Source organism: Streptomyces sp. NPDC050145, from assembly GCF_044460245.1.
Taxonomy (GTDB): Bacteria; Actinomycetota; Actinomycetes; order Streptomycetales; family Streptomycetaceae; genus Streptomyces.
Window position 1 is genome coordinate 54,006 of the sequence record NZ_JBITJS010000001.1, and the last position, 53,260, is coordinate 107,265.

56 protein-coding genes (2 of these 56 only partly in view) are annotated in these 53,260 nt (G+C 71.9%); 30 read left to right on the top strand and 26 right to left on the bottom strand.

Annotation, left to right across the window (positions count from 1 at the left end):
• Positions 1-1,046: the 3' portion of a phytase gene (locus ACIBTU_RS00280; RefSeq protein WP_399123607.1), read on the top strand. Its footprint begins 262 nt before the window's first position; only the last 1,046 of its 1,308 coding nucleotides appear in the window; its start codon lies off the left edge, out of view; its stop codon occupies positions 1,044-1,046.
• A gap of 81 nt (positions 1,047-1,127) precedes the next feature.
• Here ACIBTU_RS00280 and ACIBTU_RS00285 read toward each other — a convergent pair whose 3' ends face one another.
• The 3 genes from ACIBTU_RS00285 to ACIBTU_RS00295 all read right to left on the bottom strand — a co-directional run bounded on the left by ACIBTU_RS00285 (position 1,128) and on the right by ACIBTU_RS00295 (position 5,027).
• Positions 1,128-2,615, bottom strand: a complete 1,488-nt coding sequence (locus tag ACIBTU_RS00285; RefSeq protein WP_399123608.1) for a SulP family inorganic anion transporter — start codon at positions 2,613-2,615, stop codon at positions 1,128-1,130.
• Positions 2,616-2,623: 8 nt separating this feature from the next.
• On the bottom strand, positions 2,624-3,205 hold the full coding sequence (locus ACIBTU_RS00290; protein WP_399123609.1) for a carbonic anhydrase: 582 nt from the start codon (positions 3,203-3,205) through the stop codon (positions 2,624-2,626).
• Between the two features lie 316 nt (positions 3,206-3,521).
• The gene (locus tag ACIBTU_RS00295) at positions 3,522-5,027 is read right to left on the bottom strand and encodes a serine hydrolase domain-containing protein (RefSeq protein ID WP_399123610.1); all 1,506 of its coding nucleotides are present in this window, start codon (positions 5,025-5,027) and stop codon (positions 3,522-3,524) included.
• A 242-nt stretch (positions 5,028-5,269) separates the two neighbouring features.
• On the opposite strand from ACIBTU_RS00295, the gene ACIBTU_RS00300 reads away from it, so the two are divergent.
• On the top strand, positions 5,270-6,211 hold the full coding sequence (locus tag ACIBTU_RS00300) for a LysR family transcriptional regulator (protein WP_399123611.1): 942 nt from the start codon (positions 5,270-5,272) through the stop codon (positions 6,209-6,211).
• Here ACIBTU_RS00300 and ACIBTU_RS00305 read toward each other — a convergent pair.
• Positions 6,190-7,683, bottom strand: coding sequence for a UbiD family decarboxylase (locus tag ACIBTU_RS00305; RefSeq protein WP_399123612.1), 1,494 nt, complete (start codon positions 7,681-7,683; stop codon positions 6,190-6,192). The two genes, ACIBTU_RS00300 and ACIBTU_RS00305, sit on opposite strands and share 22 nt — an antisense overlap.
• A gap of 37 nt (positions 7,684-7,720) precedes the next feature.
• Entirely contained in the window at positions 7,721-8,311 is a 591-nt protein-coding gene (locus ACIBTU_RS00310) for a non-oxidative hydroxyarylic acid decarboxylases subunit B (protein WP_399123613.1), read from the bottom strand.
• Between the two features lie 223 nt (positions 8,312-8,534).
• Between ACIBTU_RS00310 and ACIBTU_RS00315 the strand changes: the two genes are divergently transcribed.
• The gene (locus ACIBTU_RS00315; RefSeq protein ID WP_399123614.1) at positions 8,535-9,407 is read left to right on the top strand and encodes a helix-turn-helix transcriptional regulator; all 873 of its coding nucleotides are present in this window, start codon (positions 8,535-8,537) and stop codon (positions 9,405-9,407) included.
• Positions 9,408-9,512: 105 nt separating this feature from the next.
• Positions 9,513-11,246, top strand: coding sequence for a PP2C family protein-serine/threonine phosphatase (locus ACIBTU_RS00320; RefSeq protein ID WP_399123615.1), 1,734 nt, complete (start codon positions 9,513-9,515; stop codon positions 11,244-11,246).
• A gap of 73 nt (positions 11,247-11,319) precedes the next feature.
• Here ACIBTU_RS00320 and ACIBTU_RS00325 read toward each other — a convergent pair whose 3' ends face one another.
• Positions 11,320-11,658 carry a hypothetical protein gene (locus ACIBTU_RS00325; RefSeq protein WP_399123616.1) on the bottom strand — a complete coding sequence of 113 codons (339 nt, stop codon included), beginning with the start codon at positions 11,656-11,658 and terminating at the stop codon, positions 11,320-11,322.
• A gap of 204 nt (positions 11,659-11,862) precedes the next feature.
• The gene (locus ACIBTU_RS00330) at positions 11,863-12,801 is read right to left on the bottom strand and encodes a YsnF/AvaK domain-containing protein (protein ID WP_399123617.1); all 939 of its coding nucleotides are present in this window, start codon (positions 12,799-12,801) and stop codon (positions 11,863-11,865) included.
• 150 nt (positions 12,802-12,951) lie between these two features.
• Between ACIBTU_RS00330 and ACIBTU_RS00335 the strand changes: the two genes are divergently transcribed.
• Positions 12,952-13,797 carry an alpha/beta fold hydrolase gene (locus ACIBTU_RS00335; protein WP_399123618.1) on the top strand — a complete coding sequence of 282 codons (846 nt, stop codon included), beginning with the start codon at positions 12,952-12,954 and terminating at the stop codon, positions 13,795-13,797.
• 100 nt (positions 13,798-13,897) lie between these two features.
• Here ACIBTU_RS00335 and ACIBTU_RS00340 read toward each other — a convergent pair whose 3' ends face one another.
• Positions 13,898-14,440 (bottom strand): heme-binding protein, encoded by a 543-nt coding sequence (locus ACIBTU_RS00340; RefSeq protein WP_399124205.1) that lies wholly within the window; start codon positions 14,438-14,440, stop codon positions 13,898-13,900.
• A gap of 203 nt (positions 14,441-14,643) precedes the next feature.
• On the bottom strand, positions 14,644-15,462 hold the full coding sequence (locus ACIBTU_RS00345; RefSeq protein WP_399123619.1) for an SAM-dependent methyltransferase: 819 nt from the start codon (positions 15,460-15,462) through the stop codon (positions 14,644-14,646).
• A 221-nt stretch (positions 15,463-15,683) separates the two neighbouring features.
• Here ACIBTU_RS00345 and ACIBTU_RS00350 point away from each other — a divergent pair, with 221 nt between their 5' ends.
• The 3 genes from ACIBTU_RS00350 to ACIBTU_RS00360 all read left to right on the top strand — a co-directional run bounded on the left by ACIBTU_RS00350 (position 15,684) and on the right by ACIBTU_RS00360 (position 17,358).
• Positions 15,684-16,649: a hypothetical protein gene (locus ACIBTU_RS00350; protein ID WP_399123620.1), complete on the top strand. Its 966-nt coding sequence runs from the start codon at positions 15,684-15,686 to the stop codon at positions 16,647-16,649.
• 63 nt (positions 16,650-16,712) lie between these two features.
• Positions 16,713-16,994 carry a hypothetical protein gene (locus ACIBTU_RS00355; RefSeq protein ID WP_399123621.1) on the top strand — a complete coding sequence of 94 codons (282 nt, stop codon included), beginning with the start codon at positions 16,713-16,715 and terminating at the stop codon, positions 16,992-16,994.
• A 100-nt stretch (positions 16,995-17,094) separates the two neighbouring features.
• A complete protein-coding gene (locus tag ACIBTU_RS00360) occupies positions 17,095-17,358 on the top strand; it encodes a metal-sensitive transcriptional regulator (RefSeq protein WP_399123622.1) in 264 nt (87 codons plus the stop codon).
• A gap of 78 nt (positions 17,359-17,436) precedes the next feature.
• Here the strand turns inward: ACIBTU_RS00360 and ACIBTU_RS00365 are convergent, their stop codons facing one another.
• Both ACIBTU_RS00365 and ACIBTU_RS00370 read right to left on the bottom strand, forming a co-directional pair.
• Positions 17,437-17,802 carry a hypothetical protein gene (locus ACIBTU_RS00365; RefSeq protein WP_399123623.1) on the bottom strand — a complete coding sequence of 122 codons (366 nt, stop codon included), beginning with the start codon at positions 17,800-17,802 and terminating at the stop codon, positions 17,437-17,439.
• A gap of 39 nt (positions 17,803-17,841) precedes the next feature.
• Positions 17,842-18,303: a MerR family transcriptional regulator gene (locus tag ACIBTU_RS00370; protein ID WP_399123624.1), complete on the bottom strand. Its 462-nt coding sequence runs from the start codon at positions 18,301-18,303 to the stop codon at positions 17,842-17,844.
• Positions 18,304-18,330: 27 nt separating this feature from the next.
• Between ACIBTU_RS00370 and ACIBTU_RS00375 the strand changes: the two genes are divergently transcribed.
• Positions 18,331-19,101 (top strand): methyltransferase domain-containing protein, encoded by a 771-nt coding sequence (locus tag ACIBTU_RS00375; RefSeq protein WP_399123625.1) that lies wholly within the window; start codon positions 18,331-18,333, stop codon positions 19,099-19,101.
• Between the two features lie 74 nt (positions 19,102-19,175).
• Here ACIBTU_RS00375 and ACIBTU_RS00380 read toward each other — a convergent pair whose 3' ends face one another.
• Positions 19,176-19,616: a MarR family winged helix-turn-helix transcriptional regulator gene (locus ACIBTU_RS00380; protein WP_399123626.1), complete on the bottom strand. Its 441-nt coding sequence runs from the start codon at positions 19,614-19,616 to the stop codon at positions 19,176-19,178.
• A 95-nt stretch (positions 19,617-19,711) separates the two neighbouring features.
• On the opposite strand from ACIBTU_RS00380, the gene ACIBTU_RS00385 reads away from it, so the two are divergent.
• A complete protein-coding gene (locus tag ACIBTU_RS00385; RefSeq protein WP_399123627.1) occupies positions 19,712-20,548 on the top strand; it encodes an NAD(P)H-binding protein in 837 nt (278 codons plus the stop codon).
• 5 nt (positions 20,549-20,553) lie between these two features.
• Here the strand turns inward: ACIBTU_RS00385 and ACIBTU_RS00390 are convergent, their stop codons facing one another.
• Positions 20,554-21,345 (bottom strand): ABC transporter permease, encoded by a 792-nt coding sequence (locus ACIBTU_RS00390; RefSeq protein ID WP_399123628.1) that lies wholly within the window; start codon positions 21,343-21,345, stop codon positions 20,554-20,556.
• The gene (locus tag ACIBTU_RS00395) at positions 21,342-22,304 is read right to left on the bottom strand and encodes an ATP-binding cassette domain-containing protein (protein ID WP_399123629.1); all 963 of its coding nucleotides are present in this window, start codon (positions 22,302-22,304) and stop codon (positions 21,342-21,344) included. The genes ACIBTU_RS00390 and ACIBTU_RS00395 overlap by 4 nt, the downstream gene beginning before the upstream one ends.
• Positions 22,305-22,496: 192 nt before the next feature.
• On the opposite strand from ACIBTU_RS00395, the gene ACIBTU_RS00400 reads away from it, so the two are divergent.
• The 3 genes from ACIBTU_RS00400 (at position 22,497) to ACIBTU_RS00410 (ending at position 25,296) form a co-directional block, all read left to right on the top strand.
• The gene (locus ACIBTU_RS00400; protein WP_399123630.1) at positions 22,497-23,246 is read left to right on the top strand and encodes a helix-turn-helix domain-containing protein; all 750 of its coding nucleotides are present in this window, start codon (positions 22,497-22,499) and stop codon (positions 23,244-23,246) included.
• A 354-nt stretch (positions 23,247-23,600) separates the two neighbouring features.
• Positions 23,601-23,876, top strand: a complete 276-nt coding sequence (locus ACIBTU_RS00405; protein ID WP_399123631.1) for a hypothetical protein — start codon at positions 23,601-23,603, stop codon at positions 23,874-23,876.
• A gap of 223 nt (positions 23,877-24,099) precedes the next feature.
• The gene (locus ACIBTU_RS00410) at positions 24,100-25,296 is read left to right on the top strand and encodes an LCP family protein (protein WP_399123632.1); all 1,197 of its coding nucleotides are present in this window, start codon (positions 24,100-24,102) and stop codon (positions 25,294-25,296) included.
• A 50-nt stretch (positions 25,297-25,346) separates the two neighbouring features.
• On the opposite strand, the gene ACIBTU_RS00415 is transcribed toward ACIBTU_RS00410, so the two are convergent.
• Positions 25,347-26,207, bottom strand: a complete 861-nt coding sequence (locus tag ACIBTU_RS00415; RefSeq protein ID WP_399123633.1) for a helix-turn-helix domain-containing protein — start codon at positions 26,205-26,207, stop codon at positions 25,347-25,349.
• A 137-nt stretch (positions 26,208-26,344) separates the two neighbouring features.
• Here ACIBTU_RS00415 and ACIBTU_RS00420 point away from each other — a divergent pair, with 137 nt between their 5' ends.
• Entirely contained in the window at positions 26,345-26,728 is a 384-nt protein-coding gene (locus ACIBTU_RS00420; RefSeq protein ID WP_399123634.1) for a VOC family protein, read from the top strand.
• A gap of 29 nt (positions 26,729-26,757) precedes the next feature.
• Positions 26,758-27,174, top strand: a complete 417-nt coding sequence (locus tag ACIBTU_RS00425; protein WP_399123635.1) for an SRPBCC family protein — start codon at positions 26,758-26,760, stop codon at positions 27,172-27,174.
• Between the two features lie 27 nt (positions 27,175-27,201).
• Here the strand turns inward: ACIBTU_RS00425 and ACIBTU_RS00430 are convergent, their stop codons facing one another.
• Together ACIBTU_RS00430 and ACIBTU_RS00435 are read right to left on the bottom strand one after the other, a co-directional pair.
• On the bottom strand, positions 27,202-27,768 hold the full coding sequence (locus tag ACIBTU_RS00430) for a hypothetical protein (RefSeq protein WP_399123636.1): 567 nt from the start codon (positions 27,766-27,768) through the stop codon (positions 27,202-27,204).
• A 440-nt stretch (positions 27,769-28,208) separates the two neighbouring features.
• On the bottom strand, positions 28,209-28,466 hold the full coding sequence (locus ACIBTU_RS00435) for a hypothetical protein (RefSeq protein WP_399123637.1): 258 nt from the start codon (positions 28,464-28,466) through the stop codon (positions 28,209-28,211).
• Between the two features lie 262 nt (positions 28,467-28,728).
• Between ACIBTU_RS00435 and ACIBTU_RS00440 the strand changes: the two genes are divergently transcribed.
• Entirely contained in the window at positions 28,729-30,570 is a 1,842-nt protein-coding gene (locus ACIBTU_RS00440) for an APC family permease (RefSeq protein WP_399123638.1), read from the top strand.
• A gap of 69 nt (positions 30,571-30,639) precedes the next feature.
• Here the strand turns inward: ACIBTU_RS00440 and ACIBTU_RS00445 are convergent, their stop codons facing one another.
• On the bottom strand, positions 30,640-31,605 hold the full coding sequence (locus tag ACIBTU_RS00445; RefSeq protein ID WP_399123639.1) for a pirin family protein: 966 nt from the start codon (positions 31,603-31,605) through the stop codon (positions 30,640-30,642).
• A gap of 171 nt (positions 31,606-31,776) precedes the next feature.
• Here ACIBTU_RS00445 and ACIBTU_RS00450 point away from each other — a divergent pair, with 171 nt between their 5' ends.
• The 3 genes from ACIBTU_RS00450 to ACIBTU_RS00460 are packed head-to-tail and all read left to right on the top strand — an operon-like array spanning position 31,777 to position 34,168.
• Positions 31,777-32,499: an ABC transporter permease gene (locus ACIBTU_RS00450; RefSeq protein ID WP_399124206.1), complete on the top strand. Its 723-nt coding sequence runs from the start codon at positions 31,777-31,779 to the stop codon at positions 32,497-32,499.
• 56 nt (positions 32,500-32,555) lie between these two features.
• Positions 32,556-33,227 carry an ABC transporter permease gene (locus tag ACIBTU_RS00455; RefSeq protein ID WP_399123640.1) on the top strand — a complete coding sequence of 224 codons (672 nt, stop codon included), beginning with the start codon at positions 32,556-32,558 and terminating at the stop codon, positions 33,225-33,227.
• Positions 33,224-34,168 (top strand): ABC transporter substrate-binding protein, encoded by a 945-nt coding sequence (locus ACIBTU_RS00460; RefSeq protein ID WP_399123641.1) that lies wholly within the window; start codon positions 33,224-33,226, stop codon positions 34,166-34,168. The genes ACIBTU_RS00455 and ACIBTU_RS00460 overlap by 4 nt, the downstream gene beginning before the upstream one ends.
• A gap of 81 nt (positions 34,169-34,249) precedes the next feature.
• Here ACIBTU_RS00460 and ACIBTU_RS00465 read toward each other — a convergent pair whose 3' ends face one another.
• From ACIBTU_RS00465 to ACIBTU_RS00480, 4 genes are read right to left on the bottom strand one after another with little or no spacing between them, the layout of a single operon-like run.
• Positions 34,250-35,413, bottom strand: coding sequence for an ABC transporter ATP-binding protein (locus ACIBTU_RS00465; protein WP_399123642.1), 1,164 nt, complete (start codon positions 35,411-35,413; stop codon positions 34,250-34,252).
• 22 nt (positions 35,414-35,435) lie between these two features.
• Positions 35,436-36,083 carry a lactate utilization protein C gene (locus ACIBTU_RS00470; protein WP_399123643.1) on the bottom strand — a complete coding sequence of 216 codons (648 nt, stop codon included), beginning with the start codon at positions 36,081-36,083 and terminating at the stop codon, positions 35,436-35,438.
• A complete protein-coding gene (locus ACIBTU_RS00475; RefSeq protein ID WP_399123644.1) occupies positions 36,080-37,558 on the bottom strand; it encodes a LutB/LldF family L-lactate oxidation iron-sulfur protein in 1,479 nt (492 codons plus the stop codon). Before ACIBTU_RS00475 ends, ACIBTU_RS00470 begins: the two co-directional genes overlap by 4 nt.
• Positions 37,555-38,328, bottom strand: coding sequence for a (Fe-S)-binding protein (locus ACIBTU_RS00480; protein WP_399123645.1), 774 nt, complete (start codon positions 38,326-38,328; stop codon positions 37,555-37,557). Before ACIBTU_RS00480 ends, ACIBTU_RS00475 begins: the two co-directional genes overlap by 4 nt.
• A 261-nt stretch (positions 38,329-38,589) precedes the next feature.
• On the opposite strand from ACIBTU_RS00480, the gene ACIBTU_RS00485 reads away from it, so the two are divergent.
• Together ACIBTU_RS00485 and ACIBTU_RS00490 are read left to right on the top strand one after the other, a co-directional pair.
• Positions 38,590-39,894: an alpha/beta fold hydrolase gene (locus ACIBTU_RS00485; RefSeq protein ID WP_399123646.1), complete on the top strand. Its 1,305-nt coding sequence runs from the start codon at positions 38,590-38,592 to the stop codon at positions 39,892-39,894.
• A gap of 161 nt (positions 39,895-40,055) precedes the next feature.
• Positions 40,056-40,805, top strand: coding sequence for a PIG-L deacetylase family protein (locus tag ACIBTU_RS00490; RefSeq protein ID WP_399123647.1), 750 nt, complete (start codon positions 40,056-40,058; stop codon positions 40,803-40,805).
• Here the strand turns inward: ACIBTU_RS00490 and ACIBTU_RS00495 are convergent.
• Positions 40,795-42,192 carry an MFS transporter gene (locus tag ACIBTU_RS00495; RefSeq protein WP_399123648.1) on the bottom strand — a complete coding sequence of 466 codons (1,398 nt, stop codon included), beginning with the start codon at positions 42,190-42,192 and terminating at the stop codon, positions 40,795-40,797. The two genes, ACIBTU_RS00490 and ACIBTU_RS00495, sit on opposite strands and share 11 nt — an antisense overlap.
• Positions 42,189-42,809 carry a TetR/AcrR family transcriptional regulator gene (locus ACIBTU_RS00500; RefSeq protein ID WP_399123649.1) on the bottom strand — a complete coding sequence of 207 codons (621 nt, stop codon included), beginning with the start codon at positions 42,807-42,809 and terminating at the stop codon, positions 42,189-42,191. The genes ACIBTU_RS00495 and ACIBTU_RS00500 overlap by 4 nt, the downstream gene beginning before the upstream one ends.
• 150 nt (positions 42,810-42,959) lie before the next feature.
• Between ACIBTU_RS00500 and ACIBTU_RS00505 the strand changes: the two genes are divergently transcribed.
• On the top strand, positions 42,960-43,799 hold the full coding sequence (locus ACIBTU_RS00505) for an enoyl-CoA hydratase/isomerase family protein (RefSeq protein ID WP_399123650.1): 840 nt from the start codon (positions 42,960-42,962) through the stop codon (positions 43,797-43,799).
• 99 nt (positions 43,800-43,898) lie between these two features.
• On the top strand, positions 43,899-44,330 hold the full coding sequence (locus tag ACIBTU_RS00510; protein WP_399123651.1) for a PPOX class F420-dependent oxidoreductase: 432 nt from the start codon (positions 43,899-43,901) through the stop codon (positions 44,328-44,330).
• A 13-nt stretch (positions 44,331-44,343) separates the two neighbouring features.
• Here the strand turns inward: ACIBTU_RS00510 and ACIBTU_RS00515 are convergent, their stop codons facing one another.
• A complete protein-coding gene (locus ACIBTU_RS00515) occupies positions 44,344-45,243 on the bottom strand; it encodes an SDR family oxidoreductase (RefSeq protein WP_399123652.1) in 900 nt (299 codons plus the stop codon).
• A gap of 59 nt (positions 45,244-45,302) precedes the next feature.
• Entirely contained in the window at positions 45,303-46,262 is a 960-nt protein-coding gene (locus ACIBTU_RS00520; protein WP_399123653.1) for an NAD(P)/FAD-dependent oxidoreductase, read from the bottom strand.
• Positions 46,263-46,448: 186 nt separating this feature from the next.
• Between ACIBTU_RS00520 and ACIBTU_RS00525 the strand changes: the two genes are divergently transcribed.
• From ACIBTU_RS00525 to ACIBTU_RS00555, 7 genes are all read left to right on the top strand, one after another.
• Positions 46,449-47,024: a helix-turn-helix domain-containing protein gene (locus ACIBTU_RS00525; RefSeq protein ID WP_399124207.1), complete on the top strand. Its 576-nt coding sequence runs from the start codon at positions 46,449-46,451 to the stop codon at positions 47,022-47,024.
• 123 nt (positions 47,025-47,147) lie between these two features.
• A complete protein-coding gene (locus tag ACIBTU_RS00530; protein WP_399123654.1) occupies positions 47,148-48,134 on the top strand; it encodes an NADPH:quinone oxidoreductase family protein in 987 nt (328 codons plus the stop codon).
• Positions 48,131-49,315 carry an acyl-CoA dehydrogenase family protein gene (locus ACIBTU_RS00535; protein WP_399123655.1) on the top strand — a complete coding sequence of 395 codons (1,185 nt, stop codon included), beginning with the start codon at positions 48,131-48,133 and terminating at the stop codon, positions 49,313-49,315. Before ACIBTU_RS00530 ends, ACIBTU_RS00535 begins: the two co-directional genes overlap by 4 nt.
• Positions 49,312-50,412 carry an acyl-CoA dehydrogenase family protein gene (locus tag ACIBTU_RS00540; RefSeq protein ID WP_399123656.1) on the top strand — a complete coding sequence of 367 codons (1,101 nt, stop codon included), beginning with the start codon at positions 49,312-49,314 and terminating at the stop codon, positions 50,410-50,412. The genes ACIBTU_RS00535 and ACIBTU_RS00540 overlap by 4 nt, the downstream gene beginning before the upstream one ends.
• Positions 50,413-50,564: 152 nt before the next feature.
• A complete protein-coding gene (locus ACIBTU_RS00545) occupies positions 50,565-52,133 on the top strand; it encodes an ABC transporter substrate-binding protein (protein ID WP_399124208.1) in 1,569 nt (522 codons plus the stop codon).
• Positions 52,130-53,122: an ABC transporter permease gene (locus ACIBTU_RS00550; RefSeq protein WP_399123657.1), complete on the top strand. Its 993-nt coding sequence runs from the start codon at positions 52,130-52,132 to the stop codon at positions 53,120-53,122. Before ACIBTU_RS00545 ends, ACIBTU_RS00550 begins: the two co-directional genes overlap by 4 nt.
• Positions 53,115-53,260 carry the 5' end (the start) of an ABC transporter permease gene (locus ACIBTU_RS00555; RefSeq protein WP_399123658.1) on the top strand. The gene runs 727 nt beyond the window's last position, so only the first 146 of its 873 coding nucleotides appear in the window; its start codon is at positions 53,115-53,117; its stop codon lies off the right edge, out of view. Before ACIBTU_RS00550 ends, ACIBTU_RS00555 begins: the two co-directional genes overlap by 8 nt.

A 53,260-nucleotide genomic window follows, 5' to 3' on the forward strand; every position in this document is an offset into this window, starting at 1 on the left:
TCTACGACCTCGACGCCCACGAAGTGCAGTCCGTCCCGGCGCCGCGTGCCCCCGGGCCGGACGACGCGCCCGGCCGGTTCAACAACGTCGACCTCGTGCCCGGCATGAAGACCCGCTCCGGCAAGGCCGATCTGGCCGTCACCAGCGACCGGGGCAGTGACCGCCTGCGCATCTACCGCATCGACGGGGGCGGTTCGGGCGCCCCGCTCACCGACGTGACCGCGCCCACGGCCCCGCCGGTCTTCTCGGGTTCCCAGGAGGAGATCGACGAGCAGCGCACCGCCTACGGCCTGGCCACCTGGACCGACCCGTCCAGCGGCCGCTCGTACGCGGTCGTCAGCCGGCGGGAGCGCACCGAACTCAGCCTGCTGGAACTGACCGCGGGCTCCGACGGCACCGTCTCGTACCGGAAGATCCGCACGCTGGCACTGCCCTCCGCGTTCAAGCTGCCGAACGGCAGGACGTGGACCCCCTGCGCCGAGCCGGACGAACTGCCCCAGGTCGAGGGCATGGTCGTCGACCCGGAGACCGGCACGCTGTACGCGGGCCAGGAGGACGTCGGTATCTGGCGGATGGACGCCGACCTCGGCGGCACCCCGGAACTCGTCGACAAGGTCCGCGAGTACGGCGTGCCCGGCACGTACGACCCGGAGACCGAGGAGTGCGCCCCGGGCACGGACCCCGGCTACGGCGGCACGCGCCTGCGGGCCGACGTCGAGGGACTCACCCTGCTGCGCCAGAAGGACGGCGACGGCTACCTGCTCGCCTCCAGCCAGGGCGACAACACCTTCGCCGCCTACGACCGCGAACGCGACGAGGACAACGAGTACGAGGGCGGATTCAGGATCACGGCCGCCTCCGCCACCCTCGACGGCACCGAGGAGAGCGACGGCGCCGCCGTCCTGAACGAGCCGCTCGGAACGAAGTACCCGCACGGCCTCCTCGTCGTCCAGGACGGCGACGACAAGCCGGGGGAGACGGGCCGGGACGCCACGGACTTCAAGTTCGTCGACCTGAAGCCCGTACTGACCGCGCTCGACGACTGACCTGGCGACGCCGACGGGAAGGCGGGGCCCACATACCCGGACGCGCCGGTGTGTGGGCCCCGCCCCTGGCTCCTGCGGTCTCTACGGCGCCGCGGCCTTCACCGGCTCGTCCGATGTGACCCGCACCGGAGCCGTGCCGGACGCGCTGTGCTGCTCGGCCCAACTCTCCAGAGCCGAGCGGCAGGCGTGGTCGAGATGGTGCAGCCCGGACAGGTACACCTCGATCGGCCGGTCCTGCGGAAGGGCCTCGAGACTGTCGAGTATCTTCGGCAGCCGCAGGAACGTTGCGTTGCCGGAAAGGTGCACCTGGATCGGACCGGCGCCCTTGTCTATGACCTCCGTCTTCAGGTGCGAGGCCTCCCAGGCGGTCTTGACGACGGCCAGGGCCAGACCGATGAGCACGCCCTCCAGCATGTTCATCGCGACGATCGACACGGCGGTGACGACGAGGATCAGCGCCTCGCCCCGGTGCCCCCGCCACAGCAGGCCGACCTGACGGAACGGGATCAGTTTCCATCCCGCGTGCACGAGGACGCCGGCCAGCGCGGGCAGCGGGATCAGCGCCAGCGTCGACGGCAGCGCGGCCGCGAACAGGAGCAGCCACACGCCGTGCAGCACGCGCGACGCCTTCGTCCTGGCACCCGCCTCCACGTTCGCGGAACTGCGGACGATCACCGCCGTCATCGGGAGCGCCCCGAGAAGGCCGCACACCGTGTTCCCCGCGCCCTGGGCGATCATCTCCTTGTTGTAGCGGGTGCGCGGACCGGTGTGCAGCCGGTCCACGGCGGCCGCGCTGAACAGCGACTCGGCGGAGGCGATCAGCGCGAACGCGAGGACGGTGCCCCAGATCGCCGGGTCGGCCAGCTCGCCGATCGCACCCGCCCCAGGCAGCTGGATCGCGCCGAGCAGACCCTCCACCTCGACCGTGGCGACCGGCAGTTCGCCCACCAGCGAGGCCAGCGTCGCCAGCACCACCGCCGCGAGGGCGCCGGGCACGGTCCGCGCCTTGGCCGGCAGCCGCTTCCACAGCACGATGACGGCGACCGTGCCGGCGCCGATCGCGAGCGAGATCAGGGCCTCCGAGCTGCCGACGGCGTCGGCGAACGCGCCGGGCAGGCCCGCGATCTTCCCGAGGCCCGTCTCGGGGGCCTCGAGGCCCGCCGCCGCGTAGAGCTGACCGGCGACGATCACGAGGCCGATGCCGCAGAGCATGCCCTCGACGACGGACACGGAGATCGCCCGGAACCACCGGCCTATCCCGAGGAAGCCCATGGCGAGCTGGAGCAGACCCGCCATCAGGACGATCACGCCGAGCGCGGCCACTCCGTACGTGCTGACCGCCTCGTAGACCAGGACGGTCATGCCCGCGGCCGGGCCCGACACCTGAAGGCTGCTGCCCGGGAGCAGGCCGGTGACGATACCGCCCACGATGCCGGTGACCAGGCCCAGTTCGGCCGGGACACCGGAGGCGACCGCCACGCCGACGCACAACGGAAGGGCCACCAGGAACACCACGAGGGAAGCGGCGACGTCCTGCCGCAGGAAGGGGAACCTCGACTTCAGCGTCATCGTGCCCCTCACAGCGCCTCGAACGTGTCGGTCTCCGGGCGGTGTTCGCGCACGCCTCCGGTGTGCACCTCGTAGTACCAGCCGCGCAGGTCGAGGCGGCCTGTTCGCAGGTGCCGCTCGACACACGGGTACGAGCGCAGGCGCAACAGCTGGGTCAGGACGTGGTGTTGGACCGCTTCGGCGACGGTGGGGTCGGCGGGGTCCGCGCACGCGGGTTCCCCCGCGGCGTGCGCGAGCCAGTCCCGCACGGCGGGCACGGCACCGAGGTCGTCGCCGCGCACGACGGCGCCCACGGCGCCGCAGTGCGAGTGGCCGCAGACCACGATGTGCCGGACGCCGAGGACCTCCACGGCGTACTCGATGGTGGCCGCCTCGCCGGTGGGGTGCCCGGAGGCGTACGGCGGGACGATGTTCCCTGCGGTGCGCAGCTCGAAGAGCTGGCCGGGGCGGGCGCCGGTGATCAGCGCCGGGACGACCCGGGAGTCGGCGCAGGTGATGAACAGAACTTCGGGTGACTGGCCTTCGGCGAGTCCGGCGAACTCCTCAGGGCGCTGTCCGAACGTGCGGGCATTGTCGATGAGGGGATGCATGGCTGGTGTTTCCTCCTGGCGCGCCACGAGGGCGCGTCGGACGGACAAGGACAGGTGTGGGGGTGTCCCGGGGCCGCCGGGTGCGGTCGCTGTCCCGGCGGGAGTTCGTCCCGTGCGCGGACCGTGCCGCTCCTCCCGGACGGTTCACATCTCTTGCGCACACCAAGGATTGGTCAACGAACTGCCAAGAAACACCATAGCCATGCAAAGTCGCCCGCCGGGTTAACTGGACGTTTCCATCCGGAAAGGGCTGAAGTGCGGTCGTGAGTGGCGGAAATCCGGCGGATCCGGTTCCGGCCGGTGAGCGGGATCGGCCTCAGTCCCCGCAGAACACCGTTCCGAGCAGTTCGCCCAGGGCCTTCGGGAATGCCTGCGCCGGGTCCGTGTCGCAGACTCCCGTGGTCAGCCCGGCCGTCAGGATCCGCCGGCCGTCGGGCGTGCCGACCATCAGCGAACCGTAGCCACCCGGCGCGCCGCCGTTGTGGTGGAGCACGGTGACACCACGGACCGAGTCCAACTCCTGGACCCACAGGCCGAGTCCGAGACCGAGCTTGCCGTGCGGGGTACGCATCTCGGCCAGCAGGTCCGCCGGGAGCAGTCGGCCGCCGAGCAGGGCGGAGAAGAAGACCTGGAGGTCGCGGGTGGTGGAGATCAGATGTCCGGCGCCGGCCAGGAGGGAGGAGTTCTGGCGGGTGACGTCGACCGTCCTCCACTCCTCGCCGACCTGGTAGCGGAAGTAGCCGTGGGCGTGCGGTTCGGGCAGGTCCGGCACGTCCGCGCCGGGAGCGACGGTGCCGGTCAGCCCGAGGGGCCGTACGATCCGGCGCTCCAGCGCCTCGGCGTAGGTGCAGTCGGCTGTCTTCTCGATCATCAGGAGGGCCAGCGTGTAGTTGGTGTTGGCGTAGCTCTGATCGGTCCCCGGCGCGAAGAGAAGCGGTCTGGCGAGGGCGAAACGCACCAGCTCCTCCGGCCGGTAGGAGCGCAGCCGGTTCTCGGCCCAGGCCTGGCCGGTGGCCTCGATGCCCGGTTCGAACTCGCCCTCGGCCGTGACCTCGCCCGTGTAGTTGTACAGGCCGCTGGTGTGCTGGAGGAGCATCCGCACGGTGATCCGCGGGTCGAGGCCGAACTCGGTCAGGTGGTCGGCGACCGGGTCGTCCAGGCCGAGCCTGCCCTCCTCCACGAGGTGGAGCACCAGCGTCGCGGTGAAGGTCTTGGTGGTGGAGCCGATCCAGAAATGCCCGTCGACCGGCGGCGCGGCCGTCTCGCCCGCCGCGCGGACTCCTGCGCCGCCGGCCCACTCGCCGTGTTCGTCCTTCACGCGCATCTGGATCCCCGCGAACCCCGCGTCGACGAACGCCTGCGCGGCCGCGAGGAGTTCGGGGCGGATCTCGCCGGGCGTCTCCTCCGGTCGCCGCGACGCCTCGTCCAGCGCGCCGGTGATCTGGCGGACCATCTCGGTCACGGGCGGGCCGGGCTCGCCCGGCCGGCTCGCGGTGGCCGCGGCCACCGCGACCAGAACGGCCCTGCGGAAGCTGTCGGCCTCGGTGGGGAGCTGCCGCCGCAGCAGGATCACCGAGTCCGTCAGGGCCGGCAGGACGCGATCAGCGATCTCGGCGACGGAGGCACCCGACAGGTCCTTGCTCCTGGGGTTCTTGGCCAACACGTGCCCGATCGGGCCGGTCGTCGCGGCGAGGGCGGCCGCACCCGCGGTGGCGGCCTTGTGCGGCGAACCGGTGGCGGCAGCCGCGGAGATCAGGGTGACGGCGCCGTACGCGGCGGTCCGCAGCAGTGACTGGTCCGACTCGGGCAGGGAAACGGTCATGGAAGCGGGTCCTCGCTGTCTCGGAGTCTCGGAGTCTCGGAGTGGAAGGCACGGCGAGAACGGCCGGAGCGCGGGGGCGCGTGAGCGCGTCGGCCGGTGTCGTGGTCCTCTTCAGCCTGGTCCGGGCGCCCGGCATGATCAACAGCGGAGTGCGCAACGCTGCGTTGCCCGTCCGCGCAACGATGTGCGTTAGGTTCTCGTTCCGGACAGCCGGACGGCCGGCCGATCGGAGGGGTGGGGCGATGGAGCTGCGGGACATCGAGATCTTCCTGACCCTGGCGGAGGAGCTCCACTTCGGGCGGACCGCCGAGCGGCTGCGCATCCCCCCTTCCCGGGTCAGCCATGTCATCAAGAAGCAGGAACGACGCTTCGGCGCCGCACTGTTCGAACGCACCTCGCGGACGGTGCGCCTCACCCCGCTCGGCGAGGAGCTCCGCGACGAGCTGCTTCCCGCCACGCAACGCATCCGCCGGGCACTGGAGCGCGCGAGCGCCCAAGGGCGCGGAGCCGGGGGTGAGTTGCACGCCGGGTACACCAGACCGTGGTGTGCCAGTCTGCTGTTGCGAGCCGCCGAAGCCTTCGGCGACGAGCGTCCGGGCTGGTCCGTGCACACCCGGGAGGTGTCGTTCCGGGACCCGTACGGTCCGCTGCTGCGCGGCGAACTCCAGCTCCAGATAGCCGAGTTCCCCGTGGTCGAATCCGGCATCGCCACCGGTCCCGTGCTGTTCCGTGAATCCAGGGCGCTGATGCTGCCCGTCGGCCACCACCTGGCGGGACGGGCGACCGTGTGCATGGAGGACCTGGCCGAGGTGCCCCTGCTCAGGCTCGACAACATCCGGCCGCGGCCGACCGTGGACGTCCACTTCCCCCATCGCACCCCCATGGGACGCCCCATCCCGCACGGACCCTCCTGCGCGTCCTGGCACGAGATCCCGGTGAGGGTCGCCGCCGGTTTCGGCGCGTCGATCGTCGCGGCCCGCGCCGCCGACTACCACGCCCGCCCCGGCATCACGTTCGTCCCCCTCCGGGACGGCCCGACGCTGGACTACGGCGTTCTCCTGCCCGCGGAAGGACCGGCGTCCGCGGTCCGCGCCTTCGTCGACATCCTCCGCACACTCGCCGACGTGCCGTCCGCGGGCGAGGCGCCCGGGAGCGTCCCCCGTCAGGCCTTCCCGAAGCCGTAGTCGCTCCAGTTCTCCGTCACGCCGCGCCGCACCTCCTCGGGGTACGAGCCGGCGAACGACGCGGTCCTGCCGTGGACTTCGCCGTCGAACTCCTCGGGCCGGATGCAGCTCATGACCGACTTGCCGCCCCGGCCCGCGCGGATCTGGTCCCGGGTCAGGTACGGGACCATCGGGATGCCGGGGGCGTCCGGGAAGACGTGCTCGGTGCCGGGGCGGTAGCGGGTCGCGAGGGCCCAGGCGACCTGGCCGATGTCGGTGACGTCGATGTCGGAGCCGACCAGGATCACCTTCGGGACGAGCCAGCCCGCGTGGGAGTCGAAGAGGACCTTCGCGATGTCGCGGACGAGGTCCTCCTCCGTCGTCCGGCGGGCGGCGAGCCGCGCGCGGTCGATCGAGACGACCATCCAGCAGGTCGCGGCCTCGTACGAGCACCAGGCCAGGTCGACCGGCAGACCGGCGGAGCGGAGCAGGCCGGTCGCCTCGGCGGAGATCATCGTGCCCCAGATCGTGTGGTTCTCCTCGGGCGGGACCCCGGCCACGCACACGGGCAGGACCGCCCGGTCGCGGAAGGTCATGGCCTCCACATGGAAGAGCGGCTGCGGCTTGCTGCCGGGGAACGAGTAGCCGTGGTACTCGCCCATCGGCCCCTCGGGGCCCGTCCCGTCCGCGCTGATGCACCCCTCCAGGACGATCTCCGCGTTCGCCGGGACGTACAGCCCGTTGGTCTCCGTCCGGACGACCTCCACGCCGGTCCCGGTGAGCGCGCCCACGTACCCGGCCTCGTCGACACCGGCCGGGAGCGGCATGCCGGCCGCGGCCAGCGCGGCCGGGGGAGCGCCCAGGACCATCGCCCACGGCGTGGGGCGGCCCAGCTCGCGCCACATCTCGCGGATCATGCCGACGTGCTGCTGCGGCATGGCCGGGCCCACCAGAGTGGTGCGGTCGTGCAGCATCGTCCGGGCGACGGACCAGCTCGTCCACCGGCCGTCGGGGCTCTGCACCACGTGGAACCCGTACGTGCCCACGTACCGGCCGCCGTCCTCCTGGTGCAGGAGCGGAACCGGCAGCCGCTCCAGGTCGACGTCCGCGCCCAGCAGGACGTTCTCCTTGCAGGGGCCGCTCGGCACGACCGTCGGGGGCACCGGGTCGGCGTGCATCGCCGCGACGAGCTTCTCGACGACGTCCCGGGCCGAACTGTGCGGCGGCAGGCCGACATGCGCGGCGAGCCGGCCGTACGTTCCCCGCGCGTCGCCGCTCAGGCCCGCCGGGGCGCCGAGGACCCTCATGCCCGCGTCGCCCCCGGAGACGGCCTCGAACAGCGGGGCGGGGGAGCGGGTCTCGTACACCCGCCGGGTCACCGCGCCGAGCTCCAGGTCGAGGTCCACCGTCCGGTCGACGCGCACGGCGTCCCCGCGGGCCAGCAAGTCGTCGACGAAATCACGGAAGTTGAGGGCGGCGCCATGCTGCGTCATATGTGTCTCCATGGGGGTGGGGTGTGCCAGGAACGTGTCAGCGCGCAGGAGTCTCGAGGCGGGCCGCGCGCATGCCCTCCCAACGCCGGGCCCGCGGCGCGGCGAGACCGAACTGGTCGAGGACCCGGCTGACGACGTGGTCGACGATGTCGTCGACGGATTCCGGGTGGTTGTAGAAGGCGGGCATCGGCGGCACGATGCGCGCGCCCATCCTGGACAGCGCCAGCATGTTCTCCAGATGGATCTCGCTCAGCGGCGTCTCCCGCGGCACCAGCACCAGCGGCCGCCGTTCCTTGAGAACCACGTCCGCCGCCCGCCCCACCAGGCCCTCGGCATAGCCGGCCCGCACGCCCGCGAGGGTCTTCATGCTGCACGGCACGATCACCATGCCGTCAGTCGGGAAGGACCCGGACGAGATCGCGGCGCCCTGGTCGGCCGGGTCGTGGCAGACGTCGGCCAGCCGCCCGACCTCGCGCGCCGAGCGGCCGGTCTCCAACTCGACGGTGGTGCGGGCCCAGCGGCTCAGCACCAGATGCGTCTCCACCTCGGGAAGCTCCCGCAGCGCCTCGAGCAGCCGGACGCCCAGAATCGCGCCGGTCGCTCCTGTCATCCCCACGACCAATCGCACGGCAGCGCCGCCCTTCCTCGTCTGATGTCGGATCGCCCTGGGCCGTGCGCACATGGACCGTTTCGGTCGGCGGACCCAGAAGCCGCGGATCGAGGCGACCTCGCCTCTGACCAGCTACGGAATAGACTCTAGGAGCGATATCGGGCCGTGCGGCGAGGGAAAACGGCCCGGTGATGTGCAAAAGAAGACGTGCAACACAAGAGGTGTCAAAGGAGACGCACCCGTGGCAGGGATCCCGCAGCTCGAATTTCCCCGACGCGCGGGCAGCCTCCCCGGCGTCCAGGTGCTCGGGCTCGACGAGCTCCTCGATCTCGCCGCCGGCTTCTCGGGCAGCCCCTTCGCACCGCTGCGCCCCGGCTTCCATCTGTTGTTCACGCTCGGCACAGGCCACCTGGTGTGCACGGTGGACGACACCGAATGCCTGGTGACGAGCGGCAGTTGGCTGTGGATTCGCCCCGGGCAGGTGCTTCGGCTGGGAGCGGGAACGCTGGAGACGACCGGCACGGCGGTCCTCTTCCTGCCGCACGCCCTGGGAGCGGACGCGGGCACCGCCATCGGACTCGACCAGCGGACCTGGCGCCTGCCCGTCACCCTTCCGCCCGCGGTCGACACACCCGTACGGCAGACCCTGGACCTGCTCGCCGACGAGTACCGGCAGCTCGGACTGCTCCCGCTGGAGGCCCACACCGAGGTCGTCCGGCACCTGCTCACCGTGCTGCTTCTGCGGCTCACACATCTGCCGACGGCTCCGCGCGGGCCCGCCGCGGGCAGCGCGGCCTTCCACCGGTTCCACCAGGCGGTCGAGGCCGGCTACCGGCGCACGCACACGGTGGAGGACTACGCGGCCGAGCTCGGCTACAGCGTCCGCAACCTGAGCCGCGTCACCCACGCCGCCGTCGGCCTGAGCGCGAAGCGCTTCATCGACGACCGGGTCCTGCTCGAAGCGCGCCGCATGCTGCTGCACACCGACCTGACCTCGACCTCCATCGCCGACCGGCTCGGCTTCCCGACCGCGACGGCCTTCACCCGCTTCTTCCGCCACCGCACGGGGGAGACACCCACGGAGTTCGGCGGACGGATGCGGGCGGCCGCGTAGAACCGCCCCGACCAGGCGTCACCGGCCCCTTCCGAGTGGCTGACCGCCGCGCGACAGCCGAAGCTGGACCCCAGCGCACCGGACCCCGGGAGGCTCGCGCCGCACATGGACCACTCCTCCTCGGTGCCCGACGCACGCGCCCGACTGGAACTGGGCGCGATCAAGGAACTGCTCCTCGCCCAGCGCCGACGCGTGCTCACCTACGCGCGCGACCACGACCGGCGCGCCCGTCCTCCGGCCACCGAGGTGGCCCCCCGCACCGCCGCGCCGGTCACGACGTACCACCCGTCGGGTCAGGAGGTGCTCGACGCCCTCCCGATGCCCGCCCTGCTGCTCCAGCCGGTCACCGGCGCCGACGGCGAGATCAGCGACGTCCTCCACGTGTCCCAGAACGCCGAGGCCGTGGCCCACCTGGTGGTGCGGCTGCACGGCGGGTCGCCGCCGCTCGCGTCCGGGCCCGTCTCCCTGTACGAGCGATTCCCCGCCCTGCGCGCCTCCCGGCTGCCCGAACTGATCGCCCGCGCGCACCGCCTGCGCGAGCCGCAGGGCCCCGCGACGGTCGAATGGATGGCGGACGGCGGCGCCCAGGGCCCCGTCCGCGTCAACGACGAGATCCGTGTCGCACCGTGCGGGCCGCAGCTCCTGCTGACCTGGGAGCGCGGCAACCGGCTGAGGATGGCGGCGGCCGCCCAGCACCTGGTCCGCACCTGCTGGGCGGAGTGGAACCTCGGCGACGACGGGATCGAACCCTCCCGCGGCTTCCGCCAGGTGATCGGCCTGCCCCCGGGCAGCGCCCTGCCCACCCTCGGCGACCTGGCGAGCGCCGTGACGAACGACAGCCTGCCCGGCTACTACCAGATGCTCTACGACGTCATCCTGCGCAAACGAACCGCCTCCAGCGACCTGCGACTCCGCGGACAGAACAGGCGGATCGTGCGGATGACCGCCGAGCCCGTCCGCATCGCCCCCGGCAGTCTTGTCTGGGCCGTGCGCGCCGTGCTCAGCGACGTGACGGCCGAGCGGCGGCGCCGTGAGACGGCCGAGCGTACGGCGCTGGAGGCACGCCGCCAGCGCCAGCGGGTCGAGACCCTCACCGAGGTCGCGGAGGCCCTGCGCGAAGCCGTCCTGCCCCACTTCCAGGACGAACTGGCCACGTACGGACTCCAGGCGGCGGTCGTCTACCGGCCCGACGCCCGCGAGGCAGGAGTGGGCGGCGACTGGTACAAGGCCCGGCGGGTGCCCGACGGCCGGCTGCTGATCGCCCTCGGCGACGCGCGCGGACACGGGCTCGCGGCGGTCACCCTCATGGCGAAACTCCGCTACGCCCTCGCCGGGCTCACGTACACCGAGCAGCCCGTCGAGCAACTGACGCGCTGGCTGAACGAGGCGGCCTGCGCGGACGGCGACGAGTCCACGGCCACCGCCATCGTCGCCCGCTATCACCCGGAGGGGTCCGTGCTGCGCTGGACCTGCGCCGGTCATCCGCGACCGGTGCTGATCCGTGACGGCCGCGCCGCCGTGCTGCCGTCTCCCGAAGGCGGTCCCGGGCTCTCGCTGGGCGTCCTGCCGGGCACGTCGTACACCGCCGTCGAGACACCGCTCCGGGTCGACGACATCGTCCTGATGTACTCGGACGGGCTCACGGAGCGCCGCCCCGGTGACCCGGACCGCGACACCGCCCGCTTCCTCGCGCAGGCCCAGGACTGCTTCCACGCCTCCCCGCCCCCACCCGGCCGCCTCGGGCTCCTCCACTACGCCGAGCAACTCGTCGAACGCCTCGACGGCCCGCACCGCGACGACGACGCCACACTCCTCGCACTGCGCCGCGTGGATCCGTGAGCCTCAACGGCCCCTCCCCGCAAGGGCGTCGGCTCGAGCCATGGCGATCGCCGCCTTCGGCCGCTGAGCTTGCCTAGGCCGGCCGGCTGCGGCGGTGCGCGGCACGACCCCGCCCGGACGACGCGTCGGTGCCGCGCCGCATCCAGCGGTGGGTGCGTCCGCCGTGCGTCTCCCGCGGCCGCGAGATCCCGGCGTGGTGGTGCGAGGTGCCCCGCAGGACCAGGGCCAGTCCGAGACAGAAGACGAGAGCGAGGGCCAGGCCGGAGCAGAAGATCGCCAAGGTGTTCATGGTGGCGATGTCGTGGTCGAGCACGGACACGGTGTACTCGGGGCCGCCGCCCACGTTCCCGGCGATCGCCAGAGCGGTGAAGGCGCCGGTGGCGGCGAGGAGAAGAAGTCCCAGGGCTCGCATGTGAATCATCTCCCGGGCAGAGACGGTCAGGTGACCAACAGTCGACATGAGGAGAACCCCCTCCCAGGCTGTCGGGCATCAATGGGGATGTGCGGGGCCGAGTGCCCGGATCCCCGCGGTCGAAACTGAACCAAAGGGGCCGACGGCGGCCGGTCGGGCCGCCGTCTTCTGACGGATGCGACGGTACGCGCCGCGCTCCCGCGCCTACATCATCCGACGCTGCTCCTCGCCGGTTTCGTCGATGTCCTCCAGGGCGATCTCCTCCTTGCGGACCTCGCCCGTGACCGTGCGCTCCTCGGTGTGTTCCTCGGTGGTCAGCCGGACGCGCTCCACCGGGACGGCCTCCGTCTCCACCACGGGGCGTTCGGCGTGCAGGGTGACCTCGTGCTCGGCCTCGCTGATCTCGGGGCCGCGCAGGGCGTCGTCCATGTCGGCCTCCGTGATGGGCTCACGCACCAGCCGGACCTCCTCGTGACTGATGGGGACGGTCTGTTCGACCTCCTCCGTCACGACGTACTTGCGCAGCCGTGCCCGGCCCGACTCGTAGCGCTCGGTGCCGACGTGCATGCGCTCCTCGGACCGCGTCATCGCGGTGTCGCCGGAGGCCATGCCGCTGCCGGTGCCGGTCCGGTCCCGCTCCGCCATGCCGGCCCGCTGCTCCTGGGTTCCGGCGGCTTCGTCCGGGCCCTTGTAGCCGGCGGCGGTACCCGTACCGCCCGCCGCGGCCGCCATTCCGCCGCCCGCGCCGGCCATTCCGCCTGCCTCGGGACCGCCGTGGGCCCAACCACCCTCACCGGGCTCGTTCGCACGCTGCCAGGCGTCGTCCCAGGCGATGCCGTAGTAGTCGTAGAGGCGGTGTTCCTCCGCCACGGACAGGTGTCCGCCGTTGTCCACGTCGACGGTGGGAGCGTCCTTGACCTTGTCCTTGGCGTAGGGGAGTTCGAGGTGTTCCCCGACCATGGCCGCTTCGCGGATCGGTGCGAACGACTCGTGGCTGCCGAACAGGCCCGTCTTGATGGTGACCCACTCGGGGCGGCCCGTGGCGTCGTCGTAGAAGACGTGCTTCGCGGGACCGATCTTGTTCCCTTCCGCGTCGTGGACCGGGTGTTCCAGTACCGTCGGGATCTGCTCCTGGGTGATCATTCCGCAGCACCCTCTTTCGCTTCTGAGGCGTCCCCCATGACGTCCCCCTTGGCGGGTCACCGTCATCGAAGTGACTAAACGGAACTAAAGGGATAAATGGGATTTAAGTGAATCCCTCCGTCGATGTGGCCCGGCGGTTACGGTGGTGCGATGACCACCACCGTTCAAGTCCGTGGGGTCGCTCTGGGAGTCGAGTACTTCGGCGACGACGACGCGCCCCTGGTCCTGCTCGCCGGCGGGACGACCATGCTGTCCTGGCCCGACGCACTGTGCGAGCGGCTGGCCGCCGGAGGCCGGCGCGTGGTGCGCTACGACCTGCGCGACAGCGGCGCGTCGACGACCGGCGACACCGAGGCTCCCGCCTACACCCTCAGGGATCTCGCCGCCGACGCAGCGGCGCTTGCGGGCGCGCTCGGCGGCGGTCCCGCGCATCTCGCGGGAATCGGCGTCTCGGGCATGGTCGCCCAGGTGGCCGTGCTCGATCACCCGGAGGCGTTCTCGGCGCTCACCCTGGCCGGGACCCGGCCGGTCGCGCCGGGCCCGGTCGACGACGACCTCCCCGACCACGATCAGGCGGCGCTGGGCCGCCTGTTCTCGCGGACCCTGCCCGACTGGAGCGACCGCGCGGCGGTGGCGGAGTTCGCCGCGGCCGGCGCCGAGGTGCTCGGCAACGACCCGGACGCCGCACGGGAGAACGCGGCGCGCGTGTGGGACCGCACCCCCGGCACCGATCCCGGAGTGCAGACGGCCGATCAACTCGGCATGGTGTTCTCCCGGCTCGACTGCGGCCCCCGCTGGCGTGAGCGGCTGCCCGGCCTCGCGCGCCCCACGCTCGTCGTCCACGGCCGCCGCGACCCGTTCTTCCCCGTGGGCAACGGGGAGGCGCTCGCCCGCGAGATTCCCGGGGCGCGACTGCTCGTCATGGAGGAGTGCGGCACCGCGATCGGCGCCGCGGCCGTCGAGGAGGTCGCCGAGGCGATGCTCGCGCTCGGATAGGTCGAGGCAGGACCTCGACCCCCGTTCCGCGTACGAAGAGGCGGCACCCGCGTCAGAACCCGGGTGCCGCCTCGGTGTTGCCGTGTCGCGCAGGTGAGGACTACTGCTCCAGCGCGGCGACGCCCGCCTTCGCGAACTTCTCGTCCAGGTCGCCGGACGGGGCGCCGGCCACACCGATGCCCGCGATCGGGGCGCCGTCGGCGGCCACCGGAGCGCCGCCGGCCAGGAACAGGGTGCCCGGGATGTCCTTCAGCGTCGGGGCGCTCTCGAGGCGCTTGACCAGCTCGGAGGTCGGGGCGTTCCAGGAGACGGCGGTGAACGCCTTCTTCTCGGCGGCCGCGTAGGACTGCGGGCCGGCACCGTCGCCGCGCAGGGTCAGGACGGTGTTGCCGTTGCGGTCGACGACGGCCACGGAGACACGCTGGCCCTCCTTCTCGGCGGCGTCGAGCGCGGCCTGGGCGGCCTTCGACGCGGCGTCGACCGACAGGTGCGTGGTCTGGCGCAGGTTGTCACCGGCGGCCTCCGCGACCGTGGCGGCGGGCGTGGTCTCCGACGCGTTGGCGGAGAGCACCCCGGCGGTACCCGCGGCCAGAACGGCGGCGACACCCGCGCCCATCAGTACCCGCTTGCGACGGGGCTTCATTGCGTGCTTCAACGAGGGCTCCTCAGAAAATGCCGGGGTGGTGCGGGAACCAGCCGTCCCGCTCTGCCCTCAGTCTCGGCGCCGCACCCGGCGACTCCTTCGGAACCTCGGCTGCGTTCCGCACGCCGATCGGCGGTACGAGGGTCAGCCGATCGGTTGATGCGCGCCCGCCCGCGAGGAGCTCTCGGCTCCGGCCGCGTCCCTCAGCGCTTGAGCCCGACCCCGCCGAACATCGCCACCTCGGTGGGCAGTTCGGCCCCACTGTCGTCCGGACGCCAGTGGTTGCAGGAGACGACGCCCGGTGCGAGGAGCTCGAGACCGTCGAAGAACCGGGCGACCGCGTCCGGCGTCCGCTGGGTCAGCCGGGGCGTGCCGTGCTCGTTCCAGAACGCCACCGCCGCGTCCACATCGGGCATGTCCGCCCGGGTGATGGTGTGCGAGAGGACGAGGTGGCTGCCCGGGGGCAGCGCGTCCATCAGGCGACGGACCACCCTGTACGCCTCCTCGTCCTCCTCCACGAAGATGACGACGCCGAGGAGGATCAGCGCCACCGGCTCGCTGAAGTCCAGGACCCGCGCCGCCTGCTCCAGGACGGCGTCGACGTCACGGAGGTCCAGATCGAGGTACGCGGTGCGGCCCTCCGGCGTGCTCGTCAGCAGCGCCTCGGCGTGGGCCAGCACGATCGGGTCGTTGTCGACGTAGACGACGCGGGACTCCGGCGCGACACGCTGGGCGACCTCGTGCGTGTTGTCGGCCGTCGGCAGCCCGGTGCCGACGTCGAGGAACTGCCGGATCCCGCGCTCACCCGCGAGGTACCGCACGGCGCGCCCGAGGAACTGCCGGTCGGCGACGGCGTAGTCGCCGATCCCCGGGTGCAGCTCACGGATCTGATCCCCGGCCGCCTGGTCGACCTCGTAGTTGTCCTTGCCGCCCAGCCAGTAGTTCCAGATCCGGGCGGTGTGCGGCTGATCGGTCCTGATGCGCTTGCGCGCCTCGATCGACGCGGCGGATATGTCAGTCACGCGAGGTCCTCCGGATCATGCCGATGATCGGTCGAGGGCCAATCTATCGCCAGGGGTTGAGTCAGGCCGGGGCCCGGGCGTACCGCCCAACTCGACTGTCTGGCACCGGACATGTCTGGTTCCCGTCATCTCGCGGGGCTTCCGTCCCTCGTCCCCGCATCGCTTGAATGCCGGTCAAGCCCAGGTATACCGAGCCTGGCCACACAGAGGAGTCGGTACGGATGAAGCGTCCCCTTCTGGCGACCCTGGCCGTCGTGTCGCTCGCGACCCTGTCCCTCACCGGGGCGACGGCGGCCACCGCGAACACCCCCGCCCCGGCCGCCGCCTCCGCCGTCGGCGGAGCCACCGCCTCCCAGGACATCTCCCAGCTGCGACAGCAGTTCAACACCTACACAGCCGGGCTCGACCTCGACCCCGCCACCAGAGCCGCCGCCGAGGAGGCGGGATCGTCCGACGCGGCGCTCGTCGCGGCCGCCACACAGTCGCGGAAGCAGATCAAGGCCGTGCTCGCCGACGCCGGCGTCGAGAACGAGTGGGCCTCCGGCGCCCTCGACCCCGGTGACTACCAGTGCTCCACCACGGACTTCCGCGACTGGGCCCGCGCCGAGATCGCGAAGATCGACCCCGACTCGTGGAGCTGGTACCAGAACGGCTTCCTGGGGCTCTCGCCCGATCTGCTGGTCCAGTACTGGACCTTGATGAAGGCGCCCGCCGACCCCCACCAGACCGCGCTGGGCCCCGGCGGGGCGAACACGCAGGAGCTGGCGCGCACGTTCACCAACCTGAAGGGGTTCTGGGACGTGGACACCAGCAACGTCGGGCTGGTCTCGCTCGACGGCAAGGTCCTCGGCCCCGACGCCGCGGCGGACCGCCAGTACGTGTACGACGGCCTCGCCAAGATCAGCCCGCTCGCCTCGCTCTTCCTGCGGCTCGGTGTCGAGGGTGGTCTCAGCACGGGCGCGCTCGACGGGTTCCCGGGCGGCGTCGAGAACCCGATGTTCTCCCTCAACGCGTTCGCGATCGACCCCGCCCACGCCGGTGACTCCCAGGAGATGCTGGAGACGCTCGGCATCACCCGGCGCGTGGCGATGGGCCAGGGCATCCTCCAGATGTGGAACGAGCTCGGCCTCGGGCGGGCCGGCGGACGCGCCGTACTGGCCCACGAGTTCGGCCACCAGGTCCAGTAATCCGACAACCTCTTCGAGACCGACATCACCGACGAGGCCGAGGCCACCCGCCGCACCGAGCTGATGGCCGACGCCCTGGGCACGTACTTCACCGTCCACAAGCAGGGCGAGGCGCTCAACAAGGCGTACACGCTGCAGGACCTGCGGACGTTCTACAACGTGGGCGACTGCGGCTTCGCCAACCCCGGACACCACGGCACGCCCAACCAGCGCTACCGCAGCGCCGCCTGGGGCGCCGACCTCGTCAAGAGCGCCGACGACCAGGGCCACATCCTCCCGAGCCTGACCGTCGCCGGCGCCTTTGACAAGGCGCTGCCCGAGCTCGTCGCCCCCGACGCGAACTGACGCGTCACGGCCCCGGCCGTCGGGTCACACCCAGCCATGTCTGGCGATCTGCAGCCCCAGCTGGAAGCGGGTGTCCGCTCCGAGCAGCTCCTGCAGGCGGGTGACCCGGCGGCCCACCGTCCGTTCCGACACGCTGAACCGGCTGCGGCGCGCTCAGGGGCAGCTGGCCGCCGTGATCGCGATGATCGAGGCGGGCCGCGACTGCAAGGACGTCGTGACGCAGCTCGCCGCGGTGTCCCGTGCGCTGGACCGGGCCGGATTCAAGATCGTCGCAGGCGGAATGCGCCAGTGCCTCGCGGGGGACCCCGACGCTCCGCCCATGTCGCAGGAGGAGCTGGAGAAGCTCTTCCTGGCCCTCGCGTAACTCGCGTAACTCGCGTAGCTGGCGTAAATCGCGTAGCCGGCTCCCGGCGGTGCGACCGTCCCGCCGTGCGGCCGGGGCTCAGATGCCGTCCGTCAACTCCTCCGCGTACACCTGCGACAGCGGCTGCGGGCCCACGTACCGCTGGCAGTTGCACTGCCCGGCCTCGTAGCGCAACGGCTTCTTGTTCTCGTCCCAGGCGGTCGGGATCTCGACGCGCTCGTGGCAGCGGCCCTGCTTGTCGTGCTTGGCGAGATGGTGGGTGCAGCCGCAGATCGGCTCCGGCGGCTTCTGTGCGGCTTCCAGGGCCAGACGTTCCTGCTGGGCGGCCTCTATGAGCTCCAACTTCCGCTCATGCCTGCTGCGCAGGGCTGTGCGGACCGTGTCGGCGAGCCAGGCGAACCCGCCCGTCCAGAAGATGATCAGTACCCACCAGAACCAGTCCACGGCCATCTCCCCCTGTATGCGGCGCCCCGGCAAAAGCGGTCAGGGAAAGGATAGTTGGGTGTCCGCGCCGATGTGCTCCCCCAGCACCTGCCGGAAATGGGCGCACTGCGTGAAGTCCTCATGGTCGCAGTCGAGGGCGCCTTCGATCAGTGCGAGCGATGCCTGCGCGGCCGCGATGCGGGCCCGTAGCGCGTCGGCCTCCGTGCGCAGCGTTTCTCTTCGTTCGGCGGGGTCGGAGGCCGCGGCCAGTGAGCGGATGGTGTCCAGGGACAGCCCGGCCTCCTTGGCGCGCAGGACGACGGCTACGCGGACGAGGTCGGCGGAGCCGTAGCGGCGGCGGCCGGCCGGGTCGCGGGCGGGCGTGAGCAGGCCCGACGCCTCCCAGTGCCGCAGCACGTGCGTGGCCAGGCCGAACCGTTCGGCGACGGCGCCGATGCTCATCCACTCGGGTTCGGCGCCGGCGACGCCGGCGCCGGATGTCGGGGGATCGTTTGACTTCATGCCGACATTAAGTCGCAGCCTGGCTTCATGACCAAGGAAACGGCACGGAATCAGTCGCCCCCGGATGTCCTGATCGCACTCCTCGACGCCGCCGACGGGCTACCCAGCGCCCGGCAACTACGCTCACTCTCCTACGACTTGCTCGGAGCTGAGCCGGGGAAAGTCATGGTCGACGTGGGCTGCGGCGCGGGGCGAGGGGTGTCCGAGCTGGCGGCGCGCGGCGTGCGGGCCCTAGGCGTGGACCCCGACGAGCGCATGATCGACGTGGCCCGGGGGCGGTGGCCAGGGGTGGATCTCCGGGTCGCGGGCGCCTACGCACTGCCGCTGGAGGACGCGTCCGTGGACGGCTACCGCGCCGACAAGGTGTTCCATGAACTGGCAGAGCCCGAGCGGGCGTTGACGGAAGCACGCAGGGTGCTGGTGCCCGGCGGGCGGATCGTGCTCATCGGCCAGGACTGGGACACGTTCGTCATCGACTCCGACGACGCGGCTCTCACCCGCACGATCGTGCAAGCCCGCGCCGACCTGATCGCCGGTCCGCGCGCCGCCCGCCGGTACCGCGGACTTCTCCTGGACGCCGGCTTCGAGGAGGTGGAGATCCAGGTGCGCACCGGGGTGTTCACGGGCCCGACGATGCTGCCGCTGCTCACCGGGCTGGCCGAGGGGGCCCGTTCGTCGGGTGCCGTCACGCCTGAGCGGGCGGACGCCTGGGTCGCCGAGCAGCGGGCCCGGGCCGCGGCCGACCGGCTCTTCCTGGCCCTGCCGATGTTCGTCGCGGCGGCGACCGCACCGGAGTGAGCGGGCGGTCATGGACGCCCGCCGCCCGGGAGGAGTCCGGGATCAGTCCGTCCGGCGCGGAGCCTGACGGCTGGTCAAGCAGGTTCGTGCTGGTCCAGAACTTGGCGGAGCAGGCGGGTCAGGGTGCGGCGGTCCTCGGCGGACAGTGACTGGAGCAGCTCGTCCTGGACCTGCTCGACCACGTCGTCCAGTCGTCGCAGGTGCCGTACGCCGCTCTGGGTGAGGGTGATCCTGTTGCGCCGCCCGTGGTCGGGGTCCGGCGCCCGGTCCGCGAGGTCCTGCCCGACCAGGGCGTCGACGGCCGCCACGACGTCGCTGCGGTCCATGCGGGCGCGGCGGCCGAGCTCTGCCTGACTCGTCGCCCCGAACTCGTCAAGGACGGCCAGGACCCGGTAGTGGTGGCCGCGCCCTCCCGCGTCGGCGAAGGCGTCGAACACCAACCGGCGGGTGTGTACGGCCAGTTGTGTGATCAGCCAGCTCGGCCTTGCCGCCATGCGCTCGGGCATCTGCTCCATGGCGGACACCGTAACAGTGTTGGTGTGACCAACACCTTGGCCTAGTGTTGGTCACACCAACACTGGGCCTGTAGTGAGCACGAGGAGACACCCGCATGATCCTGGTCACCGGCGCCACCGGAAACGTCGGTCGCAACCTCGTTCACGAACTGGTCGACGCGGGCGAGCGGGTACGTGCCCTCACGCGCGACCCCGCCACGGCGGACCTGCCCGACGGCGTCGAGACCGTCGCCGGAGACCTCACCCGCCCCGAGACCCTCCCCGCCGCCCTCCAGGGCGTGGACCGAGCCTTCCTGTTCCCCGTCCACGGCGCCCTCGAGGCCTTCCTCGCCGCCGCCGAGCAGGCCGGCACCCGGCACATCGTGCTGCTCTCCTCGGATTCCGTCACCTTCCCCCGGCCCGGGTGGATCGGTGAGCGGCACCTCGCCTGCGAGCAGGCGGTCGCGGACTCCGCGATGTCCTGGACCTTCGTCCGCCCCGGCCTCTTCATGGCGAACGACCTCGGCTGGGCCGCCCCGATCCGGCGCGACGGCACCGTACGAGGGTCCTACGGCGATGCCGCCATGGCCCCGGTCGACGAGCGCGACATCGCCGCGATCGCCGTGCACGCCCTCCTCGCCCCTGACCCCGCAAAGACGTACGAAGTCACCGGGCCGCAGTCGCTCAGCCAGATCGACCGCGTCCGCGTCATCGGCGAGACGCTCGGCATCGCCACCCGCTTCGAAGAGGTGCCCCGCGAGGACACACGCCGACAGCTCCTCGACCGTCTGCCGCCTCCCGCCGCCGACTTCCTGCTGGACCAGCTCTCCGCCGCCCGGTCGACACCCGTCCCCGTCCTGACGCCCGTCGAGCAGATCACCGGCCGCCCGGCCCGTACGTATGCGGAGTGGGTCGCCCACCACGCCGCCTCCTTCGCCCGCCGGCATGACTGAGCCGCCTACTGCGTGGGCTCGCGGTTGTAGAGCTTCTTGGCCCACACATAGCCGCCCAGGGCGATGAGTGCGCACCAGGCGAGGGCGAGGATCGCGTTGTCGCCGATCGGGGTGCCCATCAGCAGGCCGCGCAGGGTCTCGATGAAGGGGGTGAACGGCTGGTAGTCGGCGAACCATTGAAGCCCGGTGGGCATCGAGTCGGTGGGGACGAATCCGCTGCCCATCATCGGCAGGATCATGAGGGGTGTCAGCATGTTGCTCGCGGCGGCGACGCTCTTGGCCATGATGGCCAGCGCGACCGAGAGCCAGGTGAGCGCGAAGATGATCAGTACGAGCAGGCCGATCACGGCGAGCCATTCGCCGAGGTCCGCGGTGGGTTCGAAGCCCACCAGGAGTGCGACGCCGGTGACGACGGTCATGCTCAGCAGGGTCTGGGCCAGGCTGCCCAGCACGTGGCCGGTGAGGACAGAGACCCGGGCGATGGCCATGGTGCGGAACCGGGCGACGATGCCCTCGGTCATGTCGAGGGCCACCGAGATCGCGGTGCCCTGGGCCGCCGTGGCCGCGGTCATCAGGATGACGCCGGGGACGACGTAGTTCACGTAGGTGTCCCGGCCGCCCGACGGGCCGCCGAGGCCGCTGCCGAGGATGCCGCCGAGGACGTAGACGAACAGCAGCAGGAAGACCACCGGGACCCCGGCGGCGGTGAGGGTGAGGGTCGGGTAGCGCTGCATGTGCCGCAACTGGCGGCGCAGCATGGTCATCGAATCGGTGAAGGCGTGGGTCGCGGTGCTCATCGGACGGGCTCCTGTTCCGTGACGGGGTTGCCGGTCAGCGCGAAGAAGACGTCGTCGAGGTCGGGGGTGTGGACCTGGAGTTCTTCCACGGTGAGCGAGGCGTGGTCGAGCCGGTCGAGGAGTGCGCGCAACGACCGGACGTCGCCCCGGCCGGCGACCTGCAGCGTGAGTGCCTCGTCGTCGCGGGACACCACGTCCAGGGTCCGGGCCGCGTGGTGGTGGTCGCGTGCGCCCGCGAACCGCAGGGTGATGTGGCCTCCGCCGACCTGCCGCTTGAGCTCCTCCGCCGTGCCCTGGGCGACGATCTTTCCCTGGTGCAGCACCGCGATCCGGTCGGCGAGTTGGTCGGCCTCGTCGAGGTACTGGGTGGTGAGGAAGATCGTGACGCCCTCGTCGGCCACCAGACGGCGGATGATGTCCCACATGGTCCGTCTGCTGCGCGGGTCCAGCCCGGTCGTCGGCTCGTCGAGGAAGATCACCCGCGGTCGCCCGACGAGCGTCATCGCGAGGTCCAGGCGGCGGCGCATCCCGCCGGAGTAGGTCAGCGCGGGCTTGCGGGCCGCGTCCACCAGGTCGAACCGTGCCAGCAGGTCGGTGACGCACGGCCGCCGTTCCTGGCGGGGAAGGTGGTGCAGATCGGCCATCAGCAGCAGGTTCTCCTCGCCGGTGAGGAAGCCGTCCACCGCGGAGAACTGGCCGGTGACACCGATCGCGGCGCGGACCGCGTCCGGATCACGGGCCACGTCGTGGCCGGCGACCCGGATGTCACCGGCGTCGGCCCGGATGAGCGTGGACAGGATCTGCACCACCGTGGTCTTGCCCGCGCCGTTCGGCCCGAGCAGCGCGAAGACCGATCCCGCGGGGATGTCGAGGTCGATGCCGTTCAGCACCACGTGTTCGCCGTACGCCTTGCGTACGGCGGCCGCGGAAAGGGCTGGTGGACTAAGGGTGGTGGTCATGGGCTCCGCTTCCGTCGATGAGCTTCAAGTTCCTTCACACATCAGTAATAGTTGCGTTGCATGCATCGACTGGTCAATCGCGTATACGTGAAGCAACGACATACGTGCTGGTGAGAGTGATGGATCGTTGCGCGGCGAGTGAAACCTAATGCAACGAAGAGCGTTGCATTAAGCTGGTTCGGACGTCGAACAGTGGAGGACGCCCTGATGCCTGGCGACCGACTCACGCTCCAGGACCGCCGGCAGATCGCCGCGGGGCTGCGCGAGGATCTGACCTACGCCGCCATCGGCCGCCGCATCGGGCGGCCGACCTCGACCGTCACCCGAGAGGTGATGCGCCATGGCGGGCCGCGCGGCTACCACGCCGAGGCGGCGCACCGAGTGGGCGCGGGACAGCCGCCTCCGCGCAGGACCCCCGCGCCGGCGACCTCACTCGAAGGGGCCGACCTCGGCGGGCGCGATCCGCGGATCGTGGACGAAGTGGGCGTGCAGAGCGTGGAGTTGATGATGCAGGCCGGGCTCCCGCCGATGATGGCCAAGGTGCTCGCTGCCCTGTTCACCACCGACAGCGGCAGCCTCACCTCCGCGGACCTCGTTCGACGCCTGCGGGTCAGCCCCGCCTCCGTCTCCAAGGCCATCGGATACCTGGAGAACCAGGCGCTCATCAAGCGCGCGCGTGACCCCCACAGCCGTGCCGATCGCTACGTCGTCGAAGACGACGTGGTGTTCACCTCCATCATGGCCAGCGCGCGCAACCAGGCCCGGATCGCCGAAGCCTGCGCGGCCGGAGCCCGGAAACTGGGCACCACCACACCTGCCGGTGCCCGACTGGAGAACACGAGCCGGTTCCTCCAGCACGTCATCGACGACCTGGTCCGCTCGGCCGAGCAATGGCACAAGGTCTGTTCGACCCGTGCAGGACAGACTCCCGAAACAGACTGAACAGGCCTTCGATCATGCTGATCCTGCGGAATCTGTCACTAGGTGGCGGCCCGGTGAAACGATGGTGAAGCGGGTTTGGGCTCTCCGGTACCGGCAACGCGCCGGACCGTGACTCACCCCGATAACGGCCTGCCGCCGAACTCCTCGTACGGTCCGAACGGGAATGCCCCGCGCTATAGCGGTGCATATCCCCCTCAGGGCGGCGACACCGCGCCGCTCCCGCCCGTCGGCGCCTATCCGCCGCGTGAAGAAGTGCAGCCTCCGCCCTACCGCCCCGGACCCGTCGGCCCGAGCGCCGAGGCACCCCGTCCCATGTACCAGGCGCCCCAGGACGGGAGCCGACGGCGCGGCGGCATGAGTGCCGATCGACTGGCGCTGACGGTTCATACGCTCGCCGACATCGCCGCGATCTTTCTCGGCCTGTGGTTGCTCCTGTACCTGCTCGACGCGAATCAGGCGAACGTGTTCGTCGACTTCGTGCGGGGCGTGGCCGAATGGCTCGCCGGCTGGGCGCAGGACATCTTCACGATGGACCCCGAAGGGCTGCGTGTCTTCTTCAACTTCGCCCTCCCGGCAGTGGTCTATCTCGCAGTGGGTCATGGGGTAGCCGCCTGGCTGCGACGCCTTTGACCGCTTTGACCTCGCCCCGGCCGGGTTCCAGAGGCACTGCACGGCGTGCCGTGGAACTCGGCCGGGGCGGCGCGACCGTCGCGAAGTGAGATGAATCCTATGAGGCGTTCCTGTGTGAACCGGTGACCGTTCGCGAGGGAGTGTGGACATAGGGCGTGAGCTGCCGAACCGTGTTGTCGGAATTGGGAATTCGGTCCCGTTCGAGGGGCTGACTTGCGGGCTCATGTCCCGTTTTGGCGGCTGTTCTGGCCGATTTGCATTCAGGGGTGGTCCGGAATGCAGACTGCCCCGCATGAATCAGAGACGCGGCGTGCAGCACGTCGATTTCCAAGATCGCTACGACGGCGGATACGCCGCGCCTCGACGTGACGGTGCGCGGCCGCCTGTGCTGCCGCGGCAAAGGGGAGACGGAGGGGCGCCGTACGATTCCGTGCAGCCTCCTCCGCGCCGGGGCCGCCGTTTCAGGAGGATTCTGATATCGGTCCTCGTGCTCCTGCTGTTGGTGGTCGGCGGCACGTACTTCTGGATCGATTCCAACCTCCGCAAGGAAGTTGATCTCGGTAAGGTGATCGACCGGCCCGGCGAAGGCGAGGGAACCAATTTCCTCATCGTCGGGTCCGACAGCCGCGAGGGCATGTCCAAGCAGCAGCAGAAGGACCTGCACACCGGCGCCGCCGAGGGCAGGCGCACCGACTCGATGATGATCCTGCACGTCGGCGAGGGCGACCCGACGCTCGTCTCCCTGCCGCGCGACTCGAACGTCACCATCCCCACGTTCCGGGGCTCCGAGTCCGGCCAGATGCGTGCGGCGATGGGCGCCAACAAGCTCAACGCCGCGTACGCCTTCGACGGCCCGCAACTGCTCGTGCGCACCGTCGAGTACAACACCGGCCTGCACGTCGACCACTACGCGGAGATCGGCTTCGCCGGTTTCGCGAACATCGTGGACGCCATGGGCGGCGTCGACATGACGCTCGACAAGGGCTTCCAGGACAAGTGGTCGGGCGCGGACTTCCAGGCCGGCGAACAGACCCTCGACGGCAAACAGGCCCTCGCGTACGTGCGCACCCGGCACGCCTTCACGGGCAGCGACCTGGACCGCACCAAGAACCAGCAGAAGTTCCTCGCCACGCTGGCCAACCAGGCGGCGTCGCCGAGTACGGCCCTCAACCCGTTCAAGCTGTACCCCGTCATGGGCGCCGGACTGGACACGCTCGTCGTAGACAAGGACATGAACCCCTACCAGCTCGGCCGGATGTTCCTCGCCATGAAGGACGTCAACAACGGCCAGGGCAAGTCCATGAACATGCCGATCTCCGGCAGCGTCGGAGGCAACCTCGCCTGGGACATGCCGAAGGTCAAGCAGCTGGTGAACGAACTGCGCGGCGACGACCCGGTGACGGTCTCCGACGAGCGGTAGGGCCTCACGTGCCTCACGTGAGCTTCAGGAGTCCACACCGCCCCCGATGATCACGCGATGGCCGCGCCCGTTCCCTGGGTCGGCTGCCCCGGTGGGAGGTCCTGTGCCAGGAGACGGCGCAGGGCGGTCGGGGTGTCGCCGAGGTGGCGGCGGAAGGTGCGGGTGAGGTGGGCCTGGTCGGCGTAGCCGAGGTCGGCGGCGAGGGTGCTGAGGCTTGTCTCGCCGGCCTCCAGGCGGTCCAGGGCGCGGCCGATGCGGACGCGGTGGCGGTAGTGGGTCACCGAGACGCCGAGTTCGCGGGGGAAGGCGCGGCTCAGCCGGTAGGGAGAGGCGCCGAGGAGTTCCGCGAGGGAGAAGAGCGTCGCTGAGGAAGGGTGTTCGTCGGAGATCGCTTCGCGGGCCGCCGCGACGAGGGCGCGGTCGCGGGAAGCGGTGCTGTCGCCCGCCGAGGGGGTCGGGCCGGAGACCGTACGGGCGACCGCGGTGGCCAGCAGGGCCAGCAGTTCCTCGACGGTGGCGTAGTCGATGTCCCCGGAGCCGGCGGCCGCGAGCAGGCGCCGGTGGGCCAGGTCGAGGGCCGGGTCGACGTAGACGGTCCCCGTCGTGACCCCCGGCCCGTCGCCGGCGAGGGAGCGCCACAGGGCGGGAGCGACGTTGATCGATGTGCAGTGGTCGCCGCCGGAGGGGTGGGCGAAGCTCTCCTCCTCGCCCGGGGTTCCGAGGTAGGCGAGGCTCGGGTCCAGGTCGACGGTTGATCCGGCGGACCGGCGGCGGAAGCGGCCGCGCCGCACCAGCACCACGCGGTAGGTGCCGCAGACCTCGGGCGCCGACCAGCGGGTGTGGTCGCTGCGGCAGGCGACCGTGCTGAGGTCGAAGTCGGTCCGGCGGGCGACGAGTTCGGCGGAGAGCATGCTCCGCACCGTATGCCGCAGGTCTGACAGTCGCGCCGCCGCAAGGATGTTCAAGACCGGGGTGGGGCGGCCGGGGCAGGCTCTCTCCAGCGAAGCCGGTGGGGCTTCCCGTGATGCACGAATTGAGGAGTCCGCTCATGCCCGTTCTCGAACAGCTTGCGACCGTGGTCGTCGACTGTGCCGACCCGGTGGCGCTCGCCGCCTTCTACCAGGGGGCGACCGGTTGGGAGGTCACGTACAGCGACAAGGACTTCGCCTCCCTCGGTGCGGGCCCCGACAGCACGGGGCCGGGGCTGGCCTTCGTGCGCGTCGAGGGCTACCGGGCACGCCAATGGCCTGACGGGGACAAGCACCTGCATCTCGACTTCACCGTCGCCGACCTGGACCGCGCGGTCGAGGAACTGCTCGCCCTCGGAGCCTCCCGGCCCACCTTCCAGCCGGGCGACGGCGAGTGGGTCGTCCTCACCGACCCCGAGGGTCACCCCTTCTGCCTGATCCCCGCCACGACTCCCGCCGGCTGACCGTCCGCGAGAAACGGAGAGTGCCCACCATGGCAAGCGTTCACCGAGAAGCTCTGATCGACGCCGACCCCGCGGCGGTATGGGAAGCGGTCCACCGCTGGGGCGAGGTCCACCGCAGACTCGCCCCGGGTTTCGTCGTCGACACCCAGGTCGACGGCGACGTGCGGGTGGTGACCTTCGCGGACGGCACAGTGGTGCACGAGCTCATCGTGTCGCTGGACGACGACGCCCGGCGCATCGCCTACTCGGTGGTGGGCGGGTCCATGGACGTCGTCCACCACCACGCCTCCATGCAGGTGTTCGCCGAGGCCGGCGGTCGCAGTCGCTTCGTCTGGATCACCGACGTACAGCCGCACAGCCGCGCGGAACTCATCGCCGCGAATGTCGACCAGGGGATTCAGGTGATCCGCCGGACCCTGGCCACCGAGGCCGCCCCGGCTTCCTGACGCGAGGGTACGAGACCTGTGGTCTGGCTAGTGCTGGCTGTTGCGGAACCCGATCGCCACGGCGCCCCACCAGCAGATCTGGGAGATCAGCGCGGTGGCGCCACCCCACGCCAGAAGGCGTGGGGTGGCTGGCTGCTGGGCCATGCGTCGGTTGATGCGTCCTGCTTGCAGGCCGTTGACGGTGAGCGCGAGGATCAGTGCGAGCTTGGTGCGCGTCAGGGTGGAGTTCAGGTCGGGGTGGAGCAGCGTGCCGCTGAGTACGAGTCCGGCGAGACCGGCCCAGATCGGGACGTGCAGGCGTGCGGTGTTGCCGAGGGCGTCGCTCAAGGTGCACCGCCGCGATATCCACAGCAGTCCGTAGTAGTCGGTCACCATGACGGCACCGAAGCCGAGCACCAGGCAGGCCAGGTGGACGAAGAGGGCGGCGGTGCGCAGGGCGGGGTCCGTGTGCAGGTGCAGGGACACCCACACGCAGGTCGTCAGGGCCAGGCATGCGGTCACGGCGGCTGCGGAGATCGTCCACCAGGAGTCGTGAAGGCCGAGCGGTCGGGCCTGGCCGGCACCGGGCAGCGCGGGCACAGGCCGAACGGACATCGACGGCTCCGAGGGCAGAGCGGACACGGAACTCCTCCAAGGCAACTCGAAACATTTAGGCAAGGCTTACCTAAATAATGCCGGACGGTCAATCCTGCAGGCCTTGGGGTGCTCCGGGAGGACTGGAACGTGATCGCGACGTTGCGTGACCGAAATCTGACGGCTCAAAGCACACTCGCGGCGTGCGCGCGCCGCGTGGAAGTGATCACGGTGACGGGCGCGGCGTACCTCGCCCGCATGCACGCGACGGCAGACCTCGCCCGGTCCGCGGGATACTCAGACGCGGTCGTCGAGCATGTGCGGCACCAGCGCGTCGCACTACTCGGCCTGCGCGCCTGCCGCTTCGAGAGCACCCGCCGGGAGACGCCGTCCAGGCAGCGCACCGACACCAGCAGGTCCGTACGCACCCGTCGCTCACGCATCAGTCCACGCGAGGCCAGCTACCCGGCACCGAAGGTGACCCGCGCCGGGTACAGGACCAGAAGCAGCAGCACAGCCAGGCCGGCCCACAAAGCGGCGCGCGGCGCCGTGAGGCTGCCGGCACCCCGGTCGATCAGGAGCAGCAAGCCGAGCAGCATCGCCGAGGACAGCAGCGCGCTGCGCAGATCCGCCGCCCAGCGGCGGTCGTACGTGACCCCGTCGGGGGTCTGCTCGCGACGGCCGACCAGGTCGCGCCGTATGTCGTCGGGACGTTCCATGGCGTCGACGCCAGGACTCCGGGCGGGTGCGCACCTCGGTCCTTGACGCGGCTCTGACGGGCTTCGTGCGCCACCTTGACGCCGGACCGGACCGGGGCGGGCCGTAGGGGCTCCCCGATGTGCGGCAGCGGACCTCGTCCGCGTCAACGCCCCGTCAAGGTCATCGGGTTCGGCGCGAGGAACCCGCAAGGAGCTCTCGGCGCCTGCGGTGACAGGACAGAACCTGAGTGCACCCGCGCACTGTGAAGGAGCACGTGTTCCTATGTCTGCCCTGACCGCCGAGACCGGTACCGCCCGCGCCGCCGAGGAACCCCCGGACAGCGGAGAGCGCCACCGGCTCACCGCCGTGACCGGTCTGGCCGCCCTGTCCCTCGACGCGGTGGCGTCGGTGGCGTACGGTCCGGAGGCGATCGTCCTGGTGCTGGCCGCCGCGGGCGCGGAGGGCCTCGGCTTCACCCTGCCGATCACGCTCGCCATCGCCGGACTGCTCGCGGTACTCGTCGCCTCGTATCGGCATGTCATCGCCGCGTTCCCCGACGGCGGCGGCTCGTACGCGGTCGCCCGTACCCACCTCGGGGCCCGAACGAGCCTGGTGGCAGCGGCCTCGCTGGTCCTGGACTACGTCCTCAACGTCGCCGTGGCCGTCACCGCCGGCGTGGCCGCGCTGACCTCGGCCTTCCCCGCGTGGTACGGCGACCGGCTCTGGATGTGCCTGGGCGTACTCGTCCTGATCACGGGCGTGAATCTGCGCGGCATCGTCGACTCGGCGCGCGCCTTCATCGTGCCGACGGCCGTGTTCGTCGTCTCGGTGCTGGCGCTCATCACGGTCGGCCTGTTTCGCTCCGCGCCCGTCAGCACCACGGCGGCCGAGGGCCACGCCTCCGTGCTCGCGGACAACGCCACCACGGTCGGCGCCCTGCTCCTGCTGAAGGCGTTCGCGTCCGGGTGCAGCGCGCTCACCGGCGTCGAGGCCCTCGCCAACGCCGTGCCGTCCTTCCGCGTCCCGCGCGTGCGCCGGGCCCAGCGCGCGGAGGTCGCCCTCGGAGCCGTCCTCGGGGTCATGCTGATCGGACTGTCCGTCCTGATCTCGCGCTTCCACCTGCAGCCGGTCGAGGGCGTCACCGTCCTCGCGCAGCTCGCGGACGCCTCCCTCGGTCACAACTGGGCTTTCTACGTCATCCAGTTCGCGACGATGATCCTCCTGGCGCTGTCGGCGAACACCTCCTTCGGCGGGCTGCCGGTGCTGCTGAAGCTGCTGGCCCGGGACAACTACCTCCCGCACGTCTTCGCCCTGAAGGCCGACCGTCAGGTCCACCGCCATGGCGTCCTGACCCTGGCCGCCGTCTCGGCCGCCCTGCTGGTCTTCTCCGGCGGCGACACCAACACCCTCGTGCCGCTCTTCGCCATCGGCGTCTTCGTCGGGTTCACCATCGCCCAGGTGGGCATGGTCCGGCACTGGCGCGCACAGCGGGGGAGGGGCCGGTGGGGCAAGGCGGCACTGAACGGGTTCGGCGCGCTGCTCACCGGCGTGTCCGCGGTCGTCGTGACGGCCACGAAGTTCGAGGACGGCGCCTGGCTGATCGTGATCGCGCTGCCCGTGCTGGTCGTGGCCTTCGAGACGGTGCACAGGGCGTACACGCGCATCGGCGAACGGCTGGGCCTCGGCCGCATCCCCGAACCGCCGCACCGGGACCGCTCCGTCGTCATCGTCCCCGTGTCGAGCCTGTCACGCCTGACCTGCGAGGCCCTGAACGCGGCCGCCTCGCTGGGCGACGAGGTGCGGGCGGTCACCGTCTGCCACCCGGACGCCGAGGACCGCGCGCACACCGAGGCCCTCATGCGTGACTGGGCCCTGTGGAACCCCGGTGTGCCGCTGGTCCCACTCCTCTCGGAGCGCCGCGCGCTGGGCCGGCCGATCTCCGCGTACGTACGGGAGACGGGCGGCGCGGCGGTAGGCACCCGGGTGACCGTGCTCATCGCCGAGGTCGAGCCCGACCGGTTGTGGCAGCGCCTCCTGCAGAACCAGCGGGGCGCGGTCGTGGCTCACGCCGTACGCAAGGACACCGACGCGGTGATCTGCAGACTGCGATTCCGCATCACGTGACGCCCCGCCCGCCGGGCTCCGCGCGTGCGCTCGGTCGCCCCATCGAGGGTCACGCGGGGAAGTGGCAGGTCAGCGCACCCGCCCCCGGGCCTTCAGCGGCACCGAGGGCAGCTCGGGCGCGTCCAGGCGATCCCCGTCGTAACCCTTCACGTCGCCGAACCGGGACCCCGTCATCCAGTCCTCCCGGGCCTGCGTGATGTCGTCCTGCGACCGCCCGATGAAGTTCCACCACATGACGAGCTCCTCCTCGAACGGTTCGCCGCCCAGGAGCATCAGGCCCGCGTCCGAGCCCGCCCGCACCGGGAGCTCCGTGCGGCCGCAGCCGAGGTAGAGCATCGAGCCGGGGAGGACGGGGACGTCGTCCACGTGGGTCTCGCCGGACATCGCCAGGACCGCGTACTCGAAGTCCGGGTTCAGGGGGACGCGCACGTCGGAGCCCGCGGTGAGGGTCAGGTCCGCGCCCACGATCGGCGTGTACGTCGAGCCCGGTGACGTGGCGCCGTCGAGCGAGCCGAGGATCACCGTGGCGGTCAGACCCGGGGCCGTCACCGTCGGCAGCTCCGCGTGGTGCTGGAACTGCGGCTCAATGTGGCGGTGCGTGTCCGGGAGCGCGACCCACAGCTGGGCGCCGTGGAGATAGCGCGCGTGGGTCTTCGGGCTCTCCTCCGAGTGCGAGATCGCGCGGCCCGACGTCATCAGGCCCAGCTCGCGCGGGCGGATCGTCTGCAGGCTGCCGGTCGAGTCGCGGTGCAGCACCTCGCCCTCGTGCAGCCAGCTCACCGTCTGCAGGCCCATGTGGGGGTGCGGCGGTACCTGCATGCCCGGCTCGTCCGCGATGTCGTCGGGGCCGTAGTGGTCGACGAAGGCCCAGGCGCCCACCATGCGGCGGCCCAGGTTCGGCAGCAGGCGCCGGACCTCGGTGGACTCGCCGAGCTTCACACGACGCGGGCTGAGAAGCTCACGCACCGGTTCCGCCACGACGAAACCCCGTCCGCCGCACACGGAGGGAACCGCCTCACGATCAAGATTGCTCATGTCGGACAACCTAGGGCCTGCGCGGCCTTCCGTCAGTCCCGCGGCACGAAGTCGCCCCGACGGGCGGCGCGCGTACCGGCGCGTCCGCCGCCCGTACGGGTCACCCCGCGCGCCATCCGCACCACCGGCCACTGGAATGGACGAGTGCCCCATGTGACCGCGGCGAACCAGATGACCCGGGCGACCCTGACGAACCAGGCGGCCCCGGCGCTGGACGCCGCGCCGCCGGACGACTGCCTCGCCCGCAACGACTGGATCTGCGGCGCGTACCTCGACACGCGTCGGCACATCCTCGTCGACGCCGTCGTGCAGCACCTGCAGATCACCGCGGTCGCCGTCGCGATCGCCCTCGTCATCGCCGTGCCGCTGGCCGTCGTCGCCCGCCGCTGGGGCTGGGCCGCCGGACCCGTGCTCGCGCTCACGACCGTGCTCTACACCATCCCTTCGCTCGCGATGTTCTCGCTGCTCCTGCCCGCGTACGGCCTGTCCGCGACACTCGTCGTCGCCGGGCTTGTGCTGTACTCGCTCACCCTGCTCGTCCGGAACATCCTCGCCGGACTCCGGTCCGTTCCCGAGGAGACCCGGCAGGCCGCCCGGGGCATGGGCTACGGGCCGATCCGGCTGCTGCTCACCGTCGAACTGCCGCTCGCGCTGCCCGCCGCGATGGCCGGGCTGCGCATCGCCACCGTGTCCGCCGTCTCGCTCGTGACCGTCGGGGCGATCGTCGGCTACGGGGGACTGGGGAACCTCATCTACTCCGGCATGAACACGTACTTCAAGGCGCAGGTGCTCACCGCCTCCGCGCTGTGTGTCGTGATCGCCGTCGTCGCGGACGTGCTGCTCCTCGGCGTCGGCCGCCTCCTGACCCCCTGGACGAGAGCGAGCCGTTCATGACGACAAGGAGGCGTTCATGACGACAGGGAACCTCGCGTGACGGCCGGGAGGCGGGCGTGAAGACGCTGACCGACGCCTGGGACTGGCTCGCCGACGCCTCGCACTGGGCCGGCGACGACGGCATCTGGCACCGGCTCGCCCAGCACCTCGTCCTGACCGTCGTGTGCCTCGTGGTGAGCTGCCTCATCGCCCTGCCGATCGCCCTCGTGCTCGGCCACCTCGGCAAGGGCGGCGCGCTCGCGGTCAACATCTCCAACGTGGGGCGCGCCGTACCGACCTTCGCCGTCCTCGTCCTGCTCCTGCTCACCCCGCTCGGCCAGTACGGCGAGGGGCCCACCGTCGTCGCGCTGGTGCTGTTCGCCGTGCCGCCCCTGCTCACCAACGCCTACGTGGGCATGCGCGGCGTCGACCGCGGCGTCGTCCAGGCCGCCCGGGGCATGGGGATGACGGGGAAGCAGATGCTGCTGCGCGTCGAGGTGCCCCTCGCCCTGCCCATGATCATGAACGGGGTGCGGATCGCCGCCGTGCAGCTCGTCGCCACCGCCACCATCGCCGCACTCGCGGGCGGCGGCGGACTGGGCCGCATCATCACCGCCGGGTTCAATCTGGCCAGCACCCCGCAGGTCGTCGCCGGTGCCTTCCTCGTCGCGGTCTTCGCCCTCCTCGTAGAGGTCCTGTTCGAGATCGCGGAACGGTGCGCACCGTCCTGGGCACGGGGGAGCGGATGATCAGGCGAAACCTCGCCACGCTTGCGGCGCTGACCGCGCTGCTCGCCGGAGGCTGCTCCAGCGGGCCCACCCTCGAGGACCAGGGCGCGGTGACCGCGCCGCCCGGCGACAGCAAGCAGCTCGTCATCGGCTCCGCCGGATTCACCGAGAGCGACCTGCTCGCCAACCTGTACGCCCTTCTGCTCGACGACGCCGGATACGGCACCCGCATCCTGTCCGTCGCCAACCGGGAGCTGTACGAACCCGCCCTGGAAGCCGGCCAGATCGACGTCGTCCCCGAGTACGCCGCGACGTTCGCCGACTGGCTCAACGCCAAGGCCAACGGGGCCGACGCCACGCCCGCCGGGTCGCCCGACCTCGACGCCACCATGGCCGCCCTGCGCTCTCTCGCCGGGCCCCGCGGCCTCGTCGTCCTGGATCCCGGCAAGGCCGTCGACCAGAACGCCTTCGCCGTGACCTCCGCGTACGCCCGCACCCACCGGCTCCGCAGCCTCAGCGACCTGGGGGCCTCGGGACAGAAGGTGCGGCTCGCCGCCGGTGACGAGTGCGTCCAGCGGCCGTACTGCGCGCCGGGGCTCAAGAAGGTCTACGGGATCGATGTCACTGGCGTCGACCCGAAGGGCGTCGGCACCACGCAGTCCAAGAAGGCCGTGCAGAACGGGCAGGACCAGATGGTGCTGACCACGACCACCGACGCCACGCTCGACGCGTTCGGCCTCGTCCTGCTCGCCGACGACAAGAACCTCCAGAACGCGGACTACATCGTGCCGGTCGTGAACCGTTCCCGGGCGGGCAGCGCCAAGGTCGCCGAGGCGCTCGGCCGGCTCAACCCGGTCCTCACCACCGAGGACCTGGCGTCCCTGAACGAGCAGGTCGACAGCTGGCGCCGGCTCCCCGAGGACGTGGCCCGTACGTATCTCAAGGACAAGGGGCTGCTGTAGGCGGCGGGCCCGGAGACCTCTACTCTCAAGGTGAACTTTAGGGTGAGAGTTCAGGGTTGGTCCGGCCCCGCACCGGCGGCCTCACGCGTCCGCGACCGAGTCGAAAGCGACCTCGTCCCGCCCCACGCCCCGCGCGTCCGCGTCCACCGACCGCCGCAGCGCCTCGTGCAGCTTCGCCGGTGTCAGTACGCCGAGGAAGCGGGAGCCGTCGAGGACCGCGACCCAGCCCGCGTCGTGCTGCAGCATCACGCCGAACGCCTGCTTGAGCGGCGCCCCGACCGGGACCCACGCGTTCATCCGGTGCGCCAGCTCACCGACCCGCACGCCCGCGCCCGCCAGCGTCACTTCGTCGACGCCGATCCAGCCGTGCAGATCCCCCTGCCCGTCCAGGACCACGGCCCAGCGCGCGCCCTCCTCCCGCAGCCGGGCGGCCGCCAGTGCCGCCGGCTCGTTGGTCCCGACCACCGCGGGCTGCTCCAGATCGGCCGCCTCGATCGCGGTCACCGACAGCCGCTTCAGCCCCCGGTCCGCGCCGACGAACTCGGCGACGTACGGCGTCGCCGGCATCCCGAGCACCGCCCCCGGCGTGTCGAACTGTTCGATGCGCCCCTGCCCGTACACCGCGATCCGGTCGCCGAGCCGCACCGCCTCCTCGATGTCGTGCGTGACGAGCAGCACCGTCTTGCGCACCGCCGCCTGCATCCGCAGGAACTCGTCCTGCAACTGCTCGCGCACCACCGGGTCCACCGCGCCGAAGGGCTCGTCCATCAGCAGCACGGGCGGATCGGCGGCCAGTGCCCGCGCCACCCCGACCCGCTGCCGCTGACCGCCCGACAACTGCTCCGGGTACCGGCCCCCGTACGTCTTCGGGTCCAGGCCCACCAGATCGAGCAGCTCGGCGGCGCGGGCCCGCGCCTTCGGCTTCTTCCAGCCGATCAGGGCCGGGACGGTCGCCGTGTTGTCGAGGATCGTGCGGTGCGGGAAGAGGCCGACCTGCTGGATGACGTACCCGATACGGCGGCGCAGCCGCACCGGGTCGACCGTCGCGATGTCCTCGCCGTCGACGAAGATGCGGCCGGAGGTGGGCTCGATGAGCCGGTTGACCATCATCATCGTGGTCGTCTTGCCGCAGCCGGACGGGCCGACGAGCGTGACCAGTTCGCCCTCGGCGACCTCGAAGGAGAGGTCGTCCACCGCCGTCGTGCCGTCCGCGTACCGCTTGGTGACCTGATCGAACCGGATCATGCGCTCACGCTAACCGCGCCCCTCACTCCCCGCTCACCAGCACCACCTCCAGGGTGCGCGGACCGTGCACCCCCTCGACCCGGTCGAGCTCGATGTCGCTCGTCGCGGACGGGCCGGAGATCCACGTCAGCGGGCGCGCCGGATCGAGCCGTTCCAGCGCCTGCGGCACCGAGGACACGACCTGGTCGGGGACCCGTACGACGCAGATGTGGTGGTCGGGGATCAGGGTGATGCGGCGCCGTCCCTGGTCGGGGGAGCCGTCCAGGACGATCGTGCCGGTCTCGGCGATCGCGACCGCGCACCCCGTCACGACGCTCTCCACGCGGTCCAGTTCCGCCGGCGTGCTGACCGCCCGGTCGTGGACGCGCGGCGGGTCGGCGGCCGACATCCACTCCGGGGGAAGCCCCGGCGGGACCAGCACCGAATCCGGCCCCCGCGCGGCCAGCAACCGCATGATCAGGAGGGGCAGCTCCGCGCCGTCGCAGCGGTGCACGATCGCCCGGTAGTCCGCCAGGTTCTCGGCCAGCAGTTCCACCGTCTCCTCGACGCTCCGCCCGCCGTGCTCGCGCAGATAGCTCCGGTCGACGTCCGTGCCGTACGAGGACGGCGGCTCGACCGGGCCGCCGAGCGCCCGCCGCACCCGGCCCAGGATCACGTCCCTGCTGCTCATTTGCCGGCCTCCTTGCCGCCGTCGGTCCGCTGCCACCAGTCGCGGAAGGACTCCGCGGGCACCTGCGGGAGATCGCGGGTGTCCGTCCACGCACGGCCCGGCCCCGGCACCGTCCGCGGATGGAAGCGCCGGGTGCGGGCGGCCAGGCGCTGGCCGGCCGCGAGCGCCGCCGGATGGGTGAACGCCCAGCGGGCGGCCCGCATCGCGGCCCGCTCGGCGGCATGCCCCTTGGCCGGCTTGAGGGTGACCTTCGTGCCGCGCCGGGTCACCGGACCGCCCTCCACCACCCGCTCCCGCAGATGGACGAGGACCTCGGGGATGTCGATGGCGACCGGGCACACCTCGTAGCAGGCGCCGCACAGCGAGGACGCGTACGGCAGGGAGGCGTCGATCTCGCTCTGTGTGCCGCGCAGTTGGGGGCTGAGGATCGCGCCGATGGGCCCCGGGTACACGGAGCCGTAGGCGTGCCCGCCGGCCCGCTCGTAGACCGGGCACACGTTCAGGCACGCCGAGCAGCGGATGCAGCGCAGTGCCTGGCGTCCGACCTCGTCGGCGAGGGTGTCCGTGCGCCCGTTGTCGAGCAGCACGAGGTGGAAGGTCCGCGGGCCGTCGGAGTCGGTGGTGCCGGTCCATGTCGACGTGTACGGGTTCATGCGCTCGGCGGTCGAGGAGCGCGGCAGGGTCTGCAGGAAGACCTCCAGGTCCTGCCAGGTCGGCACGATCTTCTCGATGCCGACGACCGAGATCAGCGTCTCGGGCAGGGTCAGGCACATGCGGCCGTTGCCCTCGGACTCGACGACCACGAGGGTGCCGGTCTCGGCGACCATGAAGTTCGCGCCGGAGATGCCCACCTTGGCGCGCAGGAACTTCTCCCGCAGATGCAGCCGGGCCGCCTCGGCGAGCTCGGCCGGGGTGTCGGTCAGCCCGTCCGGGGCCGGGCGCCCCCAACTCCCCATCTCCTTCTTGAAGATGTCGCGGATCTCGCCGCGATTGCGGTGGATCGCCGGGACCAGGATGTGTGAGGGACGGTCGTCGCCGAGCTGCACGATCAGCTCCGCGAGGTCGGTCTCGTAGGCGCGGACACCCTCGGCCTCCAGCGCCTCGTTGAGCCCGATCTCCTGCGTGGCCATCGACTTGACCTTGACGACCTCCCGCTCGCCGGTCGCGAGGACGAGCCGGGTGACGATCCGGTTCGCCTCGTCGGCGTCGGCCGCCCAGTGGACGGTGCCGCCCGCCGCCGTCACCGACTCCTCCAACTGGACGAGATAGTGCTCCAGATGGCGCAGCGTGTGGTCCTTGATCTGCTTGCCCGCCTCGCGCAGCCGCCCCCAGTCGTCCAGCTCGGCGACCGCCCGGGCGCGCTTGTCGCGGATCGTGTGGGTCGCGTGCCGCAGATTGGCGCGCAGCGTCGTGTTCCGTACGGCGTCGTGCGCGGCCTCCGGGAAGGCGGGCATGCCGACAAACGTGCCGCTCATACGAGGGGCTCCTCTTCCGTGCTCGCCAGGATCTCCGCGATGTGCACCGGCCGCATGCCGACCTGCATCCGCGACATCGTGCCGCCGAGGTGCATCAGACAGGAGTTGTCGGCCGCGCACAGCACCTCGGCGCCGGTCGCCGCCGCGTTGTGCACCTTGTCCGCGCCCATGGCCGCCGAGACATCGGAGTTCTTCACGGCGAAGGTGCCGCCGAAGCCGCAGCACTCCTGTGCGCCCGGAAGCTCCCGCAGCTCCAGGCCCTTCACCGCCGCGAGCAGCCGGGTCGGACGGTCGCCGAGGCCGAGCGAGCGCAGGCCGTGACAGGTGGGGTGGTAGGTGACCGTGTGCGGGTAGCACGCCCCGACGTCCGTCACGCCCAGGACGTCGACGAGGAACTCGGTGAGTTCGTACGTCTTCGGGATCACCGGCGCGAGCGCGGTCGCGAGCCGGTCGCCGCGTCCCTCCGCGCGGGCCCGCTCGCCCATCCGCGGGTACAGCTCGCGCACCATCGCGGCGCACGAACCCGACGGCGTGATGATTGCGTCGTAATCACCCGAGGCGACTCCGGGACCGAATACATCGGAGTAATGCCGGGCGAGCGGCTCGGCCTCGTGGCGGTAGCCGGTGTTGTAGTGAGGCTGCCCGCAGCAGGTCTGCGCGGCCGGGAAGTCCACCTCGACGCCCAGCCTGGTCAGCAGTTTCACCACCGCACGGCCGGTGTCCGGATAGAGCGTGTCGTTGACACAGGTCAGGAAGAGTGCGACACGCATCGTGGCCCCTTCGTCGGGTCGGCTCGGGTCGATCATCGGATGGGTGCAGCGTACGTCGTCGAGGCCTGCCGGTCACGGGGTGTGCGCGGACGGCCGCGCCCGGCTGACGGTCCGTCACGGGCCGCGGTCCGTCCCGTCCGGGGCCCGCCCGCCCCGGACGCGTGGGCATGTGCTGAACTGGGCCCCGTCCCGGTCGTCCGGAATCCGGGGCCTTCGTACCGTCATCCGATCCGTCATCCGATCAGCCGTCATGGAGTCGAATTGAGCGCCGCGCGATACCGGCAGGCCGGGGTCGTCCTCACCGACCGCCGTTTCTCCGTCCCGTTGGACCACTCCGCCCCCGACGGCGAGAAGATCGAGCTGTACGCGCGCGAGGCCGTCGCGCCGGGCCGCGAGGACGCGGACCTGCCCTGGCTGCTCTACCTCCAGGGCGGCCCCGGGTTCGGCGCCAACCGCTTCTCCGGCACCCAGGCCTGGCTCGGCCGCGCTCTGAAGGACTACCGCGTCCTCCTCCTCGACCAGCGCGGCACCGGCGCCTCCGCGCCGGTCAACCGGCAGACGCTCCCGCTGCGCGGCGACGCGCCGCAGCAGGCCGCGTACCTGGGCTTCTTCCGCGCCGACTCGATCGTGCGGGACTGCGAACTCGTCCGCCGCGAGGTCACCGGGGGCGCGCCCTGGACCGTGCTCGGCCAGAGCTTCGGCGGCTTCTGCACGGTCAACTACCTGTCGACGGCGCCCGAGGGCCTGGCCGCCGCGCTGATCACCGGCGGACTGCCGACCCTCGACGGGCACGCGGACGACGTGTACCGGGCCGCGTACCCGCGCGTCGAGCGCAAGGTCCGCGCGCACTACGCCCGCTACCCGATGGACGTCGAGCGGGCCCGCGAGATCGGCGCGTACGTCCTGGAGCACGAGCCCGTCCTGCCGAACGGCTACCGGCTCACCCTGGAGGCCTTCCAGTCCCTCGGCATCTGGCTCGGCGCGGGCGACGGCAGTGACCGCCTGCACTACCTGCTGGAGGACGCGTTCGTACGGAGCCCGGGCGGGCGCGAGCTGTCCGACGCGTTCCAGGAGCAGATCGGCGCGGCCCTGTCGTACGCGAGCCATCCGCTGTACGCCGTGCTGCACGAGGCGATCTACGCGCAGGGCGGTCGGGCCACCGACTGGTCGGCGGAGCGGGTGCGGGGCGAGTTCCCGCAGTTCGACGGAGCGAAAGCGCTGGCGAACGGGGGCGCGCTGCTCTTCACCGGGGAGAGCGTGCATCCCTGGCAGTTCGACGCCGACCCCGCGCTGCGGCCCCTGCGGGAGGCGGCGGAGCTGGTCGCCGGGCGGGTGGACTGGGCGCCGCTGTACGACTCCGTGCGGCTGGCGGCGAACGAGGTTCCTGTTGCCGCGGCCGTCTATCACGACGACATGTACGTGGATACGGGGATGGCGCTTCGGACGGCCGACGCGATCCGGGGGGCCCGGAGCTGGGTGACGAACGAGTTCGAGCACGACGGGGTTCGGGCGGGTGGGTCCCGGGTGCTCGATCGGTTGCTGGGGATGGTGCGCGGGGAGGTGTAGCGACGTAGCTTCGGTGGGTTCGTTGCCGGGTGCGGGCCGGTGGGAGCTGGTCGCAGTTCCCCGCGCCCCTGAAATGCAGACGCTTCGCGTCGCATTTCCCGGACCGCGGCCGCCCCGGAAACATCGTGCCGCCCGCCGCACAGGCGCATACGCTGCCTGGCATGAGCGTGCCTGAGACTGAGAAGACGGCGCTGAAGCCGATGCCGGACGACTGGAGCCGGGCGCTGGCCGTCGTGGCGCACCCCGACGACCTGGAGTACGGCTGCGCCGCCGCGATCGCCGGGTGGACCGACGCCGGCCGCGAGGTCACCTACGTACTGGCCACCCGCGGCGAGGCCGGCATCGACACCCTGGAGCCGGAGAAGTGCGGCCCGCTGCGCGAGCAGGAGCAGCGGGCCAGCGCGGCCGTCGTCGGCGTGGACACCGTCGAGTTCCTCGGCCACCAGGACGGCGTCATCGAGTACGGCACGGCCCTGCGCCGCGACATCGCCGCCGCGATCCGCCGCCACCGCCCCGAACTGGTCATCACCCTCAACCACCGGGACACCTGGGGCGGCGTCTACTGGAACACGCCGGACCACGTGGCCGTCGGCCGGGCCACCCTCGACGCCGCCTCCGACGCGGGAAACCGCTGGATCTTCCCCGAGCTCGTCGAACAGGGCCTGGAACCCTGGAACGGGGTGAAGTGGGTGGCCGTCGCGGGCTCGGCGCAGCCCACGCACGCCGTCGACGCGACCCCCGGCCTGGAGCGCTCCGTGCGGTCCCTGCTCGAACACCGCACGTACATCGAGGTGTTGACGAGCGAGGACCCGGAGACCTACTGCCGCACCTTCCTCACCGGGAACGCGCAGGCCGTGGCCGAGCGCTTCGGCGGGAAGCCCGCCGTGGCGTTCGAGGTGTTCAGCCGCTGACCTCCGCCTCCACCCGGATCGGGGCCCTGGCGGGCAGCATGCGGAGCGCGGCCACGGCCGCGAGCGCCGTGAGCAGCGCCAGCACCGTCAGGGTCGTGCTCATGGACGCGGTGAAGTCGGCCGCGGAGGAGGCACCCGCCGGGGAGAGCAGGAGCATCGTCGCCACGGCCACGCCGAGACTCGGGCCGATGTTCATCGCCGTCTGCTGAAGGCCGCCCGCCACTCCGGCGTCGGCGCGGGGCGCCCGCCGGACCAGGACCTCCGTCGCGGTCACCATGACCGTGCCGAAGCCGGCTCCCATCGCCAACGCGCAGGCTCCGACGGCGAGTCCGGGCGCGTCGGCGGCGAGCCGGCCGAAGGCCAGGACACCCAGGGCCAGCACCGCGAGCCCGCCGGCCGTCGTCGCCCGCGCCCCGTGCCGCCGCAGCAGCACCGCGCCAAGCGGCGCCGCGAGGACCATGCACAGCGCGGCCGGCAGCATCCGCAGCGCGGTGGCCAGGGCGTCCAGGTGCTGCACGTCCTGGAGGAAGTACGTCGCCGAGAACAGCGCGCCGAACAGCGCCGCGGACGCCGTCAGCAGGATGCCGAGGGAGGCCGCCGTGACCGGGGCGGCGACCACCGCGGGGGAGAGCAGCGGGCTCGGAGTGCGGCGTTCGTGGCGTACGAGGAGCGCACCTGCGACGCCCGCGCCGACGAGGGCCGGGACGGCGACCGTCGCGTCGGGGAGTGACACGAGCGCCGTGACCACGCCCGCCAGCGCGCAGCCGAGGAGCAGCGCGCCCAGCGGATCGAGCCCGACCGGCCGCTTCCGGGACGGGCCCGCCGCCTCCGGATCCCGTACGAGGAGCACGAGCGCGGCGATCACCAGCGCGGGCGGCACGCCCAGGAAGAACACCGAACGCCAGCCGAAATGCGCCGTGAGCACGCCGCCGACGACCGGGCCCGCCGCGGCCGCGAGCCCGATCGCCGCGGTGCGGGCGGCGATCGGCGGGCCCAGCCGGTCCGCCGGGAACGCCGCTCGCAGCATGCCGAGCGTCGCCGGCTGCAACAGCGCCCCGCACACGCCCTGCACCACCCGCAGCCCGATCAGCAGGCCGATGTCCGGGGCGAGCCCGACCCCCGCCGAGGCCGCCGCGAAGCCCAGCATCCCGTACCCGAACAGGCGCCGGTGCCCGTACCGGTCGCCGAGCCGGCCCGCGAAGACGAGCAGGCTCGCCACCGTGATCAGGTACGCGGTGCTGGTCCACTGGACCTGGTCCAGGCCGGCCCCGAGGTCGTCGCCCAGCGCGGGCTGCGCGACGGTCAGGACGGTGCCGTCGAGCGCGACGAGCACCGCGCCGACCACGCTGCCCGCGAGCGTGATCCGGCGGTGCGCCGTGCCGCTCATCGGGCGACCGGGCCCAGGTGGGCGTCCAGTACGGTGGTGAGGAGCGGGTCGACCGCCTCGGACCCGGTGGCGAGCTGCAGGCTGCCCCAGCCCCATAGCTGGGCCACCCCGTGCAGGTTTGCCCACAACGCGCCTGCCACGACGGAGGGTTCGGCCTCCGGGCGGACCTCGGCGATCAGCTCCACGAGCACACCGAAGAGCGGAAGGCTCGTGTCCCGCAGCCCGAACCGGTCGCTCTCCAGCAGATCGTGACGGAACATCAGCTCGTACATCCCGCGATGGCGGGCCGCGAAGTCCAGGTAGACGCGGGCGAGGGCGGTGATCCGGGTGCGCGGGTCCCGGTCCGTCTCCGCCAGGGTCCCGGTGACGCGCGCCCCCAGATCCGTGAAGCCGCGCCGCGCGATTGCCGACAGGAGCTCCAGGTGCGTCGGGAAGTAGCGGCGCGGGGCGCCGTGCGAGACACCGGCCCGGCGGGCGATCTCCCGCAGCGACAGGGCCGCGGCGCCCTCCGCGTCGACGAGCGCGACCCCCGTGTCCACGAGCCGGTCGCGCAGGCTCGCGCCGCCGTCCGGGGCGGGCTCGGGAGGCTGATGATCTGACGGTGCGGATTCAGGCATAGACAGTGTCTACCCGATGTGAGTAGACACTGTCTACCTCGGAAGCCGAGACGCGCGGTGTGCGGCCCCTTCAAGGCTCTTCAAGGTCGAGGCGATTGCCGTTACGCTGCGCGCCGCTCGCGGTGCCGACGACGTCCGGCTGGAGGCAGCATGATCGACACGACCGACGGGGAACTGCCCGACGGGGACGACCTGCGGATGCGGCTCGACGTCGAGCCGGACGGGATCGGGGTGCTCACCCTGTGCCGCCCGGCCAAGCTGAACGCCTGGAGCTGGGAGGCCAGCCGCCAGCTCGGGGTCATGGCCGACCGGATCCGCTTCGACGACCGCGTCCGGGTCGTGCTGCTGCGGGCCGAGGGGCGGGCCTTCTGCGCCGGCATCGACGTCACCGCGCCCGGTGGCGGCATCGAGGGCGAGAGTGGGTCGGCGCGGGCGCGCGGCTACTACGAGGGGATCCGCTGGGCGCACGAGCGGTTCGCCGCGTTCGCCCGCTTGCCGCAGCCGGTCGTCGCCGCCGTGCAGGGGTACTGCCTCGGCTTCGGCTTCGAGCTGGCGCTGATGGCGGACGTGCGGATCGCGGCCGAGGATGCCGTGTTCGCCCTGCCGGAGGCGCAGTTGGGGGTCGCCGTCGACGCGGGCGGCGATCTGCGGATCGCGCGGGAGGCGGGTGCGGGGTGGGCCAAGTTCCTTGCGTTGACCGGGCGCCGTATCGACGCCGACACCGCGTACCGGCTGAACCTGCTCCAACAGGTCGTCCCCGTGGAGGATTTGGAGAAGGCCACCCGCGCGGTCGCCGCCGAGATCGCCGGGAACGCGCCGCTCGCCGTGCAGTCCGTCAAACGGGACATCGACGCCTACGCCGACGCCGGGCTAGATGCCGCGCTCGACCGCGTCGCGATGAGCGCCGCACTGACGCTGACCTCCCAGGACGCCACGGAAGGGTTCACCGCGAAGGCGGGCCGCCGTCCGCCCCGGTTCCGCGGGGCGTGAGCCGTCCGGGCGAATCCGTCCGGCAGCGGGGAAGAAAGGCCGACGGCGGGCGGTTGGTGGACCTCGAGGCCCACAGACCGCTCCGTCCGGAAGGCAGCCATGACCTCCGCACCGTTCGACCCCCGCGCCCTGCTCGCCGCGAGCCGCCTCGGCGTCCTCGCCACCCTCAAGTCCGACGGACGGCCCCAACTGTCGCCCGTGCTGCCCTTCTACGACCGGGACACCGAGACGTTGTACGTGTCGATCACCGAGGGCCGCGCCAAGACGGCGAACCTGCGCCGCGACCCGCGCGCCGCACTGGAGGTCACCGGACCCGGCGGCCGCGAGTGGGCCACCGCCGAGGGCGTCGTCGAACTCGTCGGCCCCGGCACCGACCCGCACGGGCCCGAGGTCGACATCCTCGTCGACTACTACCGCAAGGCCGCGGGCGAACACCCCGACTGGGACGAGTACCGCGCGGTCATGGTCGCCGACCGGCGCGTGCTGATGACGATGAAGGTCGACCACGTGTACGGCCAGCGTCTCGGCTGACCGTGTTCAGGGTTCAGGGTGTGAACGGGCCGCGGCCCAGCTGCTCGCGCACCGGCGTCACCGGGGCGTTCACCAGATCGCGCCGCTGCCAGTTCGCCCCGTCCACCACGAGCGTGTGCCCGCTGATGAAGCGGGCGTAGGGCGAGGCGAGGAAGGTGGCCGCCCAGCCGAGCTCCCTCGGCGCCCCCGTCCGCAGCGCGGGCTGGCGGGCGCCCGGGTCCGGGGCCCGGTCGAGTCCGGCCCGGATGTCGGCGGTCATGTCCTCGTGCGGCATGAGCCCCGGCACCAGGCCGTTGACCTGGATCCCGTACGGTCCCCACTCCACGGCGAGCGACTCGACCAGGCTCTTGACGCCCGCCTTCGCCGCCGCGCTGTGCGCGAACCCGGGCCCGCCCGTCCAGGCGTACGAGGCGCCGACCGCGATCACCGAACCCGGGGTGCCCTCGGCGAGGTGGCGGCGGCCGAACTCCCGCGTCATCAGGAACGTACCGGTGAGCGTGATGTCCACGACCGCCCGCCAGCCGTTCGGCGTCACGTCCTCGGACGGGACGGGGAAGTTGGCCGCCGCGTTGTTGACCAGGACGTCCGGGAGACGGCCGTGCGAGGCGACGGCCGCGTCGAAGACCTCGGCGATCCGGTCCGCGTCCCGGATGTCGCACAGCTCCGAGGTCACCGGGCCCGCGTCGGGGATCTTCGCCAACTCCGCGCGGGCGGGCGCCAGATGCTCCTCGCGGCGGCTGACGAGGAGCAGGGACGCGCCGAGCCGGGCGAACTCGGCGGCGACCGCCCGCCCCAGACCGGTCCCGCCCCCGGTCACCAGCACGAGCTGCCCGGCATAGGTCCCCGGCGGCAGGGCGCGGGCGCCGGGCGGGGGAGGGGCGGGCAGTCCGGGCAGCGAGGTCGTGGAGTCCATGCGCGCATGGATACCGCGCGGGGCGTCACCTTTCCATGCGCGTGCGGCCCGGGGTCCCCTCACTCCGTGGCTGCCGCGACCCGGTCCAGGTCCGTGAGGAGCAGGTCCATGTTGATCGTCGTGCCCGCGCGGTAGCCGGCGCTCGCCGCGTTCACCACCTGTTCCGCCGGGCCCGTCGCGTTGCCGACGGCCCAGACCCCGGGGACGCTCGTCAGGCCCGTCGGGTCCACGGCCGGGAAGCGGCCCGCCGGGGTGTCGCGCGTGTCGGCGCCTAGGTCGGTCAGGAGCGAGTCGTTCGGGGTCATGCGGGGCGCCACGACGGCGACGGTGCGGGGGACCACCCGGCCGTCGGCGAGGCGGACCCCGGTGAGGCGGTCGTCCGTCACGACCAGCTCCGCGACCTCGCCCGTCACCACGCTCACCTCGGCCGCCGCCAGCAGCCGCCGCTCGGTGTCGGTCAGCGCGTCCTCGCCGGAGGCGCCGAGGAACAGGGTCACGTCGGGCGACAACTGGCTGAACAGCAGCGCCTGATGGATGCCCGCCGCCGGCGAGTACAGCACCCCGACCGGCTCGTCCCGCACCTCGTAGCCGTGGCAGTACGGGCAGTGGATCACATCGCGGCCCCAGCGCTCGGCGACGCCGGGAACGTCCGGCAACGCGTCGGCCAGGCCGGTCGCGACGACGAGCCGGCGCCCGTGCACGCTGCCGCCACCGGCGAGCGCCACGTCGAACTCGCCCGAGCCGTCCGGCACCGCCTTCGTCACCCGGTCCCGGACGAGCTCGACCCCGTACGCGGCGACCTCCTCGCGGACCACGGCCAGGAACTCGGCGGGCGGCATGCCGTCGCGCGAGGGGTAGCCCTGCATGTGGGCCGCCGGGGCGTTGCGTGGCTCGCCCGCGTCGACCACCAGCACGGAGCGGCGCGAGCGGCCGAGGATCAGGGCCGCCGAGAGGCCGGCCGCGCCGCCGCCGACCACGACGACGTCGTACTCGTTCCGCTGGGAATCTGCGTTGTTCATCACGGTCACCTCGATGCGCTGGAACGGCGGAGTCGCCTGCTGTCTCTGCCCTCGAAGATGCACCTGATCGTGCGTATTGACAAATGGCTTTGCCGAAACTGCAATGGAAGCATGAAGTCGCACTCGCACTCGCACTCGCACACCCAAGCGGCCGGGGAGTCGGTGGCCGAGCAGCCCGCCGAGAGCATGGAGGCCGTGCTCACAGGCGTCGGCCCGCGCCTGCGCGCCCTGCGCAAGGAGCGCGGCGCCACCCTGACCGGGCTCTCGGAGGCCACCGGCATCTCGGTGAGCACGCTGTCCCGGCTGGAGTCCGGCCTGCGCAAGCCCAGCCTGGAGCTGCTGCTTCCGATCGCCCGCGCCCACCAGGTGGCGCTCGACGAGTTGGTCGGCGCACCCCCGGTGGGGGATCCGCGCGTGCGGGCCAAGCCGATCACGCACGGCGGGCGCACCATGTTCCCGCTGACCCGGCAGCCGGGCGGACTCCAGGCGTACAAGGTGATCGAGCCGCAGCGCCGCCAGGAGCCCGACCCGCAGACGCACGAGGGCTACGAGTGGATCTACATGCTCTCCGGCAAGCTGCGGCTCGTCCTCGGCGAGCACGACGTGGTGCTCGGCCCGGGCGAGGCCGCCGAGTTCGACACGCGGGTGCCGCACTGGTTCGGGTCGACGGGGGAGGGGCCCGCCGAGTTCTTGAGCCTTTTCGGGCCGCAGGGCGAGCGGATGCACGTGCGGGCCAGACCGGCGCGCGGCACGCAGGAATGACCGGGCGGCGCATTCGCCGAGAGGCATTCACAAGGCGGCAAGCGACCGCTTAGTATGCGACTGGGCCGGTCAGCGACCGGCCGTGGAACCCGGTGTGACGACGCAGTCCCGTGGAGGCCCCGCATGCAGGCATGGCAAGTGCACGAGAACGGCGAGCCGAGCGAGGTGATGCGCCTCGCGGAGGTCGAGCGCCCCGTGCCCGGCGACGGGCAGGTCCTGCTCAAGGTGCGCGCCGCCAACATCAACTTCCCGGACGCCCTGCTCTGCCGCGGCCAGTACCAGGTCAGGCCCCCGCTCCCGTTCACCCCGGGCGTGGAGATCTGCGGCGAGACCGAGGACGGCCGCCGCGTCATCGCCAACCCGGTGCTGCCGTACGGCGGCTTCGCCGAGTACGCCGTCGCCGACGCGCGCGCCCTGCTGCCCGCGCCCGACGCGCTCGACGACGCCGAGACGGCCGCCCTGCACATCGGCTACCAGACCGGCTGGTTCGGCCTGCACCAGCGCGCCCGCCTCCAGGACGGCGAGACGCTGCTCGTGCACGCCGCCGCGGGCGGCGTCGGCAGCGCCGCCGTCCAGCTCGGCAAGGCCGCGGGCGCCCGCGTCATCGGCGTCGTCGGCGGACCCAAGAAGGCGAAGGTCGCCGCCGAGCTCGGCTGCGACGTCGTCATCGACCGCCGCTCCGAGGACGTCGTCGCCGCCGTCAAGGAGGCCACCGGCGGCCGCGGCGCCGACGTGATCTACGACCCGGTCGGCGGCGAGGCGTACACCCAGTCCGCCAAGACCGTCGCCTTCGAGGGCCGCATCGTCGTCGTCGGCTTCGCCTCGGGCACCATCCCGAGTCCGGCCCTCAACCACGCGCTGGTCAAGAACTACTCGATCCTCGGCCTCCACTGGGGCCTGTACGCGAGCAAGAACCCGAAGCTCATCCCGCACTGCCACGAGAAGCTCACCGAACTCGCCGCGCGCGGCGCCATCAAGCCCCTCGTCAGCGAGCGCGTCGGCCTCGCCGGAGCACCGGCCGCCGTGCAGCGTGTCGCCGACGGCGTCACCACGGGCCGCGTCGTCGTCGTGCCCGGCCTGGAAGCCCGCACGGAAGGAGCCGCCGTATGAGCGTCGATGCCGCTGAACTGCGGGCGCTGACCCAGGAGTTCCTGGCCGCGCACCCGCCCGCCGACACCCCCCGCGAGGAGTTCCTGCGGGCCCGCTTCGACGCCGGACTCGCCTGGGTGCACTACCCGCAGGGCCTCGGCGGCCTCGACGCGCCGCGCGCCCTCCAGGCCGTCGTCGACGCCGAGCTGACGGCCGCGGGCGCCCCCGGCAACGACCCGCGACGCAACGGGATCGGGCTCGGCATGGCCGCCCCCACCATCCTGCGCTACGGCACCGAGGAGCAGAAGCGGCGCTTCCTGAAGCCGCTGTGGACCGGAGAGGAGGTGTGGTGCCAGCTCTTCAGCGAGCCCGGCGCCGGCTCCGACCTCGCCGCGCTCGGCACCCGCGCCGTCCTCGACGGCGACACCTGGACCGTCGACGGCCAGAAGGTGTGGACCTCCGGCGCGCACAACGCGCGCTTCGCCATCCTCATCGCCCGCACCGACCCGGACGTGCCCAAGCACAAGGGCATCACGTACTTCGTCTGCGACATGACCGACCCGGGCGTCGACGTGCGGCCGCTGCGCCAGATCACCGGCGAGGCCGAGTTCAACGAGGTGTTCCTCACCGGCGTGAAGATCCCCGACGCCCACCGGCTCGGCGAGATCGGAGAGGGCTGGAAGGTCGCCCAGACCACGCTCAACAACGAACGCGTCGCGATCGGCGGCGCCCGCATCCCGCGCGAGGGCGGCCTCATCGGCATCGCCGCGAAGACCTGGCGCGAGCGCCCCGAGCTGCGCACCCAGGATCTGCACCAGCGGCTGGTCAAGCTGTGGGTCGACGCCGAGGTCGCCCGGCTCACCGGCGAGCGCCTGCGCCAGCAGCTCGTCGCCGGACAGCCCGGCCCCGAGGGCGCCGGCATGAAGCTCGGCTTCGCCCGGCTCAACCAGGAGATCAGCGGCCTGGAGGTCGAACTCCTCGGTGAGGAAGGCCTGCTGTACGACGACTGGACGCTGCGCCGCCCCGAACTCGTCGACTTCGAGGGCCGCGAGGCCGGCTACCGCTACCTGCGCGCCAAGGGCAACAGCATCGAGGGCGGGACGAGCGAGATCCTGCTGAACATCGTCGCCGAGCGCGTCCTGGGCCTGCCGCCCGAGCCGCGCACCGACAAGGACGTCGCCTGGAAGGACCTGTCCCGATGAGTCACCAGCCCGACCTCCTCTACACGGAGGAAGAGGAAGCCCTGCGCTCGGCGGTCCGCGACCTGCTCGCCGACCACTGCGACGCCGCGACGGTCCAGGCCCGCGCCGAGTCGGACGAGCCGCACGACCGCGCCCTGTGGAAGAACCTCGCCGAGAGCATGGGCCTGGCCGGACTCCTGGTGCCCGAGGAGCGGGGCGGCCAGGGGGCCACGCACCGCGAAGCGGCCGTCGTCCTGGAGGAGTTGGGCCGCGCCGTCGCCCCGGTCCCGTACCTGACGAGCGCCGTCGTCGCGACCGAGGCGCTGCTCGCCTGCGACGGCGAGGAGGCCGCGACCCTGCTCGCCGCGCTCGCCTCCGGCCGCACGGTCGGCGCGCTCGCCGTGCCGCTGTCGGACCGGGCGCCGCGCGACGAATGGAGCGTCCGCGCGGACGGGACGGCGCTGACCGGCACCGTCACCGGGGTCGCGGACGCGGCCGCCGCCGACGTGTTCCTCGTGCCGACGGCCGACGGCCTGTTCGCGGTCGACGCCGGGGCCACCGGGGTGAGTGTCACGCCGCAGACCTCGCTCGACCGCACCCGCCCGCTCGCCACGGTCACCCTGGGCGGCGCCGCCGGACGCCTCCTCGCGCCGACCGCCGCACCCGTCGTGCGCCGCGCCCTGCGCGCCGGAGCGGGCCTGCTCGTCTCCGAGCAACTGGGCCTGTCCGAATGGCTGTTGACCGAGACGGTGCGCTACACGCGCGAGCGGAACCAGTTCAACCGCCCGGTCGGCTCCTTCCAGTCGCTCAAGCACCGCCTCGCCCAGCTGTGGCTGGAGACCGTCAACCTGAAGGCCGCGGCGCGCAACGCGGCGGACGCGCTCGCCGCCGGCAGCGACGACGCCGACATCGCGGTAGCCGTCGCCCAGGCCTACGCGGCGCCGGTCGCGGTCCACGCCGCCGAGGAGGCGCTCCAGTTGCACGGCGGTATCGGCATGACCTGGGAGCACCCCATCCACCTCTACCTGAAGCGGGCCAAGGCCGACTCGATCGCGCTCGGCACCGCGGGCCGGCACCGCGAGGAGCTGGCCGAGCTGGTGGAGCTCTGGGCGCCGTGATCCGGCCCGCCGGGCGCGGCATGGCTTGACCCCGCCTTTGCCCACTCTTGACGAGATGGCATTATTGCGAGCTGTTCGCAACAACAGCTTTCCGCAATAACGATCGATCTTGGACAGGGGTGGGCGGAGTGGCACGTCCGGCACGGAGCGTCATATCAGGAGCGGCGGTCACCGCACTCGCGCTGACCGCCGCGGCCTGCGCGGCGCCGGACGACGGCACCGGCAGCGGCGGCAAGGGCGGTTCGGGCAGCGCGGTCGTCGGCATCGCCTACGAGCCCGACAGCCTCAGCCCCCTGCTCGGCTACGGCAAGGACGGCAACTCGAAGATCTTCGACGGGCTGCTCACCCACGACGCAGGCATGAAGCTGAAGCCCGCGCTCGCCGCCGCCCTGCCGAAGGTCACCGACGACGGCCGCACCTACACGTACAAGCTGCGCGAGGGCGTGAAGTTCAGCGACGGCGAGCCGTTCACGTCGAAGGACGTCGTCTTCACCTACGAGACGATCCTCGACAAGAAGACGAACAACGCCTCGAAGACCGAGCTGGACGCGGTGAAGGGCGTCGAGGCGAAGGGCGACGACACCGTCGTCTTCCACCTCAAGTACCCCTACGCGCCGTTCGCCGAGCGCACCGTCCTGCCCATCGCACCCGAGCACGTCGCGGCCGAGCAGGACGTCAACAGCGGCACCTTCACCACGAAGCCCATCGGCACCGGGCCCTACGAACTCGTCAAGTGGTCCAAGGGCGAGCAGCTCGTCTTCAAGGCGAACCCCGACTACTGGGGCGGCAAGCCGAAGATCGAGAACTTCACCATGGCCATCATCAAGGACGACGACGTGCGCGCCACCCGGCTGCGCTCCGGCGACCTCGACGGCGCCATCCTCCCGCCGAACCTGGCCAAGACCTTCGCGAAGGACGGCGACAAGAAGACGTACGCGGCCAAGAGCTTCGACTACCGCCTCGTCACCCTGCCCACCGGCAGCAAGGTCACCGGCGACACCGCGATCCGCCGCGCCCTCGACATCGGCGTCGACCGCAAGGCCATGGTCGACCAGATCCTCGAAGGCGCCGGCAAGGAGGCCTACGGGCCGGTCCCGACCGACAGCCCCTGGTTCACCCAGGGCACCGAGCGCACGCACGACCTCGCCGAGGCGAACAAGCTCCTCGACGACGCCGGCTGGAAGAAGGGCGACGACGGCATCCGGACCAAGGACGGCGCCCGCGCCGCCTTCCCGCTCTGGTACCTCACCGGCGACAAGCTCCGCCAGGACCACGCCCTCGCCTACGCCTCCGACGCCAAGAAGCTCGGCATCGACATCAAGGTCGAGTCCGGCACGTGGGAGGTCATCATGCCCCGCATGCCCGAGGACGCCGTCCTCGTCGGCGGCGGCGCCCCCGCCGACCCCGACTTCGACCAGTACAGCCTGCTGAAGTCCTCCCTCGCGGGCGACGGCTTCAACAACATGGCCTGGTACGACGACAAGACCGTCGACCAGGCCCTCGAAGCGGCCCGCAGGACCGACGACCGCGCCGAGCGACAGAAGGCGTACGACACCGTCCAGCGCGCCCTGGTGAAGGACCCCGGCTACACCTTCCTCACCCACATCGACCACCTCTACGTCGTCGACAAGCGCTTCGGCGACCTCACCACCCAGGTCGAGCCGCATGACCACGGCCTGGCCTCCGGCCCCTGGTGGAACGTAGAGGACTGGCGCGCATGAGCAGGCGGCTCCCCTGGGGGCCGATGGCACGCCTGACGGGCCGGCGGATCCTGTTCGCCGTGCCCGTCCTGGCCGTCGTCACCTTCGGCGTCTTCGCGGTCGCCGCCGCCTCCCCCTTCGACCCGGTCAAGGCCTACGCGGGCACCGCCGGACTCACCGCGTCGCAGGAGAACCTCGACCAGCTCCGCGAGAACCTCGGCGTCGACCGGCCGCTGACCGGCCGCTGGTGGGACTGGCTCACCTCCGCCCTCCAGGGCGACCTCGGCGACTCCGCCGTCATGCGCCAGCCCGTCGCCCAGGTCATCGGCGAACGCCTCGGCTGGTCCGTCCTGCTCGCCGCCACCGCCTTCCTCGCCGCGATCGTCGCCGGCACCCTCCTCGGCGTCCTCGCCGCGCGCCGGCAGGGCGGCCTGCTCGACCGCGCCGTCACCTCCCTCGCGTACACCCTGGAGGCCGCCCCTCCGTTCTGGCTCGGGCTGCTCGCCGTCTGGCTGTTCTCCCTCAAGCTCGGCGTGCTGCCCGCGGGCGGCCTCACCGACACCGGCTCCACCACCGTCGGCGCGGGCCAGGTGCTGTCCCACCTCGTCCTGCCCGCCGGCGTCCTCGCCGTCTCGCAACTGCCCTGGTTCGTCCTCTACGTGCGCCAAGGCGTCGGCGAAGCCCTCGACGAGGACCCGGTGCGGGGCGCCAAGGCCCGCGGACTCGCCCCGCGCACCGTCCTGTTCGGGCACGCCCTGCGCTCCGGCATGCTGCCCGTGCTCACCCTGATCGGCTCGCGCGTCCCCGAACTCATCACCGGAGCGCTGCTCGTGGAGACCGTCTTCAGCTGGCCCGGCATCGCCGCCGCCACCGTGCAGGCCGCCACCTCCGTCGACTTCCCGCTGCTCGCCGCCCTCACGGTCCTCGCGACGTTCGCCGTCCTCGCCGGGAACTGGGCCGCCGACCTGCTGTACGGCCTCGCCGATCCGAGGGTGGGCTTCGATGGCTGACCGGACCCTCACCTGGCGCACCCACGGCACCCGGCGCCGCTCCACGCACGCGTGGCGGGTCCGGTCCTCCGCCGTGACCGTGGCCGCCGTCGTGCTCGCCGTGCTGCTCGTGCCGCCCCTGACCCAGCTCGACCAGCA

What these genes read in the sequence shown, in the direction of transcription:
- ACIBTU_RS00340 (WP_399124205.1), bottom strand. Translation starts at nt 14,440, where the DNA reads ATGAAGCCCCGTCGCAAGCGGGTACTGATGGGCGCGGGTGTCGCCGCC.
- ACIBTU_RS00440 (WP_399123638.1), top strand. Translation starts at nt 28,729, where the DNA reads ATGTCTGCCCTGACCGCCGAGACCGGTACCGCCCGCGCCGCCGAGGAA.
- ACIBTU_RS00470 (WP_399123643.1), bottom strand. Translation starts at nt 36,083, where the DNA reads ATGAGCAGCAGGGACGTGATCCTGGGCCGGGTGCGGCGGGCGCTCGGC.
- ACIBTU_RS00480 (WP_399123645.1), bottom strand. Translation starts at nt 38,328, where the DNA reads ATGCGTGTCGCACTCTTCCTGACCTGTGTCAACGACACGCTCTATCCG.
- ACIBTU_RS00520 (WP_399123653.1), bottom strand. Translation starts at nt 46,262, where the DNA reads ATGAACAACGCAGATTCCCAGCGGAACGAGTACGACGTCGTCGTGGTC.
- ACIBTU_RS00395 (WP_399123629.1), bottom strand. Translation starts at nt 22,304, where the DNA reads ATGACCACCACCCTTAGTCCACCAGCCCTTTCCGCGGCCGCCGTACGC.
- ACIBTU_RS00510 (WP_399123651.1), top strand. Translation starts at nt 43,899, where the DNA reads ATGACCTCCGCACCGTTCGACCCCCGCGCCCTGCTCGCCGCGAGCCGC.
- ACIBTU_RS00445 (WP_399123639.1), bottom strand. Translation starts at nt 31,605, where the DNA reads ATGAGCAATCTTGATCGTGAGGCGGTTCCCTCCGTGTGCGGCGGACGG.
- ACIBTU_RS00435 (WP_399123637.1), bottom strand. Translation starts at nt 28,466, where the DNA reads ATGGAACGTCCCGACGACATACGGCGCGACCTGGTCGGCCGTCGCGAG.
- ACIBTU_RS00355 (WP_399123621.1), top strand. Translation starts at nt 16,713, where the DNA reads ATGGCCGACGCCCTGGGCACGTACTTCACCGTCCACAAGCAGGGCGAG.
- ACIBTU_RS00385 (WP_399123627.1), top strand. Translation starts at nt 19,712, where the DNA reads ATGATCCTGGTCACCGGCGCCACCGGAAACGTCGGTCGCAACCTCGTT.
- ACIBTU_RS00390 (WP_399123628.1), bottom strand. Translation starts at nt 21,345, where the DNA reads ATGAGCACCGCGACCCACGCCTTCACCGATTCGATGACCATGCTGCGC.
- ACIBTU_RS00290 (WP_399123609.1), bottom strand. Translation starts at nt 3,205, where the DNA reads ATGCATCCCCTCATCGACAATGCCCGCACGTTCGGACAGCGCCCTGAG.
- ACIBTU_RS00530 (WP_399123654.1), top strand. Translation starts at nt 47,148, where the DNA reads ATGCAGGCATGGCAAGTGCACGAGAACGGCGAGCCGAGCGAGGTGATG.
- ACIBTU_RS00285 (WP_399123608.1), bottom strand. Translation starts at nt 2,615, where the DNA reads ATGACGCTGAAGTCGAGGTTCCCCTTCCTGCGGCAGGACGTCGCCGCT.
- ACIBTU_RS00300 (WP_399123611.1), top strand. Translation starts at nt 5,270, where the DNA reads ATGGAGCTGCGGGACATCGAGATCTTCCTGACCCTGGCGGAGGAGCTC.
- ACIBTU_RS00305 (WP_399123612.1), bottom strand. Translation starts at nt 7,683, where the DNA reads ATGACGCAGCATGGCGCCGCCCTCAACTTCCGTGATTTCGTCGACGAC.
- ACIBTU_RS00425 (WP_399123635.1), top strand. Translation starts at nt 26,758, where the DNA reads ATGGCAAGCGTTCACCGAGAAGCTCTGATCGACGCCGACCCCGCGGCG.
- ACIBTU_RS00420 (WP_399123634.1), top strand. Translation starts at nt 26,345, where the DNA reads ATGCCCGTTCTCGAACAGCTTGCGACCGTGGTCGTCGACTGTGCCGAC.
- ACIBTU_RS00500 (WP_399123649.1), bottom strand. Translation starts at nt 42,809, where the DNA reads ATGCCTGAATCCGCACCGTCAGATCATCAGCCTCCCGAGCCCGCCCCG.
- ACIBTU_RS00350 (WP_399123620.1), top strand. Translation starts at nt 15,684, where the DNA reads ATGAAGCGTCCCCTTCTGGCGACCCTGGCCGTCGTGTCGCTCGCGACC.
- ACIBTU_RS00430 (WP_399123636.1), bottom strand. Translation starts at nt 27,768, where the DNA reads ATGTCCGTTCGGCCTGTGCCCGCGCTGCCCGGTGCCGGCCAGGCCCGA.
- ACIBTU_RS00295 (WP_399123610.1), bottom strand. Translation starts at nt 5,027, where the DNA reads ATGACCGTTTCCCTGCCCGAGTCGGACCAGTCACTGCTGCGGACCGCC.
- ACIBTU_RS00490 (WP_399123647.1), top strand. Translation starts at nt 40,056, where the DNA reads ATGAGCGTGCCTGAGACTGAGAAGACGGCGCTGAAGCCGATGCCGGAC.
- ACIBTU_RS00465 (WP_399123642.1), bottom strand. Translation starts at nt 35,413, where the DNA reads ATGATCCGGTTCGATCAGGTCACCAAGCGGTACGCGGACGGCACGACG.
- ACIBTU_RS00410 (WP_399123632.1), top strand. Translation starts at nt 24,100, where the DNA reads ATGTCCCGTTTTGGCGGCTGTTCTGGCCGATTTGCATTCAGGGGTGGT.
- ACIBTU_RS00535 (WP_399123655.1), top strand. Translation starts at nt 48,131, where the DNA reads ATGAGCGTCGATGCCGCTGAACTGCGGGCGCTGACCCAGGAGTTCCTG.
- ACIBTU_RS00320 (WP_399123615.1), top strand. Translation starts at nt 9,513, where the DNA reads ATGGACCACTCCTCCTCGGTGCCCGACGCACGCGCCCGACTGGAACTG.
- ACIBTU_RS00525 (WP_399124207.1), top strand. Translation starts at nt 46,449, where the DNA reads ATGGAGGCCGTGCTCACAGGCGTCGGCCCGCGCCTGCGCGCCCTGCGC.
- ACIBTU_RS00460 (WP_399123641.1), top strand. Translation starts at nt 33,224, where the DNA reads ATGATCAGGCGAAACCTCGCCACGCTTGCGGCGCTGACCGCGCTGCTC.
- ACIBTU_RS00330 (WP_399123617.1), bottom strand. Translation starts at nt 12,801, where the DNA reads ATGATCACCCAGGAGCAGATCCCGACGGTACTGGAACACCCGGTCCAC.
- ACIBTU_RS00370 (WP_399123624.1), bottom strand. Translation starts at nt 18,303, where the DNA reads ATGAAGTCAAACGATCCCCCGACATCCGGCGCCGGCGTCGCCGGCGCC.
- ACIBTU_RS00405 (WP_399123631.1), top strand. Translation starts at nt 23,601, where the DNA reads ATGAGTGCCGATCGACTGGCGCTGACGGTTCATACGCTCGCCGACATC.
- ACIBTU_RS00450 (WP_399124206.1), top strand. Translation starts at nt 31,777, where the DNA reads ATGACCCGGGCGACCCTGACGAACCAGGCGGCCCCGGCGCTGGACGCC.
- ACIBTU_RS00515 (WP_399123652.1), bottom strand. Translation starts at nt 45,243, where the DNA reads ATGGACTCCACGACCTCGCTGCCCGGACTGCCCGCCCCTCCCCCGCCC.
- ACIBTU_RS00495 (WP_399123648.1), bottom strand. Translation starts at nt 42,192, where the DNA reads ATGAGCGGCACGGCGCACCGCCGGATCACGCTCGCGGGCAGCGTGGTC.
- ACIBTU_RS00375 (WP_399123625.1), top strand. Translation starts at nt 18,331, where the DNA reads ATGACCAAGGAAACGGCACGGAATCAGTCGCCCCCGGATGTCCTGATC.
- ACIBTU_RS00540 (WP_399123656.1), top strand. Translation starts at nt 49,312, where the DNA reads ATGAGTCACCAGCCCGACCTCCTCTACACGGAGGAAGAGGAAGCCCTG.
- ACIBTU_RS00550 (WP_399123657.1), top strand. Translation starts at nt 52,130, where the DNA reads ATGAGCAGGCGGCTCCCCTGGGGGCCGATGGCACGCCTGACGGGCCGG.
- ACIBTU_RS00325 (WP_399123616.1), bottom strand. Translation starts at nt 11,658, where the DNA reads ATGCGAGCCCTGGGACTTCTTCTCCTCGCCGCCACCGGCGCCTTCACC.
- ACIBTU_RS00380 (WP_399123626.1), bottom strand. Translation starts at nt 19,616, where the DNA reads ATGGAGCAGATGCCCGAGCGCATGGCGGCAAGGCCGAGCTGGCTGATC.
- ACIBTU_RS00415 (WP_399123633.1), bottom strand. Translation starts at nt 26,207, where the DNA reads ATGCTCTCCGCCGAACTCGTCGCCCGCCGGACCGACTTCGACCTCAGC.
- ACIBTU_RS00475 (WP_399123644.1), bottom strand. Translation starts at nt 37,558, where the DNA reads ATGAGCGGCACGTTTGTCGGCATGCCCGCCTTCCCGGAGGCCGCGCAC.
- ACIBTU_RS00505 (WP_399123650.1), top strand. Translation starts at nt 42,960, where the DNA reads ATGATCGACACGACCGACGGGGAACTGCCCGACGGGGACGACCTGCGG.
- ACIBTU_RS00335 (WP_399123618.1), top strand. Translation starts at nt 12,952, where the DNA reads ATGACCACCACCGTTCAAGTCCGTGGGGTCGCTCTGGGAGTCGAGTAC.